Raw genomic sequence first — 57671 nt, forward strand, 5'->3', positions numbered from 1 at the left:
ACACAAAATTGTTTTGTTAAAATGAGGTTCGGTCTCGTGTACTCGACCTTCACGCTAACAAAAAATTATTGAAGCAAAACTTCAATAAGCAAATTTTTTGTCCCCTTCGTCTAGAGGCCTAGGACACCGCCCTTTCACGGCGGTAACAGGGGTTCGAATCCCCTAGGGGACGCCACTTACTTTTAGTAAGTACCAAACTCGCATGGTAAGAGTCTAAATAACCAGTCCTAGTGACACAAAATTGTTTTGTTAAAATGAGGTTCGGTCTCGTGTACTCGACCTTCACGCTAACAAAAAATTATTGAAGCTAAACTTCAATAAGCAAATTTTTGTCCCCTTCGTCTAGAGGCCTAGGACACCGCCCTTTCACGGCGGTAACAGGGGTTCGAATCCCCTAGGGGACGCCACTTACTTTCCTGTATAATTCTATTACCTCCTTAATACTTGCTAATTAACAAGCTTTTGCTAACTTTTACTTTGATGCTGCGCAGAGATTTTTGGCAAATCTATGGACTACTTTAAAAATTAAGATGTCTATTTGTCTGTTCTATTGTTACTAAATTGAATAAATAATAACGTTATGGTTTAGTAGAAACACCTGTAAAACGACTTTGGTTCATTCAATAGTTTGATATAGAACAATTTTTCATCACTATTGTCATGCTCGCGTAGAAGTAATAATTTATTATTGCTTTTTTATTTAGAGTGAGTTGCCATGGCTAAAGGAAGATCTAATTTTACAAACCGGGAGTATGACTATCCCAGCTCCTATAATTTATTGTCTACAACAAATACTAAAGGGCAAATAAAGTATGCAAATCCGCAGTTTTGTGAGGTCGCTGGGTTTGAGTTACACGAGTTAGAAGGTAAGCCACACAACATTGTGCGGCATCCTACAATGCCAAAAGCAGCTTTTCAAAATCTATGGAATTACATTGAGTCAGGTAAGCCATGGATGGGTATGGTAAAAAATCGCTGTAAAAATGGAGATCATTACTGGGTGAATGCTTATGTTACACCTATAACGAATGGCTCTGGGCAAACAGTAGAATATCAATCGGTTAGGACTAAACCTGATCGCAAAGTGATTAATCGCGCAGAAAAAATTTACCAAAAACTCAATGATGGTGCCTCTGTAGAGAGCTTTACACGTGCATCCATGTCTCTGCCTACTCAGATGATGCTAATTATTGGTGTATTTTACATACTAAGTATGGTGTTCGCTTCGCTACCTTCTCCTTGGTCATACATCTTAGAAACTGTATTGGTGGTAGTGGCCTTATTTTTAACTTATCAGCGTCTTTCACCTGTAAGGGAGTTGAGTGAAAAAGCGCGTAAAGTCTATGATAACCCTCTGATGCAAAAAATCTATATCGATAAAGTAAACGATATTGCAGCAATTGAATTAGCACTGTTGGCGCGAGAATCTGAATTGAGAGCAGTGCTAGGAAGAGTAAAAGATGCCAGTGATACGGTAAGGGGACATGCAAAAGAAACTGTAGATGAATGTGATAAAAGCGCCCAGTTATTAAACAACCAACAAGCGCAAACAGGTTCTTTAGCTACTGCTATTAATCAAATGACCGCGACAATTCAAGAGATTGCGTCAAATACAAACAATGCGGCGCAGCAATCAGAAGCAGCATTAAAGTCCGTAAAAGAAGGCAGTACAGCGGTAAATGATAATATGGAGACCAATTACACGCTTTCTGAAGAGCTGACAAAAACGCAATCCGATATAGAAGATCTGAATGCGCAAACGGTTAATATAGGCGGGGTTGTTGACGTGATCCGAGGTATCTCTGAGCAAACTAACTTGTTGGCCTTAAATGCTGCAATTGAGGCTGCAAGAGCTGGCGAGCAAGGGCGGGGGTTTGCGGTAGTTGCAGATGAAGTAAGAGCATTAGCGCAGCGTACTCAGGATTCCACAAAAGAGATTGATGATATCGTCGCAAATTTGCGACAAAGGGCAGAGCGAGCAGTACAGGCTATCCAGAATGGCGTTGAAAAGTCGAGCCAATGTGTTGAGAAAGCAGAAGGGACTAAAGCGTCATTAGACAGTATTAATGCCATTGTGAACGACATTTCAAGTTTGAACTATCAAATCGCAACTTCAACAGAGGAAATGTCAGGGGTAAGTAATGAGCTAAATAATAATGCCGTTACGATTTCACAGTTAGCGACGGATTCATTAGAGAGCTCTGATAATTCATTAGCCACCATGGCCAACACACAAGAAGCGTTAGCAGATCAAAAATCTCTCGTTGATCAGTTTATTGCTAAGTTTCAGCGTTAAATAAAAAGTATGGCTTTTGTGATAAAGCCATACTTTTTACCAACCAATTTTGCTGGAATTCAAGTAAAGCATTCATTGAGCAATAGTATAATTAAGGCTATCGACGCAACGACATGAAATTTGTAGATGTTTTTAAATGAGGCAGGCTCTTTGCCTAAAGTAATACACATACTCAAAGTGTATTTAATGCGAAGCGGCATTAAAAAATGAGGGTAGAGAATATTCATCTTGAAAAGCAGGTCACTAAATCTCCTTAGCATGGTTACACATAACGTTTTGTAACACTTCAATGGTACTTAGAATATCAACATTATGTCACTTTATTAACGCAAGTGATGGTTAACATTTGGGTTAATGTTGTTCGATTTGTTGGGCTGTAGTTTTACAGTGAAAACCAGTCGATAAAGATGCAGTGAATTTAACACGTTAAATAATATTTCAAGGAGGCGTAATGCTTACGTTACATATTATAGCGGGTTCATTGTTGTTGTTTGGTATTGGTGCGTTAAGTTTTGCTAAAGGAAAAACCAAGCATAGATGGTCTGGAAGTCTTTTTTCCTAACCATGTTAGTTATGATAGGGACAGCGACGTTGCTCAATGGGGGCTACCATGGCAATGCTGACTTTCTACCATGGTGTGACTGCGTGGACGGTGGTGTTAAGAAAAGAGAACACGGTAGGGTTATTTTGTGTCTACTGCTGATATTCCAGATACTTTTAAAATGATTTTGACGATTCATTCCGCTGTTGCTGCAATGTCCGCCTGTTTAGATCTTAAGATGCTCATAAGTGGTGGTCTCTCGGGAAAGCACCGTATAGTCAGACATACATGGAGGGCGTGTTACGCAATGTTAGGGGCGGTGATGTCTTTCTCGGCAAACTCGTCAGATAGCTGGCCTGACTTTATTGATAGCAGTGCCCTTATTTATCTGATGATAGGCATTCTCTTTTATTGGCTGCTTAGAGTATTGTTTGCTGGATGGTACCATCAATTAACCCACATGCTTGGAAGTAGCCTACTTGCAAGAAAGTTTATCAACGCTAGGCGGCTATTAAATGAAAAGTAATTAATTACTGACTCAATGGACGACTTGCAGTGGGAGAGTGTTTTCCACTGCAAGTACTGTTTTCTATTCGATCTTTTCTTTAAACTCACACACGTATTCAATAATACAGCTACCACATTTGGGCTTTCTGGCTGTACATATGTATCGACCATGCAGGATCAACCAATGGTGTACATCTACTTTGAATTCTTTAGGTACTACTTTTTCGAGCTTTTCTTCCACCGCGACCACATCTTTACCCATGGCGAATTTAGTGCGATTAGATACGCGAAATACATGCGTATCAACGGCGATTGTTGGCCAGCCAAAACAGAATTAAGGTAGATTAAACGTTTATATTGTGGCCTTTTTCATTTTCTTTCCAAGTGAATATTTTCGCTTTTTTGAGCATCGGTCTTATTTTCAACCCCTTTAAACCTTTGTTGTAGTTTTAGCGACTAATACTGTTTAAAGAGGAAAATATGAATGAAGAAATTGTTTGTAAGCTTGTTTTTTATCCCTTTATCTTTAACTGCTTGTTCAAAACCAGTAGTCGATTGCACGGTATTTCCAGCTCTAGAAAATTCAGTTTATTTGCTACCATACGAGGTGGGTACTACCAGAAGTGTTTATGCTGCAACTGAGCATTATCGCGCTTCAAATAATGGGGTAGGTACTTTTGCAATAGATTTTGTAATGCCTATTGGTACAAACATACTGGCATCCAGAGAAGGCGAAGTCGTAAGTGTTCGAGAAGTTTTTGAAGATGGAAATAATATAGATTTGGAAGAAAACTACATTTTTATTCAACATGATGATGGCTCAGTAGCAAGGTATTTCCACCTTACAAAAAATGGGTCATTTGTATCTGAAGGGGATAAAGTAAAAGCGGGAGATATTATCGGGTTAAGTGGTAATACAGGGCAAAGTGGCGGCCCTCATTTACACTTTGATGTGCAAAAGTGTGGACCAAATTTACCACCTAATTATAATGCGCTTCCCTGTGGGCAAACAATTCCAATTACATTTAAAAATACGGAGAGCCATACCTGTGGATTAAAGAGTGGATCAGAGTACAAAGCACTTATACATGATAAGAAAAAGGCATAGTGCTATCTAAATTAGACCATGCTGTTAGTATACTAGTTCTTTAAAAATAATAGCTAAGTGCACTTGTACCGCAATGCGAGTGAGAACAGTGTATTATCTGTATAACTCTGATCTTAAAACAAGCCTATTCGGTTTTATCCTTAAACTCACACAAATCCTCAATGAGGCAAGAACCACACTTAGGCTTGCGAGCGGTACAAACATAGCGGCCATGTAAAATAAGCCAGTGATGTACATCGACTTTAAACTCAGCAGGTACAACTTTCTCAAGCTTTTTTTCGACCTCAACCACGTTTTTACCCATGGCAAATTTAGTGCGGTTTGATATGCGATCAATATGGGTATCTACCGCGATTGTCGGCCAACCAAATGCGCAGTTTAATACGACATTCGCGGTTTTCCTGCCTACACCAGGTAATGCTTCCAGTGCTTCGCGGTCTTGCGGTACTTCAGATCCGTGCTTGTCGATGAGTATTTGACTAAGTTTGTGTACATTACTGGCTTTAGAGTTAAATAAGCCTATGGTTTTGATGTACTCTTTTAGCCCTTCTACACCAAGAAAGACAATGGCTTCTGGGGTATTTGCAACTGGAAAAAGCTTTCTCGTGGCTTTATTCACGCCCACATCGGTGGCCTGTGCGGATAAGGTTACGGCGACTAACAATTCAAACGGGGTCGTGTATTCGAGCTCTGACTTTGGGTTAGGGTTGTCTTCGCGCAACCGTGTGAGGATCTCAAGACGTTTGGTTTTATTCATGACGGTTTACTTGCAAGTTGTTAGATATAGTTATTACATCTAGCTACAACACCCACACAATTGACGGTAGTGCGGGTGTTATAGTTTGTGTTAAGTAAGGCTTGTGACGCGTGCGCGAGGTGCTTTTTCCGCAGTTGAAGCGGGTTGGTTGTTCGCTTTTTGTCGCTCATCAAAATAGTTTTTAACCGCAATTATGAGCCCTAAACCTAAAAACGCACCTGGCGGCAATATCGCCACTAAGAATTGGTTATCAAAGTCGATGATTGAAATACGCAGCACTGTTGCCCATTCACCTAAGAGCAATTCTGCACCATCAAATAGCGTCCCTTGACCAATTAATTCTCGCATTGCCCCCAAAATCACCAGCACTGCAGCGAACCCCAGACCCATCATGATGCCATCCCATGCCGAGAGTAATGGTGAGTTTTTCGATGCATAGGCTTCTGCTCGTCCAATAATGGCGCAGTTAGTTACAATCAGGGGAATAAAGATCCCTAGTGATTGATAGAGACCAAAAGTAAAAGCATTCATAAGTAATTCAATTACTGTTACAAATGCGGCAATGATCATGACAAATACAGGGATGCGAATGTCTTTTGGTACCCAATTTCTGACGACTGAGACTGTCACGTTTGAGCCAACCAAAACAAGTAAGGTGGCTACCCCTAGACCGAGAGCATTAGTCACTGTGCTAGTTACAGCAAGTAGGGGACACAAGCCCAGAAGTTGTACCAAGGCCGCATTATTTTTCCATAACCCTTCGTGTGCTAGGGTTTTGAACTCACTCATAGCGTCTCCTGCTGGCATAGGTTGTCTTGCGCAAAGAGCGCATCAAAATTTTGGTGTGTATACCACGTTGCGGCGCTCACAGATTTGACTACCGCTCTTGGCGTGATCGTTGCGCCAGTAAACTGATCGAAGACACCACCATCCTTTTTAACGTTAAAGCGGATGTCATTTTCATTTGTGACTTGTTGTTCATTAAATGAATAAACCCAATCAGACTTTTTGGTTTCTACTTTATCACCTAATCCTGGCGTTTCTTTATGTTGCGTAATTCGAACCCCCGCGATAGAGGCATTGGCATATACCGCAGTGAGTATATTTATATTGCCACTATAGCCTTCGGGAGTGATGTGTTGAACTAACAAAGCAACTGGCTTTTCATCGAGCTTTGCACGGTAAATACGGTGCGGGCCATTAGGCCCAAGCTCTGAAGCATTGCTTTCAATACAGTCTAAGTAAAGTTGATTGTTATATTTGTTCGAAGGAATAACCTGTGTCAGCGTTTGCATTAAGTGGTTTTTTTCTTGTGCTTCAATACGAGGTGCAGTTAATTGCTGCACTAACGCAACGCTTCCTGTTGTAGCCAGTGCAAACGCGGTGAGAATTGCACCATTTTTCTTCATTGATGCTAATATCATTTGCGAGCTCCATGTCCATAAGTACGTGGTTGGGTATAGTGATCAATTAGGGGTACCGCCATGTTCATTAACAATACCGAAAATGCAATCGCATCTGGGTAACCACCAAACTGCCTAATTAAATAGACAAGCAGGCCTATCAAAGCGCCATAGATTAAGCGACCCAAGTTGGTCGTTGAAGCTGACACCGGATCGGTCGCAATAAAGAAAGCCCCAATCATCGTTGCGCCACTCAATAAATGAAACGCAACACCCGTATGTCCACCAAATACAAATCCTAGTGCACTACAGACACTCAAAGATACCAACATCGCAACAGGAATATGCCAATTAATGACTTTTGCTTTTAGTAAGTAAAGTCCACCAAGCAAGTAAGCAAGATTTACCCACTGCCAACCTTCGCCTGCAAAGCGGCTGAAAGCGATGTTGTCCATGGCCTCTGTCGTTGTCATATTTTGAGAAACTGCGGTTTTTATATGATCCAGCGGTGTTGCGCTTGTTGCGCCATCAATGACCTGTCGTGCAGCATCTAAGGTGATACCTGCTTGTGTAGTCTCTGTGAATATTAGGCTCAGTTGATCAACAAAAGAGAGTGGGGTTGCCAATAAGTCATTTACGGGCTGCCACGCTGTCATTTGTACAGGGAATGAAATGAGCAGTAATACGTAAGCTGCCATTGCAGGGTTGAACAAGTTAAAACCTAGCCCACCATATAATTGCTTCACAATAATTATTGCAAACACACTGCCTATAACAACGACCCACCATGGGGCTAGCGGAGGAATACTAACAGCTATAAGCACCCCTGTTAGCCAAGCGCTACCATCGCTTAAGGTTGGCCATATTGGGCGGTTTCGAACTTTTAAAATTGCGGCTTCAGCCGCACTGACACAAATCAAGGCTAAAGCGAGTTGTACAAGTACGCCAATACCAAAGAAGTAACTTTGTACCAAAATGCCAGGTATACAAGCTAACATTACGCAAGTCATTAACTTGTTGACAGATTTGAGACTGTGGTTGTGAGGCGAGGAAGCCATGGTTAATTTCATGACAGGTCATTTCCTTCTTGTTCTTGGGCTTGTTTCTTTGCTTTTGCACGCTCAACCGCTGCTTTAATTGCCGCTTTTCTTTTGTTTTCAGGGCTGAGTTGCGCTGTTTCCGAGTCGGTCAGTGTATTCGCTTCTTTTGTATTGCCACTTAATACGGTTTGTTGCTCAGCTTCTTTAGCTGCTTTTTTCGCTTTAGCACGAGCTATGGCGTCAGCAACAGCCGCTTTACGCGGATCTTCAGGTTCTACGTCAGCTTGTTCGGCTGGCTCGTCCGAATGCGATTGCGCTTCTTCTGCGGCCTTAGCTGCTTTTTTCGCTTTAGCACGGGCTATGGCAGCAGCAACCGCTGCTTTACGCGGATCTTCAGGTTCTACGTCAGCTTGTTCGGCTGGCTCGTCTGAATGCGATTGCGCTTCTTCTGCGGCCTTAGCGGCTTTTTTCGCTTTAGCACGGGCTATGGCAGCAGCAACCGCTGCTTTACGCGGATCTGCAGGCTCTGCGTCAGCTTGTTCGGCTGGCTCGTCTGAATGCGATTGCGCTTCTTCTGCGGTCTTAGCGGCTTTTTTCGCTTTAGCACGGGCTATGGCAGCAGCAACCGCTGCTTTACGCGGATCTTCAGGCTCTGCGTCAGTTTGTTCGACAGGTTCGCCTGAATGCGATTGCGCTTCTTCTGCGGTCTTAGCGGCTTTTTTAGCCTTAGCACGGGCTATGGCAGCAGCAACTGCTGCTTTACGTGGATCTTCAGGCTCTGCGTCAGTTTGTTCGGCAGGCTTGTCTGAATGTGGCTGCGCTTCTTCTTCGGCCTTAGCTGCTTTTTTCGCTTTAGCACGGGCTATGGCAGCAGCAACAGCTGCTTTACGCGGGTCGGCTGCATCACTGTCTTGTACAGCAGTTTCATCTGCTTGGTCGTTACCTTGTGCTATTTTCTTGGCTTTAGCGCGCGCAATGGCTGAGGCAACAGCAGCTTTTCGCGGATCCTTATCACTTGATGCAGCGGCTTCAGCATCAGAAACTTCACTTTGGCCTGCTTTTTTGGCTTTGGCGCGGGCAATTGCGGCTGCAACAGCGGCTTTCTTTGAATCTTTTTGCTCTGGTACATTTGTTTCTTGTGCTGCTTTGGCTGCCTTCTTCGCTTTGGCACGTGCTATGGCTGCTGCGACGGCATCTTTTGGTGCGCTATCATCGCTCGACTGAGCCTTTTCTTCTTTGTACTTTCTAGCTTGCTCTTTACGCTTAGCGCGCTCTAATGCAACGGCACTGTTATCCGGCTCAAGCGTAGATGTATCATCGTCAGCTTTCTTCGCTTTTGCTCGCTCAATCGCAGCCTGAACAGCGGACTGCTCTGGTCGTTTGCTTTTAACTCTTTCCAGTGCCTCTGAGACTTTAACTTTGTCTTTTGCAGGCGCTGTGCGCGCTGGTCGTTTGTGACGGTTTTGCCTGTCTTCTTGTTCACGCTCTAGACGCGCTTTACGTGCTTCGAAGCGTTCTTTCGCGCGCTCTGCTTTAACTTTCTCCAGCTTTTGTTCGCGTATCTCAGCTTTGGCGACACGATAGTATTGCACCAGTGGGATTTCACTTGGACAAACATAAGAGCACGCACCACATTCAATACAATCAAATAGATTATATTCCTCTAGTTTTTCGTACTCTTGGCCTTTCGCAAACCACTGTAACTGCTGAGGTAGAAGTGTCTGTGGACAGGCGTCTGCACAGGCACTGCAGCGGATACAAGCCTGTTCTTGACCTGCAACTGCAAGTTCTTGATTATCTGGTGCTAAAATACAGTTGGTGGTTTTTATAACAGGGATCCTGACGGTCGGCAGAGTAAAGCCCATCATAGGCCCACCCATAATCACGCGCTGATCTTCAACCGGCGTAAACCCCTGACTGTGCAATAAGTGCTTAACCTCGGAACCCAATAATGCCCAAACATTCTGCGGAGTATGGATGGTATTGCCTGTGACAGTTACAACACGCTCTATCAGCGGCTTGCCTTTATACACCGCTTCGCTGACCGCATATAAGGTTCCAACATTTTGAACCAGTACGCCTACATCTGCCGGGATACCACCGCTTGGTACTTCCTTTGATGTAAGTACTTTAATCAGTTGTTTCTCGCCCCCTGAAGGGTACTTAGTTGGAATCGCGCGGATCAGTATTTTATCGTTGTGATTTGCAGCGGTTCGCATTGCCTCTATAGCTTGTGGTTTATTGTCTTCAATGCCTACCAGCGTGTATTGCGGAGATAAAATAGACATCATAACTTCTATACCAGAGATGATCTCTTTTGCGTGCTCGCGCATCAACATATCGTCAGCGGTAATGTAAGGCTCACATTCCACTCCATTGACGACTAAATACTCGATCTGTTTTGCGCTATCCGCTTTTACGTATGTTGGAAAGCCCGCTCCACCCATTCCTGCGATACCAGCGTGGTGCAGAATATCAATAAGCGCTTTGCTGTCTAAGCCTTCAATAGATTCTCGAGAAGTAAGTGGACACCAAGTTTCTTCGCCGTCAGGCGTTAGAATTATGCTCAGCTCAGGCATCGCCGAGGGGTGGGCTGATGGCATTGGTTTGATGTCTGCAATTGTGCCTGAAGTTGGCGCATGTATCGGCAGAGACCAGTTAGTACCTGGGCGCGTCAGTACTTGTCCTTTTAATACATGTTCGCCTTTATTTACCAGCAACTGCCCATTGGCACCAATGTGTTGCTTTAGAGGGAGCACCAAGTACTCAGGTAACGGTAAGTTGCCAATGCCAATTTGATTTGAAACGAACTTTTGCTCAGGAGGGTGGATCCCACCAGGAAATTGCCACAGTTTTCCGCTTTCTATTTGTTCAAGTAATGTTTCCACTTAAACCTCTCAGTCAAGTTGTTTCACTGGAATAGCATTAATTTGCCATTTCCAAGATTGTTTTGTTTCGGCGACTGGGATCATATCTATACAGTCTACAGGGCAGGGCTCAACACATAGGTCACACCCCGTGCATTCATCAGCAATAACGGTATGCATTTGACGTGTTGCACCAACGATGGCGTCGACAGGGCAGGCTTGAATGCATTTTGTACAGCCGATACATTCGTCTTCACGAATATACGCAACTTTTTTTACCGGTTCGGCTTCTTCACCACCCGCTAGAGGTTTTGCTTCGACTCCCATTAAATCGGCGAGTTTTTTAACTGTGGCTTCACCACCAGGTGGGCACTTATTGACTTCATCGCCATTGGCGATTGCTTCCGCATAGGGGCGGCAGCCTGGGTAGCCACACTGGCCACATTGGGTTTGTGGCAAAACGGCGTCAAGTTGTTCAACAATAGGGTTACTCTCTACCCGATATTTAATCGCGGCATAGCCTAAAATTAACCCGAAAACGAGTGCTAGCGCACCTATCGCTACAAGAGCATAAATAAGCGTCATGTTAAATCTTCACCAATCCAGAAAAGCCCATAAATGCAAGTGACATGAGACCTGCTGTGATCATTGCTATTGAAGCTCCTTTGAAAGGCACTGGCACGTCGGCAACTGCAAGCCTTTCTCTTAAGGCCGCAAAAAGAACTAAAACAAGTGAAAAGCCAACAGCAGCACCGAAGCCATACACAGCAGAGCTGATAAAGGTGTGCTCTTTAGTGATGTTGAGAAGTGCAACACCTAGTACCGCACAGTTAGTTGTAATCAATGGTAAAAAGATACCAAGTAAACGATAAAGAGTTGGGCTAGTTTTTCTGACCACCATCTCTGTAAACTGCACAACTACTGCAATTACCAGAATAAAACTCATGGTACGTAAAAAGGTGAGTTCTAGCGGTATTAGAATATATTGATTGACCAAGTAACTGGTTACTGAAGCCAAAGTTAGTACAAAGGTGGTGGCTAAAGACATGCCTATAGCGGTTTCTAGCTTTCCTGAAACGCCCATAAATGGGCACAGACCCAAAAACTGTACTAATACAAAGTTGTTTACCAGCACCGTGCCGATAAGCAACAACATATACTCTGTCATTTATGCCCCTTAACTCGCAATCATCGTTTCTCAACGTGTTATAAGACTAGAAATTCTAACAATTTTCATCGTCGAGATCACAACATTTAGTACACTTTATTTGGGGTGATAGAGGATTTTGGTAGGGAATGTTGACAAAAAATGGAGAGAGTATGACTCTCTCCAACTTGGTAAGTTTAAATCTCTTTTGGTTTCTCGATGTAATAGCCTTGTACACCATCGAGACAAAGCGTTTCAACAATGTGTTTTTCTTCTTGGCTTTCAACGCCTTCAGCAAAAACACTAACGCCAATGCGGTGTGCCAAATCAACCATAAGGCGCATAAAATACTGGTTGTTTTTGTCTTCTTCTAAACCGCGGGTGTAGCTGGCATCCATTTTGATAAAGTCTGGTTTTAAATCTCTGAAAAATTTAAATGAGGTGAGACCTACACCAAATCGCTCTACGGTTATGCGGGCTCCGACTCTATGTACCATATCAATAAAGCGCTTACTGGCTTTAATATTTTGTTGTAAACCAAACTCGCTCACTTCAAAGATAAGCTTTGACGCCAAGTTACCATCTTTAAGTAAGCGTCTCTCTAGCCAAATAACAAATTGGTCGCTATGGGCGCTAGAAGCCGTGACATTAATACCAAAAAACTTTTCATTAAAGTTGCGCGTCTTGATTAACTCTAAAGAACTATCAATGATTAACTGGTCAATCTCAATGGCCATTTCTAACTTTTCTGCCATGGCCAAAAACGAGGCGGTTGGCAGCATTTGATTATCTTCAGTTTTAAATCGAGACTGGATTTCTGCGTATGCTTTAACATTCTTGCCTATCGGCATGATGTTTTGCATCATGAGATTCACGCGTCGGCTATCGATCACTTCCCTGATAACTCTGCGCCAGTTCTGATTACCAAAACCAGCACCAACGTTATTAACAATATCGCTCTCTCGCTGCAAATGCCAAGCATTGGCTTGTTTGCTCTGTGCCATGCTCATTGCATTGTCTACGACTGAAAGCAGCTCGCCGAGAGGTTTACCAGATTCATAGGAGACGATCCCCGCATTGGCAACTGAAGCAAGTTCTTGATTTTGTTGGTATTGAGTGAATCTGGCTTGTAATGTTTCACCAAATTGTTCAGCTTCTTTTGAAGGCACATTAGGTAAAATTACTGCAAAGTCTGAACTATTAAGCCTAAATACTTGACTGCCGGTGTAGGTGCCACTGACATGTTTCACAATGTCTGAAACTGCGCGTATATATTCATCACCTTTTTGGTAGCCTCGAGTTTGGTTAATCATTTGTAGCTCACTACAGCGGATCATCGCTAAGGTACCAAAACTTTTGTTGTTTGATTGCTCGATTTGATGTTCGTAATATTCAACGAACATATTGCGATTACCAAGGCCTGTAACAACGTCTTTATAAGCTTCTTGTTTTATTGAATGTGCGGCGGATTTTATATCTTCTTGTTTGCTCTTCAAAAAGTGCGCCAAACGGTTAAAAGAAGGCGCAAGATCTGCCCCCAATTCTGTCACTTTACCTGTATTAAAGTCTTCTTCAATACTTTCGGTTACTTGATTCTGAGTGATATAGACATCAACGGCATTTGCGACGGTCATACTAACGTTGCGGTTTAGTTTTTTGTAGATTGCTTGCATGTAAAAAATAGGGATAAATGCAACCAACGCTGAAATGAGCAACATCAATAGCAATGATTGTTGTAGAAGAGAAGCTTGGCTTTGGGCGTTAATTACAAACTCAATTTTGATGTCTTTCGTTTTATTTACCGCAAATTGAGGTCGAATAGAATTAAAAGAGTTTGAAATAAGATCTGCTAAAAAGGGCAGTTGTGTTGGTTTGCCAAGTTGTAAAATCGTTTGCCCAGCAAAATCACGTACTATAAATGTAGAAAAAACATCGCCATTACTCAGAGATAATCGAATATGTTCAGGTGTCATATCCGTCATGGTTTTTTCTTGGATATAGTTGCTAACCATTTTCTGGGCACTCATTTGTGCTTTGCTTACGGCACTGTCAAAACTTGACGCGACAAAAAAGCTGCCAACCGCAGAGAAGAGTAACCAAGAAATAAATTGTAAAAATATGAGTTTTTTAAAGCCTGCCATTATTAATCTTCTACCTGAAAATGGGAGAATTGCCTTCTAGCAATATATAAGTGCTAAGTTATATGAAGTATTACAGCCACTAAATTTTAAAGTACCTAATTTGGGTTCACAGGGGAAAGTAAAACGCTATAATTTTCCTATTGAAGTGCCAAAACGGCTTCTAACATTATAGTGATGAATCACCGATAAAGGTGCTTGTAGAGTAGAGCATTGATGGAAAAAAGTCTAATACATTCTGGGAATTGGCTCCCCCTCCCCGACTCGAACGGGGGACCTGCGGATTAACAGTCCGTCGCTCTAACCAACTGAGCTAAGGGGGAACAATATAGAGGTAATGTGTGTTTGGCTCCCCCTCCCCGACTCGAACGGGGGACCTGCGGATTAACAGTCCGTCGCTCTAACCAACTGAGCTAAGGGGGAACAACACATATAACGATTTGGCTCCCCCTCCCCGACTCGAACGGGGGACCTGCGGATTAACAGTCCGTCGCTCTAACCAACTGAGCTAAGGGGGAATCGTTATTACGTTCAGAAATTTGGCTCCCCCTCCCCGACTCGAACGGGGGACCTGCGGATTAACAGTCCGTCGCTCTAACCAACTGAGCTAAGGGGGAAGCATATCTCTCAACGGGGCGAAATATTAATGACGACATGGCAAAGTGTCAACAATAAAAATCACTAGAGTGCAAAAAAACTGTTTGTTAGCTGGATAAATCGACAATTCAGCCCTTTTTTAATCAGCTTTCTGTAAAAAAGGTAGCTAAGTGAGCTGTTGTATTCATTTATTGATAGTTTTTTGTCAGGATCTAGCACTTGATTAAAGGACCTTTGACGCTTTTATCAGGGAACATTAATAAGCAGTACAGGGCGTACTAATTTAGATATTGGTCATTTTTTGCCGTTTGTGCGTTAAAAACATTCGAAAGGGCTGTTTTTTGCACTTTCTTTAAGATCGGTATTTTGGGCGATTCTGATCACCAATCAGATCCTGATATATTGGTTCCTAGCAATGGAAATGACAAAATAATGGTAAATATTTTACTCAAATTTTAAAGATTTATTGCATACTTTGACTAGTTAATAATATAAAATCTTTAATAAACAGTGTTTTATATTTTTGTTTCCATAATGGATTAAGTTGCATAATGGTGAATATAGTCTAGCGAAGCAACAAAATAAGACGCTTTTTATTTAGATCTGTGATGTAAAATAAATAGATCATTTTACGCTTTTTTCGCAGCCGTTAAGATCCTCGCCTAGGCCTTTATTTTAAAAGGCTCTACAAACTTATCCACGGAATCTGTGGATAACATTGTTTATTAATCTTTAAGAACTCTTCTAAAGCTAAGTAAACCGTGGCATTGGAGAGAAGCAATAGTTTTTTAAATTTTTTTAAATTTATTAATAAACAATGGTTTATGTGTTTTGTGTTGAATTGAAGTGTGTTGTGTATATTTTGACAGGAATATTTCAATATCGTTTGCTTGGTGTGCAAAAAGTGAGCCGCAGTTGCACTAGATTTGAAATAAATTTGACATTTTTTGTACAGAACGTGGTTTGTAGGAAAATAGGTTAAAAAAATCAATTTTTGCTTTGAAAAACGTTTTTCACAGCTATTTTCTAATCACAACTGTATCAAAGAATAGCATAGCATCATCCTGTGTGATGATTTAGAATGGTTGGCTGTCAAAAGAGGTATAAAGTTATATGTCCGCAGTGCGCCAATCCAACTCCAGCAGTGATATTTTAAGCGGTTCAATTCCCGCAACTTTAAAGCGAATGACGGTTCCGATGATTTTCGGCATGATTACGTTGATGAGCTTCAATTTGGTTGATACATTTTTTATCAGCCTATTAGGTACTAAGCCATTAGCAGCTGTGAGTTTTACGTTTCCTGTGACATTTACCATTATTAGCCTCGCGATTGGGTTAGGCATTGGAACTTCAGCTGTTATTGCAAAGGCATTAGGCAGTAAAAACCTCGAAGAAGCCAAATTTGATGCTTTTATATCTTTATTACTTGCCGCCTGCTTGGTCGCTATCCTGGCTGTTATTGGTTACTTTTTAACTGACCCAATCTTTACCTTATTGGGAGCAGACGAGACAACGCTACCTTATATACATGACTATATGAATGTGTGGTTTTTGGGTTCCATATTTCTTATTACGCCAATGATTGGTAATTCAGTACTAAGAGCCTCTGGTGACACTAAGACGCCCAGTATGATTATGGGGCTTGGTGGACTCATCAATGCTGTATTAGATCCTTTGTTGATATTTGGCTATGGACCATTTCCTGAGCTAGGTGTTCAAGGCGCTGCTGTTGCATCTGTTTTAGCATGGTCGGTATGTGTGGTAGTAATTATTTACTTACTAACTATTAAAAAGCGTTTATTAAGCTGCTCAAGCGGTAATCAAAGTGTTTGGGGAGCGGTTTCTAAGATCATGAAAATTGGCTTACCAGCTGCGGGTGCAAATATGTTGACACCCATAGCGATGGCTGTGATGACTGCCATTGTGGCGACTTATGGTGCTGAAGCTGTTGCTGCATTTGGTGTTGGCAGCCGTATTGAATCAATCGCATGTCTAGTTATTCTTGCGCTTTCGATGACATTGCCTCCGTTTGTGAGTCAAAACTATGGTGCAGGAAACTATGACAGGGTAAAAGAAGCATATCGCACCACACTTAAGTTTGTCATGGCTTGGCAGTTTGCTACTTATTTATTACTAATCTTAGCAGCGCCGTGGGTGAGCCAAGCATTTGGTAACGAGCCTGAAGTTATCGCGATCATTAAACTATTCATATATACGTTGCCGCTGAGTTATGGTCTGCAAGGGGTTATTATTTTAACTAACTCTTCATTTAACGCGTTACACAAGCCGATGAATGCGTTAATCCTGAGTGTGGTGCGATTGTTTGTATTTTATATCCCTTGTGCTTATGCCGGTTCGCATATAGCTGGGTTAACAGGGTTATTTATCGGTGCCGCAGTGGGTAATTTGTTTACAGCAATATCTTCATATATGTGGTTTAGTAAAACATTGACGCGTATGCAACAAAGAGACATCGAGGTAAAGGTTTCATGAGTGAGTCATTCGAACTAGTATCAGAGTTTTCGCCAAATGGCGATCAGCCGACAGCCATTGAACAACTATGCGATGGTCTTGATGCTGGTCTTGCACATCAAACTTTACTCGGTGCGACAGGCACAGGTAAAACCTTTACGATGGCCAATATTATCCACCAGTTAAATCGGCCAACGATTATCATGGCACACAACAAAACTTTGGCGGCTCAATTGTATGGCGAAATGAAAGAGTTTTTCCCTAACAATGCGGTGGAATATTTTGTTTCTTACTATGACTATTATCAACCTGAAGCTTATGTTGTAGCCAGTGACACTTTCATAGAAAAAGATGCATCGATCAACGAACACATTGAGCAAATGCGATTATCGGCGACTAAAGCTTTGTTAGAGCGCAGAGATACCATCATAGTGGCCTCAGTATCGGCTATTTACGGCTTAGGTGATCCTGACTCTTATATGAAAATGATGTTATTGCTGAAAGTCGGAGAAACAGTTGAGCAGCGGGCACTGTTACGCCGCTTAGCGGAACTGCAATATACACGTAATGACATGGACTTTTCACGTGGCACGTATCGTGTACGTGGTGAGGTTATCGACATATTCCCAGCAGAATCAGAAACCCAAGCTGTACGCGTTGAAATGTTTGATGATGAAATTGAGCGCATCAGTTTGTTCGATCCCCTTACTGGCGCGATAGATAAACACTTGGTACGCGCTACGATTTATCCTAAAACGCACTATGTTACACCGCGCGAGAAAATTCTCGGCGCGATTGAGAAAATCAAAGTAGAACTAAGGGAGCGTCGAGCATACTTAATGGAGTCCAATAAGCTAGTCGAAGAGCAGCGCGTTGCACAGCGGACTCAGTATGATATCGAGATGATGCAAGAGCTGGGGTTTTGTTCTGGTATAGAAAACTACAGCCGATACCTATCAGGGCGAGCACCCGGTGAGCCGCCACCGACGTTACTAGATTACCTTCCAAATGATGCGCTTATGATTATTGATGAGTCACATGTAACCGTGTCTCAGGTTGGGGCCATGTATAAAGGTGACAGAAGCCGCAAAGAAAACCTGGTTGAGTACGGTTTTAGATTACCATCGGCAATGGACAATCGTCCTTTGAAGTTTGAAGAGTTTGAATCTATCGCCCCGCAAACAATATACGTTTCGGCGACTCCTGGTGATTATGAACTTGAGCGATCAAGTGGAGAGGTTGCCGAACAGGTGATCCGACCGACTGGATTATTGGATCCAGAGTTAGAAGTGAGGCCTGTCACGACGCAAGTAGATGACTTATTGTCCGAGATCTACCAAAGAGTTGAAGTCAAGGAGCGTGTGCTGGTGACTACTTTGACGAAGCGGATGGCAGAAGATCTCACCGATTATTTGAATGATCATGATGTGAAAGTACGTTATCTGCATTCTGACATTGATACGGTTGAGCGAGTGGAGATCATTCGCGATCTGAGAAAGGGCGTCTTTGACGTTTTGGTCGGGATCAACTTATTGAGAGAAGGGTTAGATATGCCGGAAGTCTCTTTGGTTGCCATACTCGATGCGGACAAAGAAGGATTCTTAAGATCGACTCGCTCACTGATCCAGAGCATTGGTCGTGCGGCGAGACACCTCAATGGTAAGGCTATTTTGTATGGTGATAAGATCACTCGCTCAATGAAAGCTGCAATTGATGAAACTGAGCGGAGACGCGCCATACAGCAGGCTTACAACGAGAAGCATGGCATTGTGCCACAGGCGTTAGTTAAGAAAATTACGGATGTGATGGACTTAGGAGAAGAAGTAACAGAAACCGAGGCCCAATCATCAGGTAAAGTGAAGGGGGCGGCTAAATCAGGTATATCGGCTGGCGCTTCTACTGCTGAATTAACTGAGCAGATCAAGCAGTTGGAAACGCAAATGATGACACATGCTCGGGAACTGGAATTTGAAAAAGCTGCCAAGGTACGAGATGACATTCAGGCGCTACAGCAGCAATTACTTAAAAGTTAGGCACGATACAACAGGCTGAGATCCTCAAATAAACTCAGCCTGACTTCCTTTGTTTTAGTTATATGTTTATTGCAAATCATAAGGTGTACATCTAGAGCAAATAGGTTAATTTAGTCAGCCTAATTGCGAAAGTTCAAATTTATATGTGTTTATTGAGAACTCTAGCTACACTTTAGTTGTCCATAGATAAGTTATTATTTGAGAGTCACTTAGAATTGTGTTGTTTGTGCGCCTTATAGTCCTACTATCATTTATTTTTATCATACCTAGTGTACATAGCGACGGGGGCCAACTGGATAAGTCTTTATCCGATCTAAATATTCTGCTTGAACAAGATCCCAAGCAAGCAATCATTAAAGTGTCTGAGCTCAACCAGCTTTTTATTCATCCTCAACCTAGTTCTCGCCTATGGTTTGAATTAAAGATCATCGAAGCTAAAACCGAAATTAAGCTCGGCCTATATCAAGATGCCAAACAACACCTCTATCAGCTCGAATCTTATTTACCGGTGATGGCGCAGTTTAGTGAAGCGCCTGCGCTGATTAAATTATTACTGGCTCAAATTGAACAGAAACAAAGTAATATTGAGTCAAGTTTTACACTGCTTGAACAGGCTCTCGGCGTGGTGCCCAAGGAGTTAGTTGTTCTGCGCAGTGATATATTACATTCGTTGGCAAGAGGTTTACGTTATAAAGCCCGCTACAGAGAAGCCGAAAGAGTTGTAAAGGATGCGATTTCACTGGTGGAGCCCATCAATGATAAGGCGCGTTTAGGGACCTATTATAATCAACTCGGCGTCATCTATGATTACATGGGGAGCTTACAACTCGCTTTACGCTTTCACGAAAAGTCCCTTAAACTGCAAAGAAGCCTTAAAAATCAACAAGGCCTTTCAAATTCGCTTTATAATATTGGTGAAATTTATCGTGATTTGGAAAAGTATAACAAGGCCTTATTGCACTTTGAACAAGCGCTTGAAGTGGACAAATCTTTAGGCGATCCAATCCATATTGCTAACAGTCACGGAAAATTGAGTCAGGTGTACTTACAGCAGGGCGAAATAGAATTGGCATTGAGCCATAGCCAATCGGGGATTGAATTAACTCGAAGCAGCCGTTCTAACAGTGATCTTGCGTGGCAACTCAGTATATTAGCAAAGATATATGTTGCGCAGGACGCACTTTCTCAGGCTTTGTCGGTCGCACAAGAAGCGCTATCATTGGCTATTTCTGCAAAAGCGAGCCGCACAGAGCGAACGGTAAGGTTGGTAATTATTGAGATTGAACTTGTACAAGGGCATTATGCAAAAGCCTTAGTAGACATAGAACAAGTATTGACATTACCGGGTATAGGCAATTCTTATTTAGCTAAACTGCACCAATACAAAGCACAAGCACAAGAAAAGCTCGGAGAGTTTGAAAGTGCCTTACACAGTTTACAGCAGTTCATTGAGATTAAAGCGATATTGTACCAGGACCTTGATAAGCAGCAGGCGTTAACTTTACGCCAAAACGTCGAGTTTATTCGTCAAGAGCAAGCCCTAAAACTGATCCAAAACGAGCAAGCGTTGCAGCAAGCCTCGCTAGAGAATCTAAAATTACAGCGGGGAATGGGAGTATCTTTGTTATTGTGCTTTATGGCTATCGCTATTTACATTTATAAACGACAACAGCAAAAGCACAAGTATGTTGAATTAGAAGCCGATATGATGGCGCAGTCTTTAACTCAAAAAAATCGTTTATTGGCAGATGTATCCCATGAGTTAAGGACACCTCTGGCGGCTTTAAAGCTGACCGTTGAGGCTATGCAGCACAATATCGAGCCCGATCCCAAAAAAGGTTTTGATAAGATACAGAAGAAGATCAGTCATTTAGACAATCTTATAAAAGATATCTACCAGTCAGCGCAATTTGACAATGATGTGCTGACATTGGACAAGCAGCCCGTTGACGTCAACGTATTGATAGGAGAGATCGTAGAAGAGTTTCAGCCGATGTACGCTACGAAGCAACAGTCATTGTCATTTGAGGCGTGTACGAATAATTCGCTGTGTTTTGTCGACCCAGCTAGAATACGCCAAGTGCTATTCAATTTATTGAGAAATAGTCACTTTTACACCAGCAATGAAGGTCAAACTCATGTGAATTTTGAAAGCAATGAAGAGCACATGAAGGTGACGGTTGAAGATTCGTTCCCTGGTGTCGCAGAACAAGATCTAGAAAAGATATTTGAACGGTTGTATCGCTGTGAGGGATCTCGTAGTCGAGATCATGGTGGTTCAGGGTTAGGTCTCGCTATTTGTAAGCAAATTATTCGAGCCCACGGTGGTAATGTGGGCGCAAGTCACAGCGAGATGGGAGGTGTCTCTATCACGCTGTATATTCCCTTTGAGGAAACTAGAAGCGATAGCTAAGGCCTATACCTAAACTTGATACATCTAGGTCACCCATGTCTAGATATTGATAGCTGACGTTGACAGCCATGCCATTACTCCAGTCATATTGCCAACCTAGTTCAGCAACGAATCCGGTACCATCTTCTTCAACAAGGTTTTGAGTACCTCGATTCAGTTCATAGTCGTAAAAGTTTGCACCCAATTTACCGTACAGTGAGTTACGTTTAGTCAGTTGGTATTGACCTTTTGCCGCAACAATTAGGTTGCCATAGTCCAAGTCATTGGCACCAAGACCAAACAATGTTTTGTTTAGCTGGGTACACGTGAACTTTCTGTTGTTGGTATCTGTGCACTCCCAATCGTCTGAATCCGTACCACCATTTAAGCCGACTTCCACCGCCCAAGTTTTATCAAATTGGTAGTTATAGTAGACGTATAGTTGCCCAACACCGTCACCGTCTTGACTGGAGCTTTTGTAAGATGCTGAGCCACCATAAGCCTGTACACCAACGCGATGTTTGTCATCCTCAATTGAAGCCATGCTCGAAAAAGAAGTAACTGCTGCCAAAGCTAGTGAGAGTAGAGATAAAGTTTTCATTACGCATATTCCATTTGGTTAACTTGGAACTCAGTTTAGAGCGCCTGCCTGTGAGAGTCTGTGTCAGCGTTGTCAGAAAATGTAAGTGTTGGTTAGATTATGCGTGATAGCTTTAGATGAGGTTTATTTCCTGCCGAAAACGCTGTGCGATAAACTGTACTCGCTCATCGGAAATCGCGCATGCTTTTGCATTACTTTTAATGATAACTATTTCAACATTGGGCAAAAAGGGAAGAAGCGGGTCGTTTAAAGCGGGTAAATCGTTTCGACTTAAGTTAGCCATTGCCCCGATTGCTAATCCATTTTTGATAAGCCCCCTGAGTGCACTGGCGCTGCCACTGCTTGCAATGATTTTGAATGCACGTTTCTGTTTTAGCAGGCCCTCAATCGCGGCTTGATGATAGCGACAATCTCGTTTGAACACTGCAATAGACAAAGTGGATCGTGATAAAAGATCGCTATGCTCGGCACCCACCCAAGTACCTTTGTCGTGGCACAGCAAATAACCAGCTTCAGATAGTGGCGTTCGCGACACAACTGCTAAGTCTAAGAGTCCTTGATCCAGTAAATGTTGCAGTTCAGAGCTGGAGGCGCAGGTAATATTGAGTTCTAAATGTTCAATATGTTGGTGTAGGAGCTGCACCAATCGTGGCAGAATGGATTCAGCATAGTCATCAGGGCAGCCTAGGCGCAACACCACCTGCAATGCTGTGCTGGAGAGGTTTGCGATAGCGTGTTCTTGCAGATGGATTATTTGCCTGGCATACCCAGCAAGAACAACACCTTCAGCTGTGAGGTTTAATTGGCGGCCTTCCTTCATAAATAAAGTTTGACCAACATCTTGCTGGAGCTTCTTCATTTGCATACTAATTGCTGACTGTGTTCTGTGCATTTGTGCAGCGGCGCGTGTAAAACTGCCTGTTTCAACAAATGCGATAAAGCTTCTTAATGCATCTAAGTCCATATATCAAAATATCTTATGTGTTGTATTCATATTATACGTTAGTGTTCAGCTATCTAAAGCTCTAGGATAAACATGTTTTTGAAAACGAATGAGCATAATATGAAACTTTATATTGGTAACAAAAACTACTCTTCTTGGTCACTTAGAGCTTGGTTGTTAGTTAAAAAATATACACTAAACTATCATGAAATTAAATTAAACCTAGGGTCGAAGGCATTTTATGAAGGTTTAGATAAGATCAGTCCAACCTTAAAAGTTCCTACACTAAAAGATGGTGATTCAGTAATATGGGAATCTCTAGCGATATGTGAATACATCAATGAAGCTTATCTATCAGGTAAAGCATGGCCCAGTAATACAGCTTTGCGTGCCCAAGCAAGGGCGTTGAGCAGTGAAATGCATAGTGGCTTTAGTGCATTGAGAAATGCGATGCCTATGAATATTAGAGCCAGAAGACAAATTGTAAGAACAGAAGAGGTAAATAGTGATATTCGCCGGGTCGAGCAAATATTTTCTGAGCAGCACAATCGGTTTGGATCGCAAGGCGGGTGGTTGTTTGGGGAGTGGTCAATTGCAGATGCGATGTTTGCACCCGTTGTACTGAGATTTCAAACTTACGGAGTGAAGTTGAATGGGGAAGCCAACGCTTATATTGAACATGCACTGCAATGCCCAATATTGCAGCTATGGTGTTCTCAGGCGTTAAATGAACAAGAAATGGTTGATTGTAATGAAGTGGGGACCCCTACTTAGCGGGTGACTTCACAATTACATCGTATTTTATTGGTACTCTTCACCCGTTGATATTGATAGGGGTGATGTATGAAAGTTGTTGTAGTGACTGATAAAAATCGAGCGGTATACAACAATCTGGCTCAGGCTTATGAAGCAGAGTTTTCAAGGTTAACAGCTAAGAAGCCGCTCGCAAACGGGGTATTCGAGTTAGATACAAATCTTGATGATGCACAAGTAACAGGTTTTATATGTTACAAGTCGGGTACCCCGGCAGGTATTGCAGCTGTCTATTCTGAAGCGCTCCACGACAATGAAATTGCTGAGTTTTACATTGTGCCTTTTTTCAGAAAAGCGGAATTAGGGACTCAGTTTGCACATATGCTTTGGCAGCAAAGACCTGGCTTATGGACAATAAAGCAAATTGCAGGGGCCCAATATGCGACACGTTTTTGGTTAAGTGCCATTAAGTATTTACCTGGCGAAAACTTGATAGAAGATCAGTATGAGGATGAGTACTGGGGGAAAGTGACAAGACAGCGGTTTGTTAGTACCGAATAGATATTATTTGAGAGATCAAAAGGGCTTGCATGTGAGGGTGCCGATGAGATTATACGGCACCACACAAAGTCGGGTGTTTAAACAACACCACGAGGAAGACGACAATCGTGGTCTTTCTCAGCAAGCTCTACAATCCAAGCTTCTTCAGCTGTATAGCCATCTTCATTTGCTTGTACAACTTTGAAGGCTGCAACTTTACTGCTTTTTACTGGCGCTGCTTTCTTAGCAGGTGCTTTTTTTGCAGGTTTTTCTTCAGTTGTGCTAACACCAGCGTTACCTGAAGTTAGTTCTTCGGTTAATGCTGCAACATCAGCAAGGCGTATGTTTTTACCGCCGTCAATGCTGTACCAGCCTGGTTTAATTGTAATTTCAGGCTTTTTGCCATTTACCGCTTCATAAGCTGCTTCAAATGCGCTTAGAACTTCAGTCTTATCAAGTTTACTCATCGTAGATCCCAGTCGTTTTGTACGTGGATACGCAGGTTAAGGATAAACGACATTTATACCTATTTTTGAACAATTTTTCAATTTTTTGCGATTTTAAGCACAGTTCTTTGGTTTGTTAGATGTAACTTTGTGCAATTCAAGCGCTTTTTTTGTACAACTCACTAAACTGAGCCACTATCCAATGTTCGCCTTAACTGTATCCACTGTATGCCAAGCCACTCATGGGCATATCGGTTTACGGATAACAGCACTGAACTCGAAGCAATATAGCGTTTAATCACGGGGGTAGAGCTGTAATTATAGAACTCAACTGGCGAAGCTATGGTGTCTATCCCTTGTGCAGAAAATAGGTCTTGAGCACGTTTCATATGGCTCGCCGATGTGACCAGCACTACTTTACTGTCCACCAGCACAGGCGCTAAATGTTTCGCTTCAGATTCGGTGTCATGGGCGTTTGGATTGAGTTGAATACGCAGAGCTGGCAACCCTAAAGATTGAGCCGTTTGTGACAACAAATGACTGGAAGTTGGACTTCCTTTATAGCCTGCGCCAGAAACAATAAGCTGAGCATTAGGATAAATGTTAGCTAGGCGAAGGCCTTCAACCAGCCTAACTAAACTAGAGTTGGAAAGTTGCAAATTGGCATGGAGATTGGCGTTTGGTGACAAACCACCACCGAGAACGACAATAAAATCTATTTGCTTATGGCGAGTCTGAGAGAACAATGTTTGTGCTCGCTCTTTGGGTGTGATGAGATGATCCGCAAATTGAGGGGTACTGATCACCCACAGTGTTACTACACTCAACACGCACAAGTAGTAGCTTTTGTTGTTTTTTTTACTGATAAATAACAGTAACAGAAAAATCAGTATGAGTGTGATTGGTAGTGGCATAAGCAAGCCACCAATGATTTTTTTTAATTCAAACATAATAAGCTCTAACTTTCCTAGTTAGAGCTATATTAACCGTTGTGGCTTTTATCTGCTAATGGATTGCTTGCAGGTATTTAAAAAGTGGCGATAAACAGGGTTGTCTTTCATACTCTTTTTCATTGCTAAGTACATAGGACGGCTCAATCCCAGTGCACCTAAAGGAATAGACTTAATTAAGCCTTGACTCTCATATGGAGTTACAAGCCAATCAGGTAAGGCGGCAACGCCCATTCCAGCACTCACTAATTGAAATATAAGTAGCCCTTGATCAACTGATTTTAACGTACCATCAAAACGTGCATTTTGAATAAAGTGCTTGAAAATATCCTGTCTTTCTTTTGGTATTGGATAAGAAATGATGGTCTCATCTTTTAAATCAAGCGCGGTGACATAAGCTTTTTTAGCCAATTCATGATCCGGTGCCACTATCAACTTCAGTTTAAAGTCAAATACGTGGGCATATTCTAGTTGTTCTGGCTCTCTGATATCTGAAGTCAGTACAATATCTAATTCGTCATTGAGCAGTTCTGGTATTGCGTCATAACTAAAGCCCTGCTCGTAATCCACCTTAATATCTGGCCAAAAGTTATTGAACTCCTTTATTGTCGGTAGCAACCAATGAAAACAAGCATGACATTCAACGCTCAGTTTGAGTTGTGAGATTGGTTGATTCAAGCTTTCTTTCAAACGGCACTTGGTTGCTTCAACTTTAGGCAACACTTCACTGGCAAGCTCTAGTAATAACATCCCTTGAGGTGTAAAGCGTACAGGCTGCGTTTTGCGCTCAAATAATTGACAATCTAACTTGTTTTCAAGATCTTTAATTTGATGAGACAAAGCAGACTGAGTTAAAAATAACTCACGTGCGGTGTTCACCAGTGATCCAGTATCTTTCAGGGTAGCAATGGTTTTTAAGTGCTTTATGTCTATCATCATTAATAAATCTCATTTTTAATGTGAGTAAAACTCAGGTTACATCCATATTACGCTGTACAGGCTGGCGATTCAACGTCTAGACGTCTACAAATCCATCAGCGATTGCTCAAAATTTCACTAAATCACTATAACACTATTTTTGACAGCGTTGTCATTATTTATTTTTACTTTTTTCAAAAAAAATACAATTTAATTTTGCTCAAGTTGGATTTGAGAATCGATCAATTGAGAAAATTCTACTCAAAGCTTGGTTTTGTAGACATCTAAACGTCCAAGTTGGTTGAGGGAAGAGATTTATCATGGCAACTATTCACAATTAGGTTTTCCACGTGTGGGCAAAAAACGGGAATTAAAGTTTGCGCTAGAGCGTTACTGGCGGGTGATATCACACAGCACGCGCTAATTGAGCAAGGGAAAATAATCAGGGCCAAAAATTGGGCTATGCAAGCAGAGGGCGGTATTGAATTCATTCCTGTGGGTGACTTTGCATGGTATGACCATATATTAAACATATCCATGTTAGTGGGAGCGATCCTAAGTCGTCATCACCATAAAGGTGAGGAGATAGGCTTGGATACGCTTTTTCGTATCGGCCGAGGCCAGCTCCGAGTGGATGTGTTGGTGCATGGAGAGGCGGAACGCAATGACATGTTCGAGTACTTTGGTGACTAGCTTCAAGGTTTTGCGTTCACGCAGTATGGCTGGGTGCAAAGTTATGCTGATAGGATCGGTGACAATTCTATGTTGGTCATTTATACGTGAGGATATAGATAAACCCACCTTAGCTAACCAAATCGCTTTGGCGCTTCGTGATGAAGTTATCGATCTTGAAAATGCAGGTATCAAGAACATACAAATTGATGAGCCCGCGTTTTGAGAGGGCATACCGTTAAAGACATCTCACTGGAAGGCATACTTAAATTGGGCTACCTATACATTTCGAATTTCGGCAAGTGGTGTGAAAGATGAAACTCAGATCCATACCCATATGTGTTATTGAGACTTCAATGATATCATATCAGCCATTGCTGATATGGATGCGGATGTGATTACGATAGAAACTTCCGGCTCAAATATGGCGCTGCTGGATGCGTTTGAGAACTTTGAGTATCCAAACGACATTGGCCCCGATGTTTATGATATTCACACCCCAAATGTGCCTGAAATTACATGGATAAAAGAGCTCATTCACAAAGCTGCAAGGAAAATTCCTGTACAGCGGTTATGGGTGAATCCTGATTGTGGTTTAAAAACTCGGGCTTGGAAAGAAACACGTGAAGCGCTTGCCAACATGGTTGAGGCGACTAAAGAGCTACGTACGGATCTCAAATAAAAAAGCAGAAAGAGGCTTTCTGCTCTCTACATTAAGTGCTTATATGTGCATCTTGTGAATTTTGCGCGACCAAAAATGACATTGCTTGTATGCTGGGCATAGGCTTGGATACGAGATAGCCCTGCCCCAATTGACACCCTTTTCGCTTAAGCAGAGCCCATTGTTTAGGGGTTTCAATGCCTTCAGCAACTACCTCTAGTTGTAATGATTTTGCTAAAGATAAAATAGCATCAATTAAGGGAGTATCTTTAGTTGTAAGCTGGTCGACAAAGCTCTTATCTATTTTTAACACGTGAATAGGCAATTGGTGTAAATAACCTAGTGCTGAGTATCCGGTACCAAAATCATCCAAATAAAGTTCTACACCTAACGGGGTTATTCCCTCAATAATTTTTGTTGCAAGGCCCAAATTTTCGATTAGCCCAGACTCTGTGATTTCGAGGCATAAGCTGCCTTTTTGTAAGTCGTATTTCTCATATAAAGCGCGAATATGATCGATAAATTCGAGGCTGGCAAAATGTCTAGATGACACATTAACTGTCACTTTTACGCTGGGAAGAGTTTGTTGCTGCCAGATTGAGAGCTGCTTAGCTGCCAGCTCCAAGATGTGTAAATCTAACTCTATAATTTGGCCCGTGTTCTCGGCAATAGGAATAAACTGATCTGGCGCTACTAGTCCATTTTTCGGGTGGTGCCAACGAACAAGAGACTCGAAGCTCACTACTTTTGGTGCATTGAGTGTAAAAATGGGTTGAAAGAACAGCTCAAATTCACCATTTTGAATACCGTGTTGAAGGTCATTTTCAATGTCCGCTTGGTGTTTCAACTTACTACGCATGGCATTGTTAAAATACCTGATCTGACTTCTTCCAGCAGACTTTGCTTCATACATAGCCGCATCGGCTTGTTGTAGTAATGTAATCGCGTTGTCAGAGTCTCGTTCAGTAAAAGCAACACCGATACTGCTAGAGGCTTGGAGAATATGAGTATCAATAATGAATGGTTTTGCTATGGCTTCGGTGATGCGATTGAGCGCCTGCGCAACCTCTACTTCACTACTTATATTCTCCATAAATATGGCGAATTCATCGCCACCAAGGCGCGCAAAAGTGTCTGTCTTGCGAATGCAAGTTTGTATAGCCTCTACGATGGCAATAAGGAATTTGTCACCAACTTCATGGCCCAAAGAGTCATTAATACTCTTAAACCTATCAAGATCTAAATATATTAGACAGTGTAATTTGATTGTTTGGCTTCTTCCTAAAGACAAAATAGCGTGTTTCATTCGCTCAATTAGCAGGTATCGGTTGGCGAGGCCTGTTAATTCGTCATGCAAGGCACGATGTTCCAATGCCTGTTTAGCCAGTCGACGGTCTATGGCCATGCTGATTTGGCGGCTAATATAGGTCAAAATAGAGTAGTGTTGGCTACTAAAGGTGTCTTCTTCTTCATAGCTCTGTAATACGATGACACCCTGATATTGATCATTCACGACAAATGGCACACCAAGCCAGGCGTGAGGGGAGCGTCCCACCATATTGAAATCACCCTTGTCAATATGGCTTTGAAACTGTTCTCGATTACATAGTAAAGCGGACTGAGTACGGATCACATAGTAGGAAGCCGTTTGCTTCAATTGAGATTTCGATACTTTTTGTTGTGCAGGGCATTTGGTGCCTCCCTCAATCAAGTACTCGATTTCTAGCATGTCCTGCTTGGTATCATATATTCCGATAAAAAAGTTCTCGGCGGGCAACAGCGTATAGATTATCTGGTACAGCTCATCATAGAAAGTGTCTAATTCTCGGGAGTGATAAGTGATGTTGGCAATTTTCAGTATACATTTTTCAATCAGTTGTGCATCGTTGAGCTGAGACACTGTCGCGGTTAGATGATCAACGGTCCTCACTTGATGAATTTTGGCGCTAAGTAAGTGGGCAACCGTTGACAGTATCTGTAAATGGTTCGCACTAAAGTAATCTTTTTCTGGATGCTCGCAATCTATGACACCAATTAGGTGCTCTTTATACACTAAAGGCACGCATAACTCAGACAGTGCAGGTCGAGAGTCCGCTATATACATGGGCTCTTGAGACACATCACCAGAAAGAAAAGGTTTCTTGGTTCGTGCTACATGCCCTGTGATCCCAGCTTCTATCGGGATTTTTTGTTGTAGGACTTCGTAACGTTCAGTGTCTTGAGCAACCCCCATATAGGCAACGGCTTCAAGTAGGTTTTGGTTTGGATCTGTAAGGTATATCACACAGTCTACAAACCCCAAACGTTTCACAACTTGCGAGGTGACATAGTCAAACAGCTCGTCTAAGTGGGTGATTTGCAATAGTGAGGATGAAAACTGATTAATAATGCTTAACTGTTCGGTTTTTGATTCTAGTTTTTTTTCAGACAGCATAGGCATGACTCGGTTGCACAATAGATATACGTTATCCTAAATAGAGTGATAATCTCAAATATTGTCGAAAATTAACTTTCATCAAACTGTAAAAAAAATAGCACAAGACATAAGAGGGTTTTGCAACAATCAAGCTTTGAAATTAGGCGTGAGGGAGAGGTTGCCCAATTAAAAATAAATTAGATGCTTTTACCATGCGACTTAACTTAAAGTTGTTCAACATTGTCAAGCGGCTCAAGGCCTCCATTAGATATATAAAATAACCCGAATTACTTTACTATCAGCTTTGCAGGGCCTATGATCGGGCAAATTCAGCAGTGGAAAATAGCAATGACAAGTAATCAGACCCTTACTATTACTCGACCAGATGATTGGCACGTTCATTTGAGAGATGGTGATGTTCTAAAAGACACCGTTCGTGATATTAGTCGATACATGAGACGCGCGATCATAATGCCAAACCTTGTACCCCCAGCTACTTGTACGGACACTGCGCTTGCGTATCGAGACCGAATTAAGGCGGCAGGGCCTAAACCGGGTTTCGAACCGTTGATGGTTTTATATCTTACTGATAACACGTCAGCTGAGGAAATTAGAAAAGCAAAAGCCAGTGGTCATATATTTGCTGCCAAACTTTATCCGGCAGGTGCTACGACTAATTCTGACTCAGGCGTAACTGACATTGAAAATGTATACCCTGCGTTAGAAGCGATGCAAGAAGTGGGTATGCTATTACTTATTCACGGTGAAGTAACAGACTCATCAATTGATATTTTTGATAGAGAAAAAGTCTTTATTGAAACTAAGCTAGCCAAGATTGTAGATGCGTTCCCTAAGTTAAAGATTGTTCTGGAACATATCACAACTAAAGATGCGGTTGAGTTTGTCCAATCTGCGCCAGATAATGTTGCTGCAACAATTACTGCACACCACTTGTTATATAACCGAAATCATATGCTAGCTGGTGGCATTAGGCCACATTATTACTGCTTACCTATATTAAAGCGTAATATTCACCAGCAAGCGTTGATAGATGCTGCAACAAGTGGCAGTAAAAAATTCTTCTTGGGAACAGATTCAGCCCCCCATGCGAAAGACAAAAAAGAAGCTGCTTGTGGCTGTGCTGGTGCGTACACTGCCCATGCTGCAATTGAGCTTTATGCTGAAGCATTTGAAGATGCAGGGGCATTGGACAAATTAGAAGGCTTTGCGAGTTTCTTTGGTCCTGATTTCTACGGGTTACCGAGAAATTCAGACACCATCACATTACAAAGAAGTGCATGGCAAGTTCCAGAATCATATCCTCTTGGTGATACTAATGTGGTACCAATTAAGGCTGGTGCGACTATCGATTGGCAAGTAGCGGACTAACCATCTCTATAAGTGTATGGGCCAGAGATTTTACACCCATACACTTAATTAAACATATTTCTACCCTTTTTCTTCCTATATCTACTTGTCATGTTCATTGTCCTTAAGAGGATAAAATGGCCTAACATAAGCTGCTTTTAATCATTGAGCTGGTCAAATTTTTTGTCAAAGCTCACACTATGCCACTCAGTCTCAAGTTCAAGTAGCTTCTTAAATATCAAGATTTAATCAATTTCAGGTGGATTTTTGATTGCATATTGCTAAAAAATCCCCTTAATAAACATGTGTTTATTTATGTTTTCTGGGGCTTTTTATTATTGATATTAATACGATATAAGTAAATAGTTAATCTGTACCCGTTTTAAATAAAATTAAAAGTCTGCAAAATAATGGCTATTAATTTGAAATTATATAAATATAATATACTCTCAGTATTAGAACTGTTTAATACTTCAATGAAATTTGTAATCAACATTTTGTGAGAGAAATCTAATGCGTGAAATAAAGTCTTTTATTAAAACTGCTAGCTTCAATGATCTAACTAAAGCTCATGAGCTACTACAAGAAGCAATTGCTCAGCAACAAGAGCAAGAACAGGCAAAAGTAGAAGTGCTAGCTTTGATTAAAGAAAAGGGATTAACGCTAGATGACTTAGTTGGTTCTGGTGCTACGGACAAGCGCAGCAAAGTCAGTCCAAAATATCGAATTGAGATCGATGGTAAAGTACATGAGTGGACAGGCCGTGGTAAAACACCTAAGGCATTCGCAAATGTAAATTTAGATGATTATACGATATAAATATAAAATATTTTAAATCGTAATCTAAAGTGAAAGGAACTATTCGGTTGACATGGTGAGGTACAATTAATGCCTCGCCTGTTTTTAAAATCACTACAAGCCTTGTCTATTCTCAAGTTTTCTTCACTTAATTAACGTTGCCTTTATAAGTTTTATTTAATTTTAAAGTGGCATCAGTTATCAATTACACTTAATTAAATTAGAAAAAATCAATTGATTTTTTAATTTCTCTTGCCACTTTAAATTTAACATTTGTTTTGTAATACAGCGCAATACTTACCGCTGAAAAGCTTTGTAGTACGGAGGATGTGCAAAGTGTTATACTTTGTGCCTGTCGAAAATGTAGCTTAGATTAAGAGGTTTGCTATATATACGCTCAGACCTTATCAACAAGAAGCTGTTGCAAACACGGTTGCTCACTTTAAAAAAACCAGTAGCCCAGCAGTCATCGTATTACCCACGGGGGCGGGAAAAAGCTTAGTTATTGCTGAACTTGCGCGTATTGCACGACGTAAAATTTTGGTTTTAACTCATGTCAAAGAGCTGGTAGAACAAAATGCCCAAAAGTATGAAAGCTATGGGCTCACTGCGAGTGTGTTTTCTGCTGGGCTAAATAAAAAAGAGTTAGATCAGCAAGTCACTTTCGCTTCAGTCCAGTCGTTAGCGCGCAATTTAGACAAGCTAAATACTTTTTACTCACTGGTTATTATTGATGAATGCCATCGCGTTAGTACTGTGGAAGACAGCCAGTATATGCAGGTAATTTCCTGTCTTAAAAAGTTTAATCCAAAACTCATGTTGCTAGGCTTGACTGCAACCCCTTATCGACTCGGACATGGCTGGATTTACCGTGAACATTACCATGGCTTTATTCGAGGAGAGGAGGGGAGCCCATTTGCAAAGTGTATTTATGAATTGCCGTTGCGCTATATGATCAGCAATCAGTATTTAACGCCACCTAATAAAATGGATCCAGCAATTGAACATTATGACTTCTCGTCTTTAGCTTCTGATAGCTTAGGTCGCTACAGTGAAAGCGACATGAATAGCCTACTAAATAGCCACACCCGTGCGACTAAAAGCATAGTCGAACATATATTGATACAGGCAAAATCAAGGCGAGGGGTAATGATATTTGCAGCAACTGTGATGCATGCAAAAGAAATTGTAAGTTATTTACCTGTAAACGAAACCGAATTGGTTATCGGTGACACGGAAAATAAGCAACGTGATAATATTATTACTCGGTTTAAAAACAAAGAAATTAAATTTCTAGTCAATGTATCTGTACTTACGACTGGTTTCGATGCACCTCATGTCGATTTTATCGCCATATTAAGGCCAACAGAGTCTGTTAGCTTGTATCAACAAATTGTTGGTCGAGGCCTACGTTTGGATGAGGGTAAAGATGACTGTCTTATTATTGATTATGCGGGCAATGACTTTGACTTATTTCATCCAGAGGTAGGCGCTAAAAAGCCCAACTCTGATAGTGAACCTGTACAAGTTTTATGTCCTGGATGTGGGTTTGCTAATACGTTTTGGGGCCAACTAGACGAGCGTGGGAAGGTGGTTGAGCATTATGGCAGGCGTTGTCAGGGAATATTGGAAGATGAAGTGGATGGCGAATCAATGCAATGTGACTTCCGCTTTAAATTTAAAGAGTGTAACTATTGCGGTGCAGAAAATGACATTGCGGCTCGTCAATGCCACAGCTGCGGTGAGGTCATGGCTGACCCTGATGACAAGCTGAGAGATGCCTTAAACTTAAAAAGTGCATTGGTGCTGAGGTGCTGTGGGATGACAGCTGAAGTCATAAAACCTCAAGTGCTTAAAGTCACGTATTTCGATGAGGACGGTGCTGATGTCAGTGAGGTTTACGACTTCACCAACAAAGGCAGTCGTTATTATTTCCATCGCAATTTTGCTAAGCGATTAAAAAATGGCAGCGCCGTTGGAGAGTGGAAAAATGCCGAAGAGGTAAACATCACGCTCTTGTCTCCCCCTGACTTTGTGATTGCGAAACAACACAAAAAGTATGGGTGGCAAATTAGTGACAAGATATTTGATTATGATGGAGGGTATCGGGTTGCGGACAAAAGTTAGGGAGTACGGATCTAAGCGGTGTACGTTTATATCCGTAATACAGTTTTACTCGGCCATTAGCCCCCAACCATCACCATAGCCTTCTAGGCCATTGGAGATAGACTCTAGGTACTGCTCTGTTTGGCTAAGTAACTCGTGTTCAGGCACCATAGTGACAGTGGTTAACACTTCCCATACACCAGTATCTGGGCATTTCCCCAATTTGGTTTGAGGTGCTAACTCGTCTTTGCTTATAGTGTCAATAAAACGTTCTGCGTTGTCTTTTTGTTCGAACAGGATATAAAAATCAATTTTTTGCATTTGCGTAAGATCGACACCCGCAGCAGCGATTTCAGATAACAGCTGACCATTGTCATCATTTGGAAATTGCATATCATTACTCAATTAATAGAATTGCCTATATTGTCCGTTATCCAAGATAAAATAAAAAGCATCACTGTAAAGTTTTTGTCGTTAAATACGCATGCGGTGTGTTAATTTTACTCACATCCAACGCAATACGCTGCAAAATAACAATTAAGCGAAATCAAAGAGTCCATTAGTGCCACAAAAAATCATCTATTTTATCGTATTGTTAAGCTTATGCTTGCAACCTGCATTGGCAAACACAGAACAGTTAATTGACGAAATTAACGTCGAGTCAAAAGTTGATACAGTGACAGAGAATGTCACTCAATATCTTTCAAAATATCAAGGTGTAGCGTTCACACATAGCCGCAAAAAAGCGATCGAAAAAGACATTCGTTCAGCATTACAGGCTGTGGGGTTTTACAATTATTCCAGTGTGATTGAATTTGAAGCAGACAAAAATGCACTGAATGTTGCACTTGATCTCAAAACGCCCATCTTGTGGCAAAAAATAGAAGTTCGAATTGTGGGAGTTGGACAAGGTGACGTTAATCTACAGCAAGTTATCGAATCTACTCCTTTGAGGGTTAATACTGTAGTGCGTCATGACACCTACAGTGCAGCAAAAGCACAGCTTGAGAGTGCACTGCTAGAGCGCGGGTACTTTGATTACACATGGCAGCAGCGCCAGTTGGAAGTAAATCCGCAGCAAGACTGGGCTCAAGCTGTACTTGTAGTTGACTCAGGAGCGCGTTACCGATTTGGTGAGCTGATGTTTATTGGTCAATCAAAAGCCCAGCGATTTATAAAAGAACTTGCCCCGTTTACCGTGAACACGCCTTATCAAGCAAAACAGCTAAGTGAATATAGTCTAGCGCTAAGTGAAACACCCTATTTTGCGAGTGTAAAAGTATATCCGCTGTTAAAGTTTCGCAAATCATTTGAGGTACCTATTCGTGTGGAGGTTTCAGACAAACCAGAGAATAGTTTTGAGGTCGGCGGTGGTTACAGTACTGATCTAGGTGCAAAGTTTCGAGGAAAATGGAGCAAACCTTGGGTAAGTGATGGTGGGCACTCCTTTGTGTCAGATCTAAACTTATCGCAACGTCAGCAAGATGTTACCGCGGCCTATACCATACCTATAAGTGACCCCAATTCAGATGTTTATCGCGTATTAGGCGGCTATCAATTACAAGATGATCTGACCGAAGGGATAAAAAGCTCCTCTTGGAATATTCAGTTGCAAAGGCAATGGTTACTAAAAAGCAATTGGGTCAGAACCGCATTTCTTAAGCGTGAGCACGAAAAAAGTGAGCAAGTAGGCCTTAATCTGGATACCGAAATGTTGATCCCAGGTATCAGTTACGCAAAAAAGCAAAGCCGTGGTGGTATGACTCCCTATTGGGGGAGTGAACAGTTAATTACACTAGAAGCTGCGCATGCGAGTGTCATTTCATCAACGTCGCTGTTTAAAATTCATTGGAAGCAAGCTTGGTTACGGCAATATCAGCAGCGTCATATGGTGCTGTTACGTGCCGAGCTCGGCGCGATGGCTGTGAGTGATTTTGATAAAACCCCATTGAATTTGCGCTTTTTCGCTGGTGGAGATCAAAGTGTAAGAGGGTTTGCATTTCAGTCTATCTCCCCAAGAGGGGAGCTGGGCCAATTAACTGGCGGCAAGTATTTAGTCACGGCTAGTTCTGAGTACAATTATCAATTTTTGCCAAATTGGCGTGCTGCACTATTTGTGGATGTGGGCACTGCAACTAATGATTTTAGTGAAAAGTGGGCACTTGGTGCGGGCTTTGGATTTCGCTATTTGACACCCGTTGGGCCTATTAGGGTTGATCATGCATGGGGGTTAAGTAAGCCCAGTCATAGTACGCGTTTAAGTATTGTTATAGGGCCAGAAATATAATGGCAGGAGAACCTGTGAATTTCGATTTTAAAAAACGCTTGTGGATGAGCGTATGTGCTGCGCTTGTTGTGTTTACATTACTCTTAGTAACTCATACAGGTAACCGAGTGCTTATGGGGCTTATTAACTATTTGGTACCACAGGTGAACGTTGAAGTACAGGAAGGCAAATTACTATCTGGTGGGTTGGTTTCCATTAACTTTCAGTCTTCATCGGTTAACATCGCGGCCAATAAAGCTCGCATAGATTTGACTTGGTTTGACTGTGCAACGGTTTGCTTGTCGGTGAAAGTGGATAATTTAAGGGTTAATTCCTCGCTAACAGAAGCTGGCTCAGAAATGGAGTCTGTATCAGGTGATGAAATTTACGAACACGCCCAAGAGCAAATATCCCTGCCAATTTCCTTTGCCATAGCTTCATTACAAGTTACTTCCTTTCAGCTGGAGGCTGGTGATCACTTTATCGAGTTTTCTGACCTAAATGTAAGCGCTGAAGTTCACGACTCCCTTTTACAAGTGACTCATTTTCAAAGTGAGGCAATTCATATTGAGCAATTACGATTGCCGAAGGAGCAGGCGAGTCAAGTACCAGATAATCTCGCGCCAGTTATTACGCCAGACCTGTATATTCCTATCGACATTGATTTACCTGCGCTACAAATCTCCAATATTGATTATCAACCATTTGAGCAAGCACCTATGTCAGTTGCAGATTTCGAGCTGGCACTGTCAGTCGAATCGCAAACAGTTCACGTCGAATCTCTGGCTTTTAGCTATTTACAAAATAGCGCATATGCAGTCATGGATTACGATTTACGCTCAAACTTAATTCATGCCAGTGTCGGTGTCGCACAGACTAAGGGAGCTCTTTCGGCGGTTATTCAAGGGGATTTAGAGAGCTTAAGTATTAAAAGTAAAGTGTCAGGGAATTTACAAGCCCGAGCTTTACTGTCGATATCTCCCGCTACACAAAATTGGCCATTTTCTTTGGATGCGCAAATCGGCCGTGCAGATATTGCGCAAATAGCTAAACTGTCTCAAATCAAGTTAACGGGGCAGGGGAATGCAAATGATTACACATTCTCAATACGGGGAGTTGCCGATTTAAGTCATGCTTATGGACAAATGCAGCCAGCCCATATCCAAGCTGCAATGAATGGCACTTTGTCCAGTCTAGAGGTGAAAAACAGTCGTATTCAAGTTGATAAAGCCTTCACCGATCTATCCGCTAAAATTGATTGGCAAGATGGATTAAGTCTCAATATAAATGGCAATTTGGAAAACTTGCCAATCCCTAATATGGGATTTGGTAGTACGCAAAGTGTAAACAATGCTCCTCTAGGCGCACTGTCTGGCAATTATGCGGTGCAGTTTGACCAATTACGCAGTACATGGAAAGTCAATGTAGAACAATTTAAATTACATGGAGAGATTGCAGAGCAACCACTCTCGTTGATGGTTCGAGGCGAGGTAAATGAACAACTACGCGGACACTTGGAGCAAGCCCAATTAGAGTATGGGGCGAGTTCCATCCATATTTCAGGTGAACTTGGTAAAGAGTTAGATCTGACTGCGAAACTTGATATCAACCAACGAGCAACACCTGTTCTACCAATAGATATTACTTTGCTTGGAGACCTTGATATTACAGGCCTGGCCTCAGCACCAAAAGTGGTCGCTAATACCGCAATATCAACGTTTAAGTACAACGACATTGCATTGACAGATGCACAGTTCTCGTCGGATATCGACCTTGCGAAGGACTTTGCTGGCAACGTTTCGATGATGATAGTAGAAGCTAATTTCCCTGGTGTTGAAAAAGGAAAAGTTACATTCAATGCCAAAGGAAGCCTAGCCAGTCACACGGTGGCTCTAAAGCTAGAAAGTGAACTTGTCTCGGCCGATATGGCAGTCACAGGGCAGCTTGAAAGCGAAAAATGGACTGCGCATGTCAACAAGACTGATGTTGACATGGCGTCGCTTAAATTAGAACTCAATAACCCCATCGAAGTTTTGGTGTCGGATACGAACCTGTCTATTTCTGAGCATTGCTGGCGAGTATCCACAGGCCAAGCCTGTTTATGGGCGCAAAGACACAACAAACAAGGTGAAGCCAAAGTAAACTTAATTGACATACCACTTGATACAGCATCTGCATGGTTCCCTGACGGGGTATCCGCTGAAGGAAAGCTTACCGGTCAAAGTGAATTGCAATGGGCTGATAATCGTCTTAGTGCTTTGGTTGGTAAAATAAGCTTACTCAATGGCAAGGTGGCGCTAACTAAATCCAAGGCTGATGCGGAAAACTTACCTGAAGCGCTGTCAACAGCTTTGACAATAAAGTCCTTTAATATTGATCTCAACGGCAACGCTGATACAGCTAATGTTGATTGGCAAGTACAACTCGATAAACTAGGAGGCTTTAATGGCTCACTGCACTTTCCTGATATCGCAAACACCAATACTGTGAATGGTTTTATTGATATTGGTGCAATTCAACTTGAAGAGTTTACCCCTTATTTTAGAGTGCTAGCTTGGCCAGACCTGACTTTAGCAGGCCAATTGAATGGCCGAATTGAGCTGGCGGGCAATATTACTCACCCTAATGTGCTTGGACAGTTCAAGGTCGCACAGGTATCCGTGCTATCTAGTTATTTGCCTATGCAAGTGACTGAGCTTGACCTAGATCTAGATGTGAAAGATGATTTGGTGACGTTGAGTGGTAAGTTACGCACGCCAGAATCTGGTGTGGCGGATATTCATGGTACAGCCTCTTTGTATCCTGACTTGGCTGTTGAGCTTAAGCTCAAAGGACAACGTTTGTTTATGACGCCTATGGCTGGTGCGCAAGTTGCTCTTTCACCGGATTTACATGTCCAATTTTCTCAACAACAGCTTAATATCATAGGCGAAGTTAATGTGCCATTTGCACGATTTACTTTGAGTGCGCTACCTGAAGAAGCCATTTTGGTTAGCGAAGACCAGATGATAATTGGCACGCAGGAACCTCCTCAAAAATCAGCATTAATGGATTTTCAGGCGGATATCGATATTAATTTGTTGGATGACGTGCGTGTAGTGGCTTTGGGTCTCGACGCTTATTTAAATGGTGGACTATCTTTAGAAAAGCAGCTAGATACTGCTATTTTGGCAGCCGGTGAAGTGTCTTTGCGAGATGGTAAATATACTGCTTTTGGTCAGGATCTATTTATTGAAACGGGTCAGCTCGGTTTTAATGGGCCGTTAGACAAACCTTATTTGAATATTCGAGCTATTCGTAACCCTGACACAACCGCAAATGGCGTGATAGCAGGCGTTGCTGTACAAGGCAGTATTGCTGAGCCTGAGTTGATAATTTTTTCTGAGCCAGTAATGGATCAGGCTAAAGCACTAGCATATTTGCTTAATGGTGAGGCGCTGGGGGCAGGAGAAAGCTCTAATAATACTATGTTGGCACAGTTCTTATTGTCAAAAAGCATCGATAAAAGTAAAGGATTGTTTACGAAAGCGGGCAAAAAACTCGGCCTTAAGGATGTAAATCTGGCTGCAAAAGGTAGTGGAGATGATACACAAGTGGAACTTTCAGGGTACATTACACCTAGTGTACAGGTTAGTTACCGAGTTGGTGTATTCGCATCTTTGAGTGAAATAGCAGTACGTTATCGAATATTTTCAAAGCTTTATATTGAAGCTACGAGCGGTCTCTACGATAGTATAGACTTGTTGTATAAATTTGATTGGGGTGATTGATGCGCTATTTGAGCTTTTTGCTCGTTGTGATTTTTTGTCATGCCGCCGTCGCAAAAGAAGCTAAAGTTGTTAGAGTTACACAGGGCGCACACCCTTATGTTGTAGATTTGATCAAGCTGGCACTGTCATATCAAGAGGAGTCGTACAAACTTCGCTATATTGACAACATCCCAACGCAAAGCCGTGCAATTAGGTTATTAGGTAAAGATAACGGGATTGATATCTTTTGGTCAGTAACCAGTTCAGAGCGGGAAAACATCGCACGTGCGGTGCGAGTCCCAATCGTCAAAGGGCTATTGGGATATCGAATCCTCGTAATAAATGAAGAGAATCAAGAAAAGTTTAGCCAGTTAAATCATATATCTCAGCTCGAGAAATTTCATTTTGGGCTCCGCTATGATTGGCCCGATCATAGTATTTTTATAGATAATAAGTTATCAGTGAATGAGTTTAAGACGTTTACAGGTGCATTGAATATGCTCAAGTCTAATCGCTTTGATGCTGTGCCTATTAGTATACTGGAACTGCCTGATCTAGTTAAAAGTTATCAGACATATGCTGAGCAAAAACTGTTACTTTACTACCCATCGGCGGTATACTTGTTTGTTGAAAAATTCGATCAAGCACTACATAGTGCACTTTCTAGTGGCTTAGACAAAGCTTTGCAAGATGGTCAATTTGAGAAATTATTTAAGCAATACTTCCATGAACTAGTGAGTGAGTTAGCATTGGAAAGACGCACCTTAATAGAATTAAAAAATCGTCGCCTGCCACCTAGTGCGCCTTTAGAAAATCAGCACCTTTGGTATCAACAAGAAATAAAAAATGAAAAAAACTAACGTACTTTTTGCCTCCACTCTGCTTATACTGAGCGGTTGTATGCAGCAGTCAGACAAATCGCAAGTAGAGGTTCGCGCTCCAAGCGAAATCATTAATGCGGCAACGCAGTCAAATTGGCGTGAGGTGGACAAGGAAAACATTTTACGTATTACGTTGGAAACCGGTCACGTCTATGTTGAGCTCAATGAGCAACTTGCGCCAAATCATGTGAACAACATTAAGCTGTTAGCGAGGGAAAAGTTTTACAATGGCCTCAGTATTTATCGCTTTGTAGAAGGGTTTGTTGCTCAGGGGGGAGATCATACTGATACTAAAACTCCTCAGCATGGTAAAAAAAGAATTGATGCTGAGTTGTCTTATAAAACAGCTTCTCGTTTGATGATTACTGCGCTTGAAGGCTCTGACGGCTACGCAATTAGGACGGGATTCTTAGATGGCTTTGCAGTAGGGCAGAACCCCAATGCAACGAAAACTTGGATGACTCACTGTACTGGGACCTTTGCCATGGCGCGCGGCAATGAAATTAACAGCGGGGGCACAGAATTTTATATTACGCTTTCTCCACAGCGTTACTTAGATCGTAATATCACCGTGTTTGGCCGCGTGCTAGAAGGTATGGAGCATGTTCTAAAATTACAGCGTAATCCTACGCCAGAACGCGAGTATAATCCTATTCTACGAGTGGATGTGCTTAAAGATATCGCCGCTGAAGATAGTGTCCAATTTGAAGTGTTTGACACCAACAGCCCCCTTTTTGAAGAGCTTATCGCTGCAAGAACTAATCGACCTGAGCCGTGGTTTAAGTTTACGCCAAATTACGCAGATGTTTGTTCAATAGCGGTGCCGACAAGAAGAAATGTTATGTAGAAAAGTGCTGAGAGATTCAGCTCTTTTCTACATTTTATTATTGGCGATTAATGCGAATATTAATGCTTGTTGTGTCTTGTTCAGTTGAGCGGAATGGGTTGATATCGAGTCCTCCACGGCGCGTATAACGTGCATAAACTTCTAATTTACTTGGATTCAAATCTCGTTTGATATCGCAGAAAATACGTTCTACGCACTGTTCGTGAAATTCGTTATGGTCTCGAAATGAAATTAAATATTTTAATAGAGACTCTCGACACACCTTTTTGCCCTCGTAACTAATGACGATACTTGCCCAGTCTGGCTGGGAAGTGATGAGGCAATTTGATTTTAGCAGGTGGCTATACAGTGTTTCGTTTACACATTCATCGCTTTCAGTGCGAAGCATACCTTTAGAAGGGCTGTAAGTATCGACGTCAACATCTAAGTCGTCAATACAAGTACCTGGAAGTGCGGTAAATGGTATACAGTTAAATTCATCCGGTCCGTAAAGCTTTACGATGACTTGGCATTGTGACGCTGCACTGAGATCTTCGCTCAGATGTTGTTGTACAGTTTGCTGCGAGTCAAAGCGTGTTTGGTTAAAGCTGTTGAGATACAGTTTAAATGATTTTGACTCAATAATGTGAGAACTCTGGCATGGGAACGTAAATGTAGCTACGGCAACTTGTGGTTTTCCTTTGCTGTTTAGCCAAGACAATTCATAACCTGTCCAAGTGTCTTCACCAAAAAAAGGGAGCTTTTTTTCATTTACTGAAATTTGATCCCTATTTAACTTACGAGCAATTGGATGCAAAAGAGTTGCATCATATTGAGATGCATATTCGGTTGTTTTACCTAACACTGAAGCTTTTAGCTCAGGTGCATTGTTGTAATCTGTCATGTTTCACCAATAGTGGTTACAATGGCCCGAATTATAGCGAATTAAAATGAGATTGGCAGTATGGCTTCATTTACAAACCTGATGGAGACGCTCCACACACAATATGCGTCGGTAATCGAACAAAACCAAGGGCACCTCCCACTGATTCAGCATGACGTTGACTACCCCAGTCCATGTGAAATAGGGCAGCCTGATGCTCAGGGTCAAATTCAATGGCAAGCGATGTCTAGGACGCCTACGCAAAACTTGGGTGACTTGGCCAAAGCGCTCGAAACTGAATTTCCATCTGCACTACATGCATTTTATGGTGCGGTGTTTGGCGGGAATATTATTGCTCAGTTTGATGGTAATGCAGTTGAGTTGTTGCAAGTGTGGAATGAAGAAGATTTTATTAACCTGCAACAGAATATAACAGGTCATGTGTTGATGAAGCGTCGATTAAAGCAAGACGACACCATATTCATAGGTCTCACTGAAAAAGAGGACTTGTTGATCACTGTAAAACTGAAAACTGGTGAGGTGTGTTTAGAATATGTTGGGAAGCCACCACATCATGTTCTGGCGGCTAGTCTAGAGGAATTTATTGAGAATCTGAACTTTTGATTACTGAAAGTCCCAAGACATATTCGAAACGAGCTGGCAGTTATCACATTTAAAATCAAAAATACCAAACCAAGGCTCGTCTAATGCCCAATCTCCATCGCAGCTTGGGCATTTTCTTTGCCGCTCTGTTTCAACGCTAGCTCCACCAACGCGATACAAATAATAGTAAACAGGCTTATTTGTGAGATATCTAATGCGTTTACTTAAATCTAGTCCGCGACGCGTTAGATCACTTGAAAGGCTGCTTATCTCTTCCAATGCGGCAAATTCGCAGCGAGTAGCACCATTTATTTGTATTTGATCGCATGCCTGCCAGTCTTCTTGCCATTTGATCAAAGCTTTGTAATCACCGTTGGCAATTGCAGGAGTTTTGTAAAGCGGCACAGGCAAAAAATCGTCTCCACAATATAAAGGGCTGCAAGTATGCACATAGGTTGTGTAGAGAATGAAGCTTGATGGTGATTGGCATTGATCTGCGCCATTTGCATGGATATCTTGGCCAATGACCTTTACTTTAGGTGCTAATAACCCAGCTTGTTGCAACTGCTCAATTGCATGTTTGACAAAAGGGCTGTGGTGTAGCGGATGCAAAGAGTCCTCTAGAGGGCTCATAACACGGGTGATGAAGTACCCGTCTTTTAGCACCGTAGGGAATTCATCGCCGATAATCTGGCCGTTAAAGCGCAGCGCATTAACCAAACGGTTTATGGCCTGCTCAGCCATATCCAAAGTTGTATCTTGGTAGCAATCAAATGTGAGATCGACAACAAACATGCTAATTGCGCTCTTCTAAAACGGCCAATAACTTGTCGAGCTTTGCTTCAATTCGATCAAGTTGAGAGCGTGCTTCTGGCTCAACCTGTTCTTGCTCGGGCGCTTCAGTTTCAATTGAGTCCGGTGCATTTTTATATGCGCTTAACGCTGCAATAATAACAGGCATGGGCACCGTTGCTGTCAGTTTAGATTTCACTGTGGCAACGGTCGGTGTTTTACCTTCCGAAACTAAAATACGGATGGCTTTTTGAACAGCAGGGTGCATAACAAACTACCAATAAATAAAAATGATTTTACCACTTTTAACTTGATTGCCAAATGGCTTAAAGGTCGCGATTAGTGGTTCGCTTTTTTTAAGCGCTGTGTTGGCTATAGTTAGCGTAATAATGCGTCGGATTCGTCGATAACTTCGCTCCAATCCGTGTCTTCAATGAAGTGTTTCTGACCTTCATTCCAAAATGGAACATCTTCGATAAGCACAAGGCTTTGTAACGTATTGCAATCAATAAACAACGATATTTGTTCATCACCGCTTTCTAACCCTAGCTGCGAAAATAATGATTTCAAAGAGTGGTAACTGGTATCCATACAGATCTCGTTGAACAAGAAACATACAGAAACTATAGTAGAAGCAGACGGAATTTATAATAAGAAAGAGACAGCCTTGTGATAAATCCGCGCAACATACTTAACTTGATAACAGGGACATAAATATGACAACGACAGAAGAGCAAGTATCTGACACTGAAATTAGCGTTAAATACTTAGCGCCCGAAGATATTCATGTAGCCGGCAGCTTACTTTATCAGGCATACCATGAAGATCCCCTACTTATTGATATTTTAAATGAGCCTAATGACAGCAAATTCGAGTCTAAATTAAGGGCCCTCATTAGAGAAGATCTTTCTAGCTTTAGCAAAGCTGGGCAACCAATTATTGGCTTGTATATAAGAGATAATTTGGTGGCTGTTGCATGTGTTTTTGTCTCCCAATCTGAAATTGATGCTACGCGGGGGTGGAATTGGCGATTACGTTTGATGATGGTAGCAGGCAGGCTGCAGACGCGACAACTATTGGAAAAGGAACGCACGATAAAATCAAAGTTACGCGTACACGAAAGCTATTACTTTTTGTCCTTTATCGCGGTAGACCCGCATTATCAAGGTTTGGGTTATGGACACTATTTGCTAAATGCATTGGATACGCTGGTTAATGAAAATCTTGAAGTTTCTGGCTTAGCCGTTTTTATAACCAAAGGGAACCAAGTCAATTTTTTTGAAGCCCATGGTTATCAACTTATTGAGCAACTGACGTTTAAATCCGCATCTGGTGAATTGTTGTTTAAGCCTCGAACTGACAAATTGGAAAAAACACTGTGAGACTTTTCCTACATAGGTGTGAGTATTTTTGGGAAGTATAACTCGTTTTTGGCTTGTTTTTTTATTTAAATTATTGTTTTTAATGGCTTATTTTGTTTATTTCAGTAGTTTTTAATAATTTTTATTGAGAATGTCTCCTATTTATTCAGACTAATTCGCTTAAACTTATTCGTGTTGAAGGGTGAATGGATTCAAGAGGACGCAAACGCTAGGAAGGCGGGTAGGATACAAATACACACGGGAAGTTCGGAGCGCCAAGGGACAAGGTGAAGAGGAACCAAGCAGGTAGGACGTAGCACAGGATGTGCAGACATAGGAAATGTCAGAGGATTAGGAGCGCCGAGGGATAAGGCGAAGAGGAGCCAAGAAGGCATAGGATAACAAGCACAGGATGTGTAGACATAGGAAATGTCAGAGGATTAGGAGCGCAGAGGGATAAGGCGAAGAGGAGCCAAGAAGGCATAGGACAACAGCACAGGATGTGCAGACATAGGAAATGTCAGAGGATTAGGAGCGCCGAGGGGTAAGGCGAAGAGGAGCCAAGAAGGCATAGGATAACAAGCACAGGATGTGCAGACATAGGAAATGTCAGAGGATTAGGAGCGCCGAGGGATAAGGTGAAGAGGAGCCAAGAAGGCATAGGACAACAGCACAGGATGTGCAGGCATAGGAAATGCTTAATGGAGCGGGGATACCGCAATACAAAGGATGTACTGGCATAGGAAGTGCTCAGTAGAAAGGAACAGCACATTGGGATATGTGAAGCGGATAGTCGTACGGGATGTACTAAGGATGAAGGCAGGGAGGATAATCGGGTGTATAGGAAGTATACCCGTTCAGGGGATGATGAAAATTGGCGGCTTGCTGGTAAGTTGTAGGCAGAGGTAGCGGAGACCTCCAAGGGAATTCGTCGGATTGGGGCGTGACAAACAGGGTTGCGCCTTAGTTTTTTATATCAGGTTCCCAATCCATCATATTAATCTGTTCGAAAATTATTCCATAATTCTGTGTGGTGGCACATCCATTTTGACCAAAATTTGATTCTCTAAATACAAAGTACCTTTATATGCAGTATCTCTGTCTGAACTGAATTCAAATAAAAATTGGCTTTTTATCCCTAATTTTCCATTTTTGAGCACACCAATACGCCTCTTTTGGCAGGCAACACTCAACAATTGGACGTTAAGTTTTTCGCTTTGTTGTGCAGCATGTTCACGCGCTGCTTCGGCGATTTCTCTGTTATACCAAAAGAAACCGCAAGCCGTAAGGGTGAGTATAAAAAGCCAAAGTGTTGTCATTTATGAAAATAGCCTACCAATTGCTCTAGAAAGTGTGTCGCTTCGATTTTGCGCTCTCAATAATCCTAATACATGTGGACGGAGAATCGGAATTGCAACTAAATCGGTGAAAATACTTTCAAAAAGTCCGTCAATTTGGGTGTTGTGAGCAGCTTTATCCATAAATGTGTAGAGGCGTTCTGGCTCTGTCAGTGTTTCCCAGCCTCTTCCTGCTATTGTGAGTAATACGTCAGCCTGTTCAGCAAGTTCTGAGCTTAATAGATGATCCACTGATTGTGCAATTAGACCAAGACCATGACTGCCGGATATAGCTCTAAAGCAATGCACACTGCCACTTAATTGTTGTTGAGTAATATGTTTATAGAGCTGTGCCTGCAAGTGTTCAGTCAACTCTGTCGATATCGCAACATGTTCTAACATGGCCGCTAGTGGGCTTTGTACTTGCTCTGGCAAACTTGACCAACGAGAAATCAAATTAGCTTGATTTTCGCCATGCTCCAGACGCATTGCAAAATCCGCGAGTCCTTGTAAGGCCAGGCTTTGCCAGTCCTGATGTTCTGTATGCGTAAAATACTGCTCAACAGTTTCGTAATATTGTGAGGCTGAGCGCTTCAATTCGCATTTCATCAGCGCGTTAAAGGCAGCAAGTTTATTAGCGTTGGGTGTATACACGTAAGGGTTATTATCTAGCTTACCTTGCGCGGCTTCACCTGTCAGCTGCGTACCTAATGCGTCTAATACCATTGAGGCAAAGTGATCTCGACTAGCAATAATTAATTTACTTTGTTCATCCAATGGGAACTTAAGAAACCAAACATATGGGTCAAGCGTGGCTTGAATATCCCAAAATTGAATTGCAATCAATGCATGATTGCCCAGTGGATATGGGTACGGCACTTGGGTATTTTCAATTTGAGCAAATTGTTTTTTGTCTATCTTGGTGATTCGACGACCTATATCATATACACGCCACTGAGTGCCTGCGGAAGTTAATAGCTCGCCTAATGTTGAAATTTGCGCCGTCATTTTATACTCACTTGAAATTGCTTTGCCCGTGATTATAGCGATATTTACGTCCTGTAGTAAGGTCTGGCGGAACTTCCTAAGTTAAATGCTCTTCGTGGTTCACAGTGGTATAATGTTCGTTTGGGTATTACGTAATATGAGGGTTTCACGTGAGCCAACAAGTTTTACAGCAACTTGCTGAGTTAGAGAATCAATTACAACAAGCTAAACTTTGGCAAGCAGAACCGGTGAAGGCGCAAGCGTTAGCATCCACTCAGCCTTTTTGTTGCGATACCTTACGTTTTGAGCAATGGCTGCAATTTGTCTTTATTCCAAAAATCCAACAGATGATACATGAAGGACAACCACTACCGACAAACATTGCTATTGCGCCAATGGCTGAGGTCGCATTTTCTGGCCATCCTCAGCAACAAGCTATTTTTTCTATGTTAAGTGAAATAGATACAGCTATTTCGAGTGGTGGAGTAAAGTAGTGCTAGAAATTATTTATCAAGATGAAAACTATGTTGCTATTAACAAGCCTTCAGGGTTGCTAGTTCATCGTTCTTTTCTAGATAAGCGAGAAACGCAGTTTGCAATGCAAATGCTGCGTGACCAATTAGGTCAACATGTTTTTCCTGTGCATCGCTTAGATAGGCCAACCAGTGGTGTATTGCTCTTTGCATTGAGCTCCGAAGCGGCTAGAGACATTAATCAGTTGTTTATTGAAGGCACTGTCGAAAAGCGTTATTTGGCCTTAGTCAGAGGTTATAGTAAAGATGAAATCTTTGTCGATAAGCCTTTGAAAGAGCAGCTAGATAAAATTGCTGACAAGTTTGCAGATCAAGATAAAGCGCCACAGGAGGCGCAAACAATGGTGCGTTGCCTACATCGCGCTAGTCTTGATATGCCATTCGGTAAATATCCAAGTATTCGTTACTCATTGGTCGAGTGTTTTCCAAAAACAGGTCGCAAGCATCAAATTCGACGTCATCTCAATCATTTAGCGACGCCCATCATTGGCGATGTGAACCATGGTGATAATAAACATAACCACTTTTTCCGTGACCATTTTCAGCTACAGCGTCTCATGTTGTTTGCAACTGAGCTAAAGTTTATACATCCTTATACTAAGCAACCTATTTTAATTCGCGCTAATTTAGGTGATGACATGCTCAATATTTGCCGTCAGCTAGGTTGGCCATCAACAGAGAAGGATTATCAATAATGGCGTCAATTACGCTATTTGTAGGCAGCGTCTACGGCAATGCAGAAAACTTAGCTACTCAAATACAGTCACATATTAATGCTCAGGGGCATCATGCAAGTATTGCAGAGCCCCCTACAATGGATAGCTTAAAAGCTGCGGAACATGTGCTGTTTGTCTCTTCTACGACAGGCCAAGGTGATATTCCTGATGGTTTATTTCCACTGTTTTTGCAGATGCAAGCGCAGCTACCGATGCTGACAAACAAGCAGGTAGGTGTAGTGGCTTTAGGAGATAGCAGTTACGGAGATACATATTGCGGAGCGGGGCGTCAAATTGATGCATTGGTAAAAGAACTCAAGGCAAAGTTACCGCAACCAAGGCTGGATGTGGACGCTGGTGAGTATTTCGAACCTTGGGAGCCTGTAGAGCCTTGGCTTAAGAGTTGGCTAGCAGCGCTGTAATTGATGGGCTTGCACAAAAAAGGCCACGATTTAAATGACGTGGCCTTCTTTTATACTAGGTAGTTTGCACATTGACTTTGAGTTTTAACTTTTGTCCTGGGTGCAAGTATTTTTGATCAGCAAGTGAGTTCCATTTCACGATATCTTTGATAGATACGTTGAACTTATTAGCGATTCTTGCCAATGAATCACCTTTACGTACTTTATACGTAATAGTACGCTCTTTACTCTGCAAACCAGCAGTTTTGCTTTGTTGCTGTGTTTTGTAAATTGTAAGCTTTTGACCCAATTTAAGCACTGAACTTGGTTTGAGTTTATTCCAAGCTGCTAACTGTTTAATCGTGACATCATATTCTCGGCTGATATCCCACAGCGTATCACCACTTTTAACCGTATGTACTTTCTTACGTCGTTCGGTTTTGTTAGCAACCTTTCTAACGGCAGTTGGTAGGTGTTCACTTTTCAGCTCGCCTTCACTAAGTGGTACAAGTAACTGTTGGCCAACACGAATCATATTCCCATTCAGTTTATTGAGTGTTCTTATGGCACCGGTATTTGTATCAAACTTTTTAGCAATAACAGAGAGACTGTCTCCCTTATTAACTGTGTAATATTGCCAGCGCAGGCGCTCTTGCATCGGCGTGTTAGCAAGCGTTGTTTTGAATTGTTCAATCTTATCAAGAGGCAGTAGTAATGAGTGAGGCCCTTTAGGGTCGGTTGCCCAACGGTTGAACCCAGGGTTTAGACGATATAGCTCCGTTAGGGATATTCCTGCCATTTCTGCCGCTAATGCCAAGTCGATCTGTGTTCCAACTTCGATGGTATCGACAACTTGCGCATTGATAATTTTATTCCATTTAACCTTAAACTCATCTTGGCGCATTAATAAGTCTGAGAGCGCAAGCAGTTTTGGTACATAAGCTGTGGTTTCTCTGGGTAGATCTAGCGACCAAAAGTCAGTTGGCAGGTGCTTTTTACGATTTTTTCGAATTGCCCTCATCACTCGGCCTTCACCAGAGTTATACGCTGCAATAGCGTTTAACCAATCACCATCGAGTGTTTTATGAAGGTAAGTCAAATAATCTAACGCTGCACGTGTCGACTGGACAATATCTCTACGGCCGTCGTACCACCAGTTTTGTTTAAGGTCAAAACGTTCGCCTGTTTTTGGCATAAATTGCCAAATGCCAGAAGCACTGCGGTGAGAGTAACCAAATGGGTCAAATGCACTTTCAACGATTGGCAGAAGAGCAATCTCGATGGGCATTTCGCGCTTTTCAACTTCTTCTACAATAAAATAGAGATATGGCTCGGCACGTTTTGAAATCCGGTTTAGGTAAGACTGGTGTCGTTGGTAGTAATTTCTTTCTGTTACAACTGGGCGATTCTGTGGCACCGGTATAGATAACTGATAACGGATTCGCTCCCAGACATCATCGAAAACAGGCGGAGGCTCATCTGCTTCAATAGGTTCTTGAATAGCGTGAGACAATGCTTCGCTTATTTGCGCTGGGTTGGCATGATCTAATAGTTCGGCTTGCTGGGTAGAGGTCTGCTCGGTAGTTGTTTGACAGCCTGCAAGCAAACTCATAATAGCAATTATCAGAAGTGACTTTTTCATAAATCTCTTTTTGTCGGGCAAAAACCTGGCAATATTACCCTTATCTGGCGTCATTTTAAAGTTGTTCGCAACAACGTAACGGTGAATGCGCTTTTCGGGGTGCGTAATTACTTGATGTATTGAAAAATCAAAGACAGCACAAACAGGGTGGATAAGCGCTGTCTAGTTTGTGGTTATGTCTCGTATAACCAAAGCCGCTAAAATTGATCTTTCCACAATCTGAGTTTTGCAAATACTTGCCAATGGGTCTCGGTAGGACTTTTTAGTAGTTCTGGTAAATTGGCTAAGATCGCATCGTTATTTGCTCTAAGAAATGGATTGATTGCACGTTCGTTACCAATGTTGGTTGGTAGAGTCGGTAAGTTTTGCTCTCGTTTTGCTTTTGCCCAAGTTGTATAAGCCTTGAGAGCGTCATTATTGGGCTCTACAGCCTTGGCAAAGTCTAAATTTGCAAGTGTGTATTCGTGTGTGCAGTACACCTCGCATGCCTCAGGCAATGCAGACAATGCTTGCAATGAATGCCACATTTGTTCTGCTGTACCTTCAAATAGTCGGCCACAGCCTCCACTGAATAAGGTATCACCCGTAAAGGCTCTTACATCATTAATATAACAAATATGATCAAGAGTATGGCCCGGTGTTTTAATTATATTATAACGCTCACCTGCTATAGTAAGTGTATCTCCTTGAGATAATGAGCAACTGATGCCTGAGAAAGGGGAGTTTTTAGGTCCGTAAATAGGGATATCAGGGTAGTGTGATAATAACTCCGCGATTCCGTCAGTGTGATCCCAATGATGATGGGTGACTAATATGCCTGTGAGCTGTCGGTTTTGTTCGCGTAAAAACTGTAGCACGGGATGACTTTGTCCAGGATCGACAACCCAAGTATTAAGGTTAAGAGCATCACAAATGGCCCAAATATAGTTATCGTTAAATGCTTTGATCGGATGAACTTGCGTCATAACTCATTGCTCTATAAAGTGAAGGTGTCAACTAGTATAACGAGCGTACGCGATGAAACCAGCATTAAGTTTTCAGCAAGGACCCAAACCGCAATCATGGCGAGATTTCCCCCATGGAGACTATGTGCGGGCTGGTATTGAGCGTCGCATGGCAAAATGGCTGCCACGTATGTTTGGTTATCATATGCTAAAGTTAGGATGCTTAAGCGGGCAGTTAGATACATCAGAGAGCCCTATTGATCATCAGGTATGTATTTCCGCAAGTGCACCGCATGCCGGCGTCATTGCCGAAATTGATGAGCTACCTTTTTATGAGCACAGTGTAGATGCGTGTGTTTTGTCGCACTGTTTGGAGTACCACTCGGACCCCCATCACATTTTACGTGAAGCGCACCGCACTTTGGTCCCCGGTGGCTACATTGTTATTACTGGCTTCAATCCTTTTAGCCTATGCGGATTGGCACACATGTTACCGTTTAGTGGAGAAAAGCTGCCTTGGTCGGGGCGATTTTTCACCCCATCTAGGGTAAAAGATTGGCTGAATTTACTCGGTTTTGAAATTGTTACAGATGAGCGTTTCATCCACGCGTCTTTAGCTCGAGGGTCGCGATTGTCTCGCTTTGCTCCGTGGCGTCGATTTTGTCGACATTACTTAAAGCCGATGGGCAGTGTCTATATGCTGGTGGCTAGAAAGCGGGTAGCGCCGTTAACACCCATCAAACCTAAATGGCATGCAAGGCCTAAATGGACACCAGCGGTAAAGGGCGCACGCCTGAAGCACAGCCGTACGCGAGAATAATCAGTCTATTTCTATTGTTGGGCGATGTATCCGCTATCTTCAAGCAGATCATCCTGTGATGCGGCATCTCGTGCTAAGTCATCTACGAGCTCATTGTATTTATTACCTGCATGGCCTTTGACCCAGCGCCATTCTACCTGATGTCTCTGACATGCGCTGTCGAGACGCTGCCATAAGTCCACATTTTTTACCGGTTGTTTAGCCGCTGTTTTCCAGTTGCGTTTTTTCCAGTTCTCTACCCAAGATTCGATACCTTGTTTCACGTATTGGCTGTCAGTATAGAGCACGATCTGGCAAGGGCGGGTTAGGGTTTCCAACGCAACGATTGCCGCTAACATTTCCATGCGATTGTTGGTGGTTAGCTGGTAGCCTTGCTGTAGTTGTTTCTCATGGCCTTGGTAACTTAAATAAATACCATAGCCCCCAGGACCTGGATTGCCTAGACATGAGCCATCGGTATAAATCTCTACGGTTTTTTGCACAAATTAGCCTGTAAAATTCAAAATGGGCAGATAATCCCTTACCATAGCAAAGTTCAGCTGCCAACGGTATTCAAAATACAAAAAAGCGGTATATGCCAAACTAAAATGCGTTTTAATTATTCAAAGCAGGTTGGATAACCAAAAATCATTATAGGTAATCACTTGTTGTGTACCAATTATAGGTCGTATAAACGTGTTTCTTTTGTCCGTTATTTGCTTCGTTGTGCTTTTACCTATATTGAAGTAATTGAGCGTGCCTTCTTTCGATATAAAGTAGATGCCCTGGGAGTCAACACGCCAGTTTCTATGTAGCGCGATACTTCGAGGAAGGGCAGCTTCTTGTCAGGCGTAAACCTAGCTTGGTAAGCGCTGATGCCATCACCAAACGGCCACAAATAATGGACGATACTGCCATCACTATCACTGGATCCCTCGCTAGAGAAGTTGCCGGGCTCAAGTACTGTCAGTTGGGTAGGCTCCTGTCATTTGCAAATATGGACCTCGGGTTAAGTTTGCGGCTAACCCCACAATGGGGATGTTAACTAAGCCGATTGAAATCAGGAACTTCATCATTATTGTCGTTTTCATCTTTTTGAACCTGTGTTTTTGTTAGTTATTTGTATAAAGAGCAAATAAGCGCTCCGTTTCACTTTGTCCTACAAGTGGAAATATTGCTGGTGATAAAGATTGATATAAGCTGGTCGTTTTTTTAGTTATAAATATCAATCATGTATGGCGTGATACATCACGGGAAAGTACTGTAAAAATGAAATTTTTCTAAAAATAACGGTGTAGGTGGGGGTGTATAGGAACTGCTACTGCCAAAACACTCGATGTGCTGATACCAGTCAATTCGATGTGAACGTATTACGATTTTCGCCAAGTATCTAGTGAGGGTTGGACAAGCTTTGAGTTTTACGATTCAAACTGGCCTGTTGGTCGAGGCCAACTAGGGTATAGCGAAGGAGATGAGCATACCGTTATCGCTAAAGAAATTCAGGGTCAGCCCATACTAGCATATTATTTTCGTCACAAATTTGACTGGAAAAATGAACACGCCAAACAAAAGCTCAAACTACGTCTACTGGTTGATGATGGAGCTCGTGTTTTTCTCAATATTCAAGAAGTGCATCGACAATTGTTGCCCGAACAAAGTCTAAAGAAGGCACAGTTGGCCGTTGGCTCATTGACAGAGCATAGTTGGTATGAAATTGAACTCTCAGAGAATGTGCGTTTAAAGCGTGAAAATATTCTGGCAGTTGAGGTGAGGCAGGTGTTTGCAACGAGCTGTGATTTAAGTTTCAATCTAGCGTAATTAATTGAATAAGTTCTATGTTTTATCAGTTGTGAATATTGATTTATACGTCGCAGGATAGTGCGCATCAAGTTAGTGTGGCCAAACAAAAACATTACTATAGCGCTATTTGATGTCGAAAGGATTTAAGAATAGGTCATGTAACAAAGCCGAAAGTGGGTTAATATGGGACTTGAACAGAGAAATGAATGTTAGAGATCATAAATCATGGTAAAGCGTCAGATAGTTCTGGATACAGAAACCACCGGCATCGACCCCAAAGCTGGGCATAGGATTATTGAAATTGGGTGTGTTGAACTAATAAATAGGCGCCTTACGGGCAATAACTTTCATGTTTATATAAACCCTCAACGAGATATCGAAGAGGAAGCCATTGACGTTCATGGTATCACGAATGAATTTTTACGTGGTACGCCATTCTTCCGTCAAGTTGCACAAGAGTTTCTTGATTACATAAGTGGTGCAGAACTAGTTATCCATAACGCGCCGTTCGATGTGGGCTTTATGGACCATGAATTTGCGATGTTGAACCAAGGTTTTCCCACAACAAATGATGTCTGCGAAGTACTGGATACACTCGTTATGGCGCGTGATTTGCATCCAGGTCAAAAGAATAGCTTAGATGCATTATGCCGCCGTTATGACATTGATAACTCAAAGCGTACACTTCACGGCGCATTGCTGGATTCCGAGATTTTGTCAGATGTTTATCTGGCAATGACTGGTGGGCAAAAAAAGCTAAACCTAGCACAACAAATTGACGGTGCACAGCAAGATGGGAGTGGTGGTATTCGTCGACTAGCAACTGATAGGGCTCCATTGCGTGTTTTGCAAGCCAGTGAAGAAGAAGAACTTGCACACGCAGAGCGTATGGAAATTGTCAATAAAGCATGCGGACAAAGCTTATGGCAACAATAAAGAGGTAAATATCAATGCGAATTTGGATAGTCGTTTTTAGCATATTGTTCAGTTTTAGTGCTGTATCAGAAACCCCAAATATTACTATGCTAGAGCGCGATGGGGTATCCAATGAGATCCCACTGCTAGATAATCGTTTTCGCATTGACCATAACGTCGATAAAATTACTTTGTTGTTCTTTCGTTCCACAGGTGCGCCTGCTGTCGTGTTAGTTAGGCCGGATGGCAGTAAAATCTACTCGATTCATGCTGTTAAAGATGAATCACTTGAATGGTTTGACGAGATCAGCTACGACCTGATCATAATCGATAAACCCATGCCCGGGCCATGGCAAGTACTTGGACAAATCCAAAAAGATAGCCGAATTATGGTACTGGGTGATATTGAACTCATTGTTGATCCACTGCCACCCCTGTTATTTCGCGGCGAAATGCTCAAAGTAAATGGCAAGGTTACCAACGATGGTAAACCTATCGATGTGGGTTACTTCCGTGATGTGGTGACTTTATTTGTTGAGTTTGTCAGTACAAATAATGAAGAATACGCTAATTTCGGTGCAGGTACACAAAGTGTTACGGACTTTAAAGATGACGGCAGAGACTTTGATGAGAGACCGCTGGATGGGGTTTTTACCGGTGAATTTAAACTCACCTTTCCGGCAGGCGAATGGCAACCTGAGTTTTTTATAGAGACCCCCATACTAAAACGTCGTGTAGTGAAAGACCCCATAGTCATCGCTGAACCGCCCTTCACTTTTGAGTTACAACTTGCTGACGATGAAGAGTTTGAACACGAACTTGTGATTCAGTTAAATCGAAATATCGTCAAACCGGAGACCGTGATATTGCAAGGGAAAATACTTTACCCCAATGGTGAGGAGCAAGTTTACACCTTAAACGAACAAGAGCGCTTTTATCGCCAACTGCAAATAAAGAATTATGATTGGGGGCGTTATAGTGTGCAGCTGTCTGCCTTTGGCGAAAATATTAATAGTCGTGAATTCATGGCAGCCATCCCCGACTATAACTTTGAAATTGAACGACCAATTGAAAAAGTACCGGAGTTGACAAAACCTATCACGCCTGAAGAGCTGATGGGTCCATCAGAACCAGAGGAGCCAGAAGTAAATACGGCTCTGATTGTGTCCATTGTTGTGGCAGGTAATTTACTAGTGTTGCTCTTAGGTTGGTTAGTGATCCGTGTCTTTGTACAAAACAAACCATTGAAGTTTTCAATTCCATTGCCGACTTCTATTCCATTTTTGAAAAAGAAACAAAAAATGGATTTAGACGATCTGGAGTCAGAAGGGGAAGGTGAAGAAAAAAAAGGTGAAGCGGGTTCAGATTCGGGAGATGTACTTAGTTTGTCCATGTCGGACGATAAAAATTGATGACTTTCATGTGTGGTGTAGATCCTAAGATAAGTTGTGTTCTTGGCAAGTTGCTTCAAACTTGCTTGCAGAATAGACAAGCTGATGTAATTTTCAGCGAGTAACGTCATTAAACGTTAAAAATGCAGTTTTTTTCAAAAAAATAGTTGACTCTGAAAGGGGTCATTCGTATTATTCACGCCGCTGTCAAGGAGCACACCTTGTCAGTGAAATACAAAATTATCGCGGAGTGGTAGTTCAGTTGGTTAGAATACCGGCCTGTCACGCCGGGGGTCGCGGGTTCGAGTCCCGTCCACTCCGCCATTTTATTTTGTATTGCGATGTAAGCTGGAGTGGTAGTTCAGTTGGTTAGAA

At 42.1% G+C, this 57671-nt stretch carries 51 protein-coding genes, 8 tRNA genes and 2 pseudogenes (1 of these 61 running past the window's edge); 31 read left to right on the top strand and 30 right to left on the bottom strand.

The annotated features are described in order from the left end of the window. The first annotated feature begins 99 nt into the window (after positions 1-99). From N482_RS06655 to N482_RS25545, 4 genes are all read left to right on the top strand, one after another. A tRNA-Glu gene (locus N482_RS06655) sits at positions 100-175 on the top strand. A gap of 156 nt (positions 176-331) precedes the next feature. Next, a tRNA-Glu gene (locus N482_RS06660) sits at positions 332-407 on the top strand. Between the two features lie 308 nt (positions 408-715). Beyond that, the gene (locus tag N482_RS06665) at positions 716-2296 is read left to right on the top strand and encodes a PAS domain-containing methyl-accepting chemotaxis protein (protein ID WP_063376310.1); all 1581 of its coding nucleotides are present in this window, start codon (positions 716-718) and stop codon (positions 2294-2296) included. Positions 2297-2985: 689 nt separating this feature from the next. Continuing rightward, entirely contained in the window at positions 2986-3363 is a 378-nt protein-coding gene (locus N482_RS25545) for a hypothetical protein (RefSeq protein ID WP_063376311.1), read from the top strand. Between the two features lie 63 nt (positions 3364-3426). On the opposite strand, the pseudogene N482_RS06675 reads toward N482_RS25545, so the two are convergent. Further along, positions 3427-3672 (bottom strand): annotated as a pseudogene (locus N482_RS06675) (endonuclease III); the annotation flags it as partial. 156 nt (positions 3673-3828) lie between these two features. On the opposite strand from N482_RS06675, the gene N482_RS25895 reads away from it, so the two are divergent. Then, the gene (locus tag N482_RS25895) at positions 3829-4452 is read left to right on the top strand and encodes a M23 family metallopeptidase (protein ID WP_063376312.1); all 624 of its coding nucleotides are present in this window, start codon (positions 3829-3831) and stop codon (positions 4450-4452) included. A 124-nt stretch (positions 4453-4576) separates the two neighbouring features. Here N482_RS25895 and nth read toward each other — a convergent pair whose 3' ends face one another. The 12 genes from nth to N482_RS06740 form a co-directional block, all read right to left on the bottom strand. Then, complete coding sequence (gene nth, locus N482_RS06685) at positions 4577-5209, bottom strand: endonuclease III (RefSeq protein ID WP_063376313.1); 633 nt, start codon at positions 5207-5209, stop codon at positions 4577-4579. 90 nt (positions 5210-5299) lie between these two features. Beyond that, positions 5300-5998: an electron transport complex subunit E gene (locus N482_RS06690; protein WP_063376314.1), complete on the bottom strand. Its 699-nt coding sequence runs from the start codon at positions 5996-5998 to the stop codon at positions 5300-5302. Further along, a complete protein-coding gene (gene rsxG / locus N482_RS06695; protein WP_063376315.1) occupies positions 5995-6633 on the bottom strand; it encodes an electron transport complex subunit RsxG in 639 nt (212 codons plus the stop codon). Before rsxG ends, N482_RS06690 begins: the two co-directional genes overlap by 4 nt. Then, positions 6630-7682: an electron transport complex subunit RsxD gene (gene rsxD, locus N482_RS06700; protein WP_063376316.1), complete on the bottom strand. Its 1053-nt coding sequence runs from the start codon at positions 7680-7682 to the stop codon at positions 6630-6632. Before rsxD ends, rsxG begins: the two co-directional genes overlap by 4 nt. Next, positions 7679-10540: an electron transport complex subunit RsxC gene (rsxC, locus tag N482_RS06705; RefSeq protein WP_081227807.1), complete on the bottom strand. Its 2862-nt coding sequence runs from the start codon at positions 10538-10540 to the stop codon at positions 7679-7681. The genes rsxD and rsxC overlap by 4 nt, the downstream gene beginning before the upstream one ends. Positions 10541-10549: 9 nt before the next feature. After that, on the bottom strand, positions 10550-11104 hold the full coding sequence (rsxB, locus tag N482_RS06710; RefSeq protein ID WP_063376317.1) for an electron transport complex subunit RsxB: 555 nt from the start codon (positions 11102-11104) through the stop codon (positions 10550-10552). A 1-nt stretch (position 11105) separates the two neighbouring features. After that, entirely contained in the window at positions 11106-11687 is a 582-nt protein-coding gene (gene rsxA / locus N482_RS06715; protein ID WP_063373222.1) for an electron transport complex subunit RsxA, read from the bottom strand. A 176-nt stretch (positions 11688-11863) separates the two neighbouring features. Then, positions 11864-13807 (bottom strand): EAL domain-containing protein, encoded by a 1944-nt coding sequence (locus N482_RS06720; RefSeq protein WP_063376318.1) that lies wholly within the window; start codon positions 13805-13807, stop codon positions 11864-11866. Between the two features lie 243 nt (positions 13808-14050). Then, positions 14051-14127 (bottom strand) — tRNA-Asn (locus tag N482_RS06725). A 23-nt stretch (positions 14128-14150) separates the two neighbouring features. Then, a tRNA-Asn gene (locus N482_RS06730) sits at positions 14151-14227 on the bottom strand. Positions 14228-14245: 18 nt separating this feature from the next. Then, positions 14246-14322: transfer RNA gene (locus tag N482_RS06735), tRNA-Asn, on the bottom strand. 22 nt (positions 14323-14344) lie between these two features. Then, positions 14345-14421, bottom strand: a tRNA-Asn gene (locus tag N482_RS06740). Positions 14422-15514: 1093 nt separating this feature from the next. On the opposite strand from N482_RS06740, the gene N482_RS06745 reads away from it, so the two are divergent. From N482_RS06745 to N482_RS06755, 3 genes are all read left to right on the top strand, one after another. After that, on the top strand, positions 15515-16894 hold the full coding sequence (locus tag N482_RS06745) for an MATE family efflux transporter (protein ID WP_063376319.1): 1380 nt from the start codon (positions 15515-15517) through the stop codon (positions 16892-16894). Beyond that, positions 16891-18906 carry an excinuclease ABC subunit UvrB gene (gene uvrB, locus N482_RS06750; protein WP_063376320.1) on the top strand — a complete coding sequence of 672 codons (2016 nt, stop codon included), beginning with the start codon at positions 16891-16893 and terminating at the stop codon, positions 18904-18906. Before N482_RS06745 ends, uvrB begins: the two co-directional genes overlap by 4 nt. Positions 18907-19132: 226 nt before the next feature. Further along, positions 19133-21319, top strand: coding sequence for a tetratricopeptide repeat protein (locus N482_RS06755; protein ID WP_155730527.1), 2187 nt, complete (start codon positions 19133-19135; stop codon positions 21317-21319). On the opposite strand, the gene N482_RS06760 is transcribed toward N482_RS06755, so the two are convergent. Continuing rightward, positions 21303-21899 carry a porin family protein gene (locus tag N482_RS06760; protein WP_063376322.1) on the bottom strand — a complete coding sequence of 199 codons (597 nt, stop codon included), beginning with the start codon at positions 21897-21899 and terminating at the stop codon, positions 21303-21305. The two genes, N482_RS06755 and N482_RS06760, sit on opposite strands and share 17 nt — an antisense overlap. A 112-nt stretch (positions 21900-22011) precedes the next feature. Beyond that, positions 22012-22863: a LysR family transcriptional regulator gene (locus tag N482_RS06765; protein ID WP_063376323.1), complete on the bottom strand. Its 852-nt coding sequence runs from the start codon at positions 22861-22863 to the stop codon at positions 22012-22014. Between the two features lie 99 nt (positions 22864-22962). On the opposite strand from N482_RS06765, the gene N482_RS06770 reads away from it, so the two are divergent. Beyond that, positions 22963-23616 carry a glutathione S-transferase family protein gene (locus N482_RS06770; RefSeq protein WP_063376363.1) on the top strand — a complete coding sequence of 218 codons (654 nt, stop codon included), beginning with the start codon at positions 22963-22965 and terminating at the stop codon, positions 23614-23616. A 69-nt stretch (positions 23617-23685) separates the two neighbouring features. Then, entirely contained in the window at positions 23686-24156 is a 471-nt protein-coding gene (locus tag N482_RS06775; protein ID WP_063376324.1) for a hypothetical protein, read from the top strand. Positions 24157-24233: 77 nt separating this feature from the next. Here the strand turns inward: N482_RS06775 and N482_RS06780 are convergent, their stop codons facing one another. The 3 genes from N482_RS06780 to N482_RS06790 form a co-directional block, all read right to left on the bottom strand. After that, positions 24234-24602: a hypothetical protein gene (locus N482_RS06780; RefSeq protein ID WP_063376325.1), complete on the bottom strand. Its 369-nt coding sequence runs from the start codon at positions 24600-24602 to the stop codon at positions 24234-24236. Positions 24603-24763: 161 nt separating this feature from the next. Further along, positions 24764-25531 carry a YdcF family protein gene (locus N482_RS06785; protein WP_063376326.1) on the bottom strand — a complete coding sequence of 256 codons (768 nt, stop codon included), beginning with the start codon at positions 25529-25531 and terminating at the stop codon, positions 24764-24766. Between the two features lie 48 nt (positions 25532-25579). Next, positions 25580-26467, bottom strand: coding sequence for a LysR substrate-binding domain-containing protein (locus N482_RS06790; RefSeq protein WP_063376364.1), 888 nt, complete (start codon positions 26465-26467; stop codon positions 25580-25582). Between the two features lie 283 nt (positions 26468-26750). Between N482_RS06790 and N482_RS26075 the strand changes: the two genes are divergently transcribed. The 3 genes and pseudogenes from N482_RS26075 to N482_RS24175 all read left to right on the top strand — a co-directional run bounded on the left by N482_RS26075 (position 26751) and on the right by N482_RS24175 (position 27803). Beyond that, positions 26751-26873: a hypothetical protein gene (locus tag N482_RS26075; RefSeq protein ID WP_155730528.1), complete on the top strand. Its 123-nt coding sequence runs from the start codon at positions 26751-26753 to the stop codon at positions 26871-26873. Further along, positions 26855-27142, top strand: coding sequence for a hypothetical protein (locus N482_RS25555; RefSeq protein ID WP_419555010.1), 288 nt, complete (start codon positions 26855-26857; stop codon positions 27140-27142). Before N482_RS26075 ends, N482_RS25555 begins: the two co-directional genes overlap by 19 nt. After that, positions 27114-27803: pseudogene (locus N482_RS24175) on the top strand (hypothetical protein). The gene N482_RS25555 and the pseudogene N482_RS24175 overlap by 29 nt, the downstream one beginning before the upstream one ends. Positions 27804-27834: 31 nt before the next feature. On the opposite strand, the gene N482_RS06810 reads toward N482_RS24175, so the two are convergent. Then, positions 27835-30216, bottom strand: coding sequence for an EAL domain-containing protein (locus N482_RS06810; protein ID WP_063376365.1), 2382 nt, complete (start codon positions 30214-30216; stop codon positions 27835-27837). A 330-nt stretch (positions 30217-30546) separates the two neighbouring features. Between N482_RS06810 and pyrC the strand changes: the two genes are divergently transcribed. The 3 genes from pyrC (at position 30547) to N482_RS06825 (ending at position 34491) form a co-directional block, all read left to right on the top strand. Next, on the top strand, positions 30547-31587 hold the full coding sequence (gene pyrC, locus N482_RS06815) for a dihydroorotase (protein WP_063376366.1): 1041 nt from the start codon (positions 30547-30549) through the stop codon (positions 31585-31587). A 492-nt stretch (positions 31588-32079) separates the two neighbouring features. After that, positions 32080-32385, top strand: coding sequence for an H-NS histone family protein (locus tag N482_RS06820; protein WP_063376330.1), 306 nt, complete (start codon positions 32080-32082; stop codon positions 32383-32385). Positions 32386-32751: 366 nt separating this feature from the next. Then, a complete protein-coding gene (locus N482_RS06825) occupies positions 32752-34491 on the top strand; it encodes a DEAD/DEAH box helicase (RefSeq protein ID WP_063376331.1) in 1740 nt (579 codons plus the stop codon). A gap of 45 nt (positions 34492-34536) precedes the next feature. Here the strand turns inward: N482_RS06825 and N482_RS06830 are convergent, their stop codons facing one another. Further along, on the bottom strand, positions 34537-34863 hold the full coding sequence (locus tag N482_RS06830) for a ribonuclease E inhibitor RraB (protein ID WP_063376332.1): 327 nt from the start codon (positions 34861-34863) through the stop codon (positions 34537-34539). A 169-nt stretch (positions 34864-35032) separates the two neighbouring features. Between N482_RS06830 and N482_RS06835 the strand changes: the two genes are divergently transcribed. From N482_RS06835 to N482_RS06850, 4 genes are read left to right on the top strand one after another with little or no spacing between them, the layout of a single operon-like run. Then, positions 35033-36757 carry an autotransporter assembly complex protein TamA gene (locus N482_RS06835; protein ID WP_063376333.1) on the top strand — a complete coding sequence of 575 codons (1725 nt, stop codon included), beginning with the start codon at positions 35033-35035 and terminating at the stop codon, positions 36755-36757. Positions 36758-36771: 14 nt separating this feature from the next. Continuing rightward, positions 36772-40506 (top strand): translocation/assembly module TamB domain-containing protein, encoded by a 3735-nt coding sequence (locus N482_RS06840; protein WP_196765322.1) that lies wholly within the window; start codon positions 36772-36774, stop codon positions 40504-40506. Then, positions 40506-41345: a transporter substrate-binding domain-containing protein gene (locus N482_RS06845; RefSeq protein ID WP_063376335.1), complete on the top strand. Its 840-nt coding sequence runs from the start codon at positions 40506-40508 to the stop codon at positions 41343-41345. The genes N482_RS06840 and N482_RS06845 overlap by 1 nt, the downstream gene beginning before the upstream one ends. Further along, positions 41332-42213, top strand: coding sequence for a peptidylprolyl isomerase (locus N482_RS06850; RefSeq protein WP_063376336.1), 882 nt, complete (start codon positions 41332-41334; stop codon positions 42211-42213). Before N482_RS06845 ends, N482_RS06850 begins: the two co-directional genes overlap by 14 nt. Positions 42214-42250: 37 nt before the next feature. Here the strand turns inward: N482_RS06850 and queF are convergent, their stop codons facing one another. Next, complete coding sequence (gene queF, locus N482_RS06855; RefSeq protein ID WP_063376337.1) at positions 42251-43096, bottom strand: NADPH-dependent 7-cyano-7-deazaguanine reductase QueF; 846 nt, start codon at positions 43094-43096, stop codon at positions 42251-42253. A gap of 60 nt (positions 43097-43156) precedes the next feature. Here queF and syd point away from each other — a divergent pair, with 60 nt between their 5' ends. After that, positions 43157-43699, top strand: coding sequence for a SecY-interacting protein (gene syd, locus N482_RS06860; protein ID WP_269202104.1), 543 nt, complete (start codon positions 43157-43159; stop codon positions 43697-43699). On the opposite strand, the gene N482_RS06865 is transcribed toward syd, so the two are convergent. The 3 genes from N482_RS06865 to N482_RS06875 all read right to left on the bottom strand — a co-directional run bounded on the left by N482_RS06865 (position 43700) and on the right by N482_RS06875 (position 45061). After that, on the bottom strand, positions 43700-44473 hold the full coding sequence (locus N482_RS06865; protein ID WP_063376338.1) for a Zn-ribbon-containing protein: 774 nt from the start codon (positions 44471-44473) through the stop codon (positions 43700-43702). It abuts the gene before it with no gap. A gap of 1 nt (position 44474) precedes the next feature. After that, complete coding sequence (locus N482_RS06870; protein WP_063376339.1) at positions 44475-44738, bottom strand: hypothetical protein; 264 nt, start codon at positions 44736-44738, stop codon at positions 44475-44477. 110 nt (positions 44739-44848) lie between these two features. Next, the gene (locus tag N482_RS06875) at positions 44849-45061 is read right to left on the bottom strand and encodes a DUF2789 family protein (protein ID WP_063376340.1); all 213 of its coding nucleotides are present in this window, start codon (positions 45059-45061) and stop codon (positions 44849-44851) included. A 125-nt stretch (positions 45062-45186) separates the two neighbouring features. Here N482_RS06875 and N482_RS06880 point away from each other — a divergent pair, with 125 nt between their 5' ends. Continuing rightward, positions 45187-45852, top strand: coding sequence for a GNAT family N-acetyltransferase (locus N482_RS06880; RefSeq protein WP_063376341.1), 666 nt, complete (start codon positions 45187-45189; stop codon positions 45850-45852). A gap of 992 nt (positions 45853-46844) precedes the next feature. Here the strand turns inward: N482_RS06880 and N482_RS06885 are convergent. After that, positions 46845-47150, bottom strand: coding sequence for a DUF3301 domain-containing protein (locus N482_RS06885; RefSeq protein ID WP_063376342.1), 306 nt, complete (start codon positions 47148-47150; stop codon positions 46845-46847). Next, positions 47151-48176 (bottom strand): DUF3549 family protein, encoded by a 1026-nt coding sequence (locus tag N482_RS06890; protein ID WP_063376343.1) that lies wholly within the window; start codon positions 48174-48176, stop codon positions 47151-47153. A 149-nt stretch (positions 48177-48325) separates the two neighbouring features. On the opposite strand from N482_RS06890, the gene N482_RS06895 reads away from it, so the two are divergent. Genes N482_RS06895 through N482_RS06905 form a run of 3 tightly spaced genes read left to right on the top strand, consistent with a single transcriptional unit; the run spans position 48326 to position 49826 of the window. After that, positions 48326-48649 (top strand): YqcC family protein, encoded by a 324-nt coding sequence (locus N482_RS06895; protein ID WP_063376344.1) that lies wholly within the window; start codon positions 48326-48328, stop codon positions 48647-48649. After that, the gene (gene truC / locus N482_RS06900) at positions 48649-49383 is read left to right on the top strand and encodes a tRNA pseudouridine(65) synthase TruC (RefSeq protein WP_063376345.1); all 735 of its coding nucleotides are present in this window, start codon (positions 48649-48651) and stop codon (positions 49381-49383) included. Before N482_RS06895 ends, truC begins: the two co-directional genes overlap by 1 nt. Next, positions 49383-49826, top strand: a complete 444-nt coding sequence (locus tag N482_RS06905) for a flavodoxin domain-containing protein (protein WP_063376346.1) — start codon at positions 49383-49385, stop codon at positions 49824-49826. The genes truC and N482_RS06905 overlap by 1 nt, the downstream gene beginning before the upstream one ends. Positions 49827-49881: 55 nt before the next feature. Here the strand turns inward: N482_RS06905 and N482_RS06910 are convergent, their stop codons facing one another. Both N482_RS06910 and gloB read right to left on the bottom strand, forming a co-directional pair. After that, positions 49882-51447: a lytic transglycosylase gene (locus N482_RS06910; RefSeq protein ID WP_063376347.1), complete on the bottom strand. Its 1566-nt coding sequence runs from the start codon at positions 51445-51447 to the stop codon at positions 49882-49884. Between the two features lie 197 nt (positions 51448-51644). Further along, positions 51645-52412 carry a hydroxyacylglutathione hydrolase gene (gene gloB, locus N482_RS06915; protein ID WP_063376348.1) on the bottom strand — a complete coding sequence of 256 codons (768 nt, stop codon included), beginning with the start codon at positions 52410-52412 and terminating at the stop codon, positions 51645-51647. A gap of 52 nt (positions 52413-52464) precedes the next feature. On the opposite strand from gloB, the gene N482_RS06920 reads away from it, so the two are divergent. Further along, positions 52465-53211, top strand: a complete 747-nt coding sequence (locus N482_RS06920; RefSeq protein ID WP_063376349.1) for a class I SAM-dependent methyltransferase — start codon at positions 52465-52467, stop codon at positions 53209-53211. 11 nt (positions 53212-53222) lie between these two features. On the opposite strand, the gene rnhA is transcribed toward N482_RS06920, so the two are convergent. After that, positions 53223-53693 (bottom strand): ribonuclease HI, encoded by a 471-nt coding sequence (gene rnhA, locus N482_RS06925; protein WP_063376350.1) that lies wholly within the window; start codon positions 53691-53693, stop codon positions 53223-53225. A gap of 453 nt (positions 53694-54146) precedes the next feature. Continuing rightward, positions 54147-54281, bottom strand: coding sequence for a hypothetical protein (locus tag N482_RS25900; protein WP_269202105.1), 135 nt, complete (start codon positions 54279-54281; stop codon positions 54147-54149). A 538-nt stretch (positions 54282-54819) separates the two neighbouring features. Between N482_RS25900 and N482_RS06930 the strand changes: the two genes are divergently transcribed. The 5 genes from N482_RS06930 to N482_RS06950 all read left to right on the top strand — a co-directional run. Beyond that, the gene (locus tag N482_RS06930) at positions 54820-55008 is read left to right on the top strand and encodes a hypothetical protein (protein ID WP_063376351.1); all 189 of its coding nucleotides are present in this window, start codon (positions 54820-54822) and stop codon (positions 55006-55008) included. Positions 55009-55215: 207 nt separating this feature from the next. After that, entirely contained in the window at positions 55216-55926 is a 711-nt protein-coding gene (gene dnaQ / locus N482_RS06935) for a DNA polymerase III subunit epsilon (RefSeq protein ID WP_063376352.1), read from the top strand. 14 nt (positions 55927-55940) lie between these two features. Beyond that, entirely contained in the window at positions 55941-57317 is a 1377-nt protein-coding gene (locus N482_RS06940; RefSeq protein ID WP_196763590.1) for a TIGR03503 family protein, read from the top strand. 226 nt (positions 57318-57543) lie between these two features. After that, positions 57544-57620: transfer RNA gene (locus tag N482_RS06945), tRNA-Asp, on the top strand. A 26-nt stretch (positions 57621-57646) separates the two neighbouring features. Further along, positions 57647-57671, top strand: a tRNA-Asp gene (locus tag N482_RS06950); it runs 52 nt beyond the window's last position.

Origin of the sequence: Pseudoalteromonas luteoviolacea NCIMB 1942 (genome assembly GCF_001625595.1) — a bacterium.
Classification (GTDB): domain Bacteria; phylum Pseudomonadota; class Gammaproteobacteria; order Enterobacterales; family Alteromonadaceae; genus Pseudoalteromonas; species Pseudoalteromonas luteoviolacea_A.

Coding starts and splice junctions, on each gene's coding strand:
- N482_RS06885 (WP_063376342.1), bottom strand. CDS start 47,150: ATGACAACACTTTGGCTTTTTATACTCACCCTTACGGCTTGCGGTTTC.
- N482_RS06760 (WP_063376322.1), bottom strand. CDS start 21,899: ATGAAAACTTTATCTCTACTCTCACTAGCTTTGGCAGCAGTTACTTCT.
- gloB (WP_063376348.1), bottom strand. CDS start 52,412: ATGACGCAAGTTCATCCGATCAAAGCATTTAACGATAACTATATTTGG.
- syd (WP_269202104.1), top strand. CDS start 43,157: ATGGCTTCATTTACAAACCTGATGGAGACGCTCCACACACAATATGCG.
- N482_RS06890 (WP_063376343.1), bottom strand. CDS start 48,176: ATGACGGCGCAAATTTCAACATTAGGCGAGCTATTAACTTCCGCAGGC.
- rsxG (WP_063376315.1), bottom strand. CDS start 6,633: ATGATATTAGCATCAATGAAGAAAAATGGTGCAATTCTCACCGCGTTT.
- N482_RS06920 (WP_063376349.1), top strand. CDS start 52,465: ATGAAACCAGCATTAAGTTTTCAGCAAGGACCCAAACCGCAATCATGG.
- N482_RS06870 (WP_063376339.1), bottom strand. CDS start 44,738: ATGCACCCTGCTGTTCAAAAAGCCATCCGTATTTTAGTTTCGGAAGGT.
- N482_RS06865 (WP_063376338.1), bottom strand. CDS start 44,473: ATGTTTGTTGTCGATCTCACATTTGATTGCTACCAAGATACAACTTTG.
- N482_RS25900 (WP_269202105.1), bottom strand. CDS start 54,281: ATGAAAACGACAATAATGATGAAGTTCCTGATTTCAATCGGCTTAGTT.
- N482_RS06845 (WP_063376335.1), top strand. CDS start 40,506: ATGCGCTATTTGAGCTTTTTGCTCGTTGTGATTTTTTGTCATGCCGCC.
- dnaQ (WP_063376352.1), top strand. CDS start 55,216: ATGGTAAAGCGTCAGATAGTTCTGGATACAGAAACCACCGGCATCGAC.
- N482_RS06790 (WP_063376364.1), bottom strand. CDS start 26,467: ATGATAGACATAAAGCACTTAAAAACCATTGCTACCCTGAAAGATACT.
- pyrC (WP_063376366.1), top strand. CDS start 30,547: ATGACAAGTAATCAGACCCTTACTATTACTCGACCAGATGATTGGCAC.
- N482_RS06810 (WP_063376365.1), bottom strand. CDS start 30,216: ATGCTGTCTGAAAAAAAACTAGAATCAAAAACCGAACAGTTAAGCATT.
- queF (WP_063376337.1), bottom strand. CDS start 43,096: ATGACAGATTACAACAATGCACCTGAGCTAAAAGCTTCAGTGTTAGGT.
- N482_RS06745 (WP_063376319.1), top strand. CDS start 15,515: ATGTCCGCAGTGCGCCAATCCAACTCCAGCAGTGATATTTTAAGCGGT.
- N482_RS06785 (WP_063376326.1), bottom strand. CDS start 25,531: ATGTTTGAATTAAAAAAAATCATTGGTGGCTTGCTTATGCCACTACCA.
- N482_RS06850 (WP_063376336.1), top strand. CDS start 41,332: ATGAAAAAAACTAACGTACTTTTTGCCTCCACTCTGCTTATACTGAGC.
- N482_RS06775 (WP_063376324.1), top strand. CDS start 23,686: ATGAAAGTTGTTGTAGTGACTGATAAAAATCGAGCGGTATACAACAAT.
- N482_RS06665 (WP_063376310.1), top strand. CDS start 716: ATGGCTAAAGGAAGATCTAATTTTACAAACCGGGAGTATGACTATCCC.
- N482_RS06720 (WP_063376318.1), bottom strand. CDS start 13,807: ATGGCAGGCTTTAAAAAACTCATATTTTTACAATTTATTTCTTGGTTA.
- nth (WP_063376313.1), bottom strand. CDS start 5,209: ATGAATAAAACCAAACGTCTTGAGATCCTCACACGGTTGCGCGAAGAC.
- N482_RS06770 (WP_063376363.1), top strand. CDS start 22,963: ATGAAACTTTATATTGGTAACAAAAACTACTCTTCTTGGTCACTTAGA.
- N482_RS06820 (WP_063376330.1), top strand. CDS start 32,080: ATGCGTGAAATAAAGTCTTTTATTAAAACTGCTAGCTTCAATGATCTA.
- N482_RS06910 (WP_063376347.1), bottom strand. CDS start 51,447: ATGAAAAAGTCACTTCTGATAATTGCTATTATGAGTTTGCTTGCAGGC.
- rsxD (WP_063376316.1), bottom strand. CDS start 7,682: ATGAAATTAACCATGGCTTCCTCGCCTCACAACCACAGTCTCAAATCT.
- N482_RS06880 (WP_063376341.1), top strand. CDS start 45,187: ATGACAACGACAGAAGAGCAAGTATCTGACACTGAAATTAGCGTTAAA.
- N482_RS06940 (WP_196763590.1), top strand. CDS start 55,941: ATGCGAATTTGGATAGTCGTTTTTAGCATATTGTTCAGTTTTAGTGCT.
- N482_RS06690 (WP_063376314.1), bottom strand. CDS start 5,998: ATGAGTGAGTTCAAAACCCTAGCACACGAAGGGTTATGGAAAAATAAT.
- N482_RS06905 (WP_063376346.1), top strand. CDS start 49,383: ATGGCGTCAATTACGCTATTTGTAGGCAGCGTCTACGGCAATGCAGAA.
- rsxA (WP_063373222.1), bottom strand. CDS start 11,687: ATGACAGAGTATATGTTGTTGCTTATCGGCACGGTGCTGGTAAACAAC.
- N482_RS06780 (WP_063376325.1), bottom strand. CDS start 24,602: ATGAGTAAACTTGATAAGACTGAAGTTCTAAGCGCATTTGAAGCAGCT.
- N482_RS06765 (WP_063376323.1), bottom strand. CDS start 22,863: ATGGACTTAGATGCATTAAGAAGCTTTATCGCATTTGTTGAAACAGGC.
- rsxB (WP_063376317.1), bottom strand. CDS start 11,104: ATGACGCTTATTTATGCTCTTGTAGCGATAGGTGCGCTAGCACTCGTT.
- uvrB (WP_063376320.1), top strand. CDS start 16,891: ATGAGTGAGTCATTCGAACTAGTATCAGAGTTTTCGCCAAATGGCGAT.
- N482_RS25895 (WP_063376312.1), top strand. CDS start 3,829: ATGAAGAAATTGTTTGTAAGCTTGTTTTTTATCCCTTTATCTTTAACT.
- N482_RS06830 (WP_063376332.1), bottom strand. CDS start 34,863: ATGCAATTTCCAAATGATGACAATGGTCAGCTGTTATCTGAAATCGCT.
- N482_RS06875 (WP_063376340.1), bottom strand. CDS start 45,061: ATGGATACCAGTTACCACTCTTTGAAATCATTATTTTCGCAGCTAGGG.